Annotated in this window: 53 protein-coding genes, 1 other RNA gene and 1 pseudogene (2 of these 55 cut by a window edge); 41 read left to right on the top strand and 14 right to left on the bottom strand. The window is 68.9% G+C overall.

Going from position 1 to position 56,684, the window contains the following annotated elements:
• A protein-coding gene (locus tag D103_RS0108680) for an LLM class flavin-dependent oxidoreductase (RefSeq protein ID WP_018865609.1) crosses the window boundary here: on the bottom strand, positions 1–676 show its 5' portion. 422 nt of this gene lie to the left of the window's left edge; 676 of the gene's 1,098 nt are visible here — the first part of the coding sequence; its start codon is at positions 674–676; its stop codon lies off the left edge, out of view.
• A 102-nt stretch (positions 677–778) separates the two neighbouring features.
• Between D103_RS0108680 and D103_RS0108675 the strand changes: the two genes are divergently transcribed.
• The 11 genes from D103_RS0108675 to hisC all read left to right on the top strand — a co-directional run bounded on the left by D103_RS0108675 (position 779) and on the right by hisC (position 10,153).
• On the top strand, positions 779–1,432 hold the full coding sequence (locus tag D103_RS0108675) for a hypothetical protein (RefSeq protein ID WP_018876514.1): 654 nt from the start codon (positions 779–781) through the stop codon (positions 1,430–1,432).
• A gap of 73 nt (positions 1,433–1,505) precedes the next feature.
• Positions 1,506–2,339 carry an ABC transporter ATP-binding protein gene (locus D103_RS0108670; protein ID WP_026143123.1) on the top strand — a complete coding sequence of 278 codons (834 nt, stop codon included), beginning with the start codon at positions 1,506–1,508 and terminating at the stop codon, positions 2,337–2,339.
• Complete coding sequence (mlaE, locus tag D103_RS0108665) at positions 2,332–3,114, top strand: lipid asymmetry maintenance ABC transporter permease subunit MlaE (RefSeq protein ID WP_018876513.1); 783 nt, start codon at positions 2,332–2,334, stop codon at positions 3,112–3,114. Before D103_RS0108670 ends, mlaE begins: the two co-directional genes overlap by 8 nt.
• 28 nt (positions 3,115–3,142) lie before the next feature.
• Positions 3,143–3,601 (top strand): outer membrane lipid asymmetry maintenance protein MlaD, encoded by a 459-nt coding sequence (mlaD, locus tag D103_RS0108660; protein ID WP_018876512.1) that lies wholly within the window; start codon positions 3,143–3,145, stop codon positions 3,599–3,601.
• A 46-nt stretch (positions 3,602–3,647) separates the two neighbouring features.
• Complete coding sequence (locus D103_RS0108655) at positions 3,648–4,292, top strand: ABC transporter substrate-binding protein (RefSeq protein ID WP_018865612.1); 645 nt, start codon at positions 3,648–3,650, stop codon at positions 4,290–4,292.
• A complete protein-coding gene (locus D103_RS0108650) occupies positions 4,289–4,606 on the top strand; it encodes a lipid asymmetry maintenance protein MlaB (RefSeq protein WP_018865613.1) in 318 nt (105 codons plus the stop codon). Before D103_RS0108655 ends, D103_RS0108650 begins: the two co-directional genes overlap by 4 nt.
• Before the next feature lie 90 nt (positions 4,607–4,696).
• Positions 4,697–5,956 (top strand): UDP-N-acetylglucosamine 1-carboxyvinyltransferase, encoded by a 1,260-nt coding sequence (gene murA, locus D103_RS0108645; RefSeq protein ID WP_017942742.1) that lies wholly within the window; start codon positions 4,697–4,699, stop codon positions 5,954–5,956.
• Between the two features lie 37 nt (positions 5,957–5,993).
• On the top strand, positions 5,994–6,644 hold the full coding sequence (hisG, locus tag D103_RS0108640; protein WP_017942743.1) for an ATP phosphoribosyltransferase: 651 nt from the start codon (positions 5,994–5,996) through the stop codon (positions 6,642–6,644).
• Between the two features lie 11 nt (positions 6,645–6,655).
• The gene (locus tag D103_RS0108635; protein ID WP_017942744.1) at positions 6,656–7,723 is read left to right on the top strand and encodes a 3-deoxy-7-phosphoheptulonate synthase; all 1,068 of its coding nucleotides are present in this window, start codon (positions 6,656–6,658) and stop codon (positions 7,721–7,723) included.
• A 37-nt stretch (positions 7,724–7,760) separates the two neighbouring features.
• Positions 7,761–9,062: a histidinol dehydrogenase gene (gene hisD, locus D103_RS0108630; RefSeq protein WP_018876511.1), complete on the top strand. Its 1,302-nt coding sequence runs from the start codon at positions 7,761–7,763 to the stop codon at positions 9,060–9,062.
• Positions 9,059–10,153, top strand: coding sequence for a histidinol-phosphate transaminase (gene hisC / locus D103_RS0108625; RefSeq protein WP_026280319.1), 1,095 nt, complete (start codon positions 9,059–9,061; stop codon positions 10,151–10,153). The genes hisD and hisC overlap by 4 nt, the downstream gene beginning before the upstream one ends.
• Positions 10,154–10,384: 231 nt before the next feature.
• On the opposite strand, the gene D103_RS0108620 is transcribed toward hisC, so the two are convergent.
• From D103_RS0108620 to D103_RS0108595, 6 genes and pseudogenes are all read right to left on the bottom strand, one after another.
• A complete protein-coding gene (locus tag D103_RS0108620; protein ID WP_018876509.1) occupies positions 10,385–14,905 on the bottom strand; it encodes a DEAD/DEAH box helicase in 4,521 nt (1,506 codons plus the stop codon).
• Positions 14,906–14,923: 18 nt separating this feature from the next.
• Positions 14,924–15,226 (bottom strand): hypothetical protein, encoded by a 303-nt coding sequence (locus D103_RS0108615; RefSeq protein WP_018876508.1) that lies wholly within the window; start codon positions 15,224–15,226, stop codon positions 14,924–14,926.
• Between the two features lie 65 nt (positions 15,227–15,291).
• Positions 15,292–16,497: an alkaline phosphatase family protein gene (locus D103_RS0108610; protein ID WP_018876507.1), complete on the bottom strand. Its 1,206-nt coding sequence runs from the start codon at positions 16,495–16,497 to the stop codon at positions 15,292–15,294.
• A 10-nt stretch (positions 16,498–16,507) separates the two neighbouring features.
• Positions 16,508–16,822, bottom strand: coding sequence for a BolA family transcriptional regulator (locus D103_RS0108605; protein ID WP_018876506.1), 315 nt, complete (start codon positions 16,820–16,822; stop codon positions 16,508–16,510).
• A 112-nt stretch (positions 16,823–16,934) separates the two neighbouring features.
• A pseudogene (locus D103_RS13440) lies at positions 16,935–17,233 on the bottom strand (type II toxin-antitoxin system RelE/ParE family toxin).
• Positions 17,230–17,454: an addiction module protein gene (locus tag D103_RS0108595; protein ID WP_018876504.1), complete on the bottom strand. Its 225-nt coding sequence runs from the start codon at positions 17,452–17,454 to the stop codon at positions 17,230–17,232. Before D103_RS0108595 ends, D103_RS13440 begins: the two are co-directional and overlap by 4 nt.
• A 118-nt stretch (positions 17,455–17,572) precedes the next feature.
• Here D103_RS0108595 and D103_RS0108590 point away from each other — a divergent pair, with 118 nt between their 5' ends.
• The 3 genes from D103_RS0108590 to D103_RS0108580 all read left to right on the top strand — a co-directional run bounded on the left by D103_RS0108590 (position 17,573) and on the right by D103_RS0108580 (position 20,986).
• On the top strand, positions 17,573–18,241 hold the full coding sequence (locus D103_RS0108590; RefSeq protein ID WP_018876503.1) for a haloacid dehalogenase type II: 669 nt from the start codon (positions 17,573–17,575) through the stop codon (positions 18,239–18,241).
• A gap of 98 nt (positions 18,242–18,339) precedes the next feature.
• Positions 18,340–19,509, top strand: a complete 1,170-nt coding sequence (locus D103_RS0108585) for a GNAT family N-acetyltransferase/peptidase C39 family protein (protein ID WP_018876502.1) — start codon at positions 18,340–18,342, stop codon at positions 19,507–19,509.
• The gene (locus tag D103_RS0108580) at positions 19,502–20,986 is read left to right on the top strand and encodes a RimK family protein (protein ID WP_018876501.1); all 1,485 of its coding nucleotides are present in this window, start codon (positions 19,502–19,504) and stop codon (positions 20,984–20,986) included. Before D103_RS0108585 ends, D103_RS0108580 begins: the two co-directional genes overlap by 8 nt.
• 151 nt (positions 20,987–21,137) lie before the next feature.
• On the opposite strand, the gene D103_RS0108575 is transcribed toward D103_RS0108580, so the two are convergent.
• Positions 21,138–21,683, bottom strand: coding sequence for a glycine cleavage system protein R (locus D103_RS0108575; protein WP_018876500.1), 546 nt, complete (start codon positions 21,681–21,683; stop codon positions 21,138–21,140).
• 329 nt (positions 21,684–22,012) lie between these two features.
• Between D103_RS0108575 and D103_RS0108570 the strand changes: the two genes are divergently transcribed.
• Together D103_RS0108570 and D103_RS0108565 are read left to right on the top strand one after the other, a co-directional pair.
• Entirely contained in the window at positions 22,013–22,606 is a 594-nt protein-coding gene (locus D103_RS0108570; RefSeq protein ID WP_018876499.1) for a WYL domain-containing protein, read from the top strand.
• A complete protein-coding gene (locus D103_RS0108565) occupies positions 22,606–23,157 on the top strand; it encodes a hypothetical protein (RefSeq protein WP_018876498.1) in 552 nt (183 codons plus the stop codon). Before D103_RS0108570 ends, D103_RS0108565 begins: the two co-directional genes overlap by 1 nt.
• Positions 23,158–23,236: 79 nt before the next feature.
• Here the strand turns inward: D103_RS0108565 and D103_RS0108560 are convergent, their stop codons facing one another.
• Positions 23,237–24,004: an SDR family oxidoreductase gene (locus D103_RS0108560; protein ID WP_018876497.1), complete on the bottom strand. Its 768-nt coding sequence runs from the start codon at positions 24,002–24,004 to the stop codon at positions 23,237–23,239.
• Positions 23,997–24,818 carry a TatD family hydrolase gene (locus D103_RS0108555; RefSeq protein ID WP_018876496.1) on the bottom strand — a complete coding sequence of 274 codons (822 nt, stop codon included), beginning with the start codon at positions 24,816–24,818 and terminating at the stop codon, positions 23,997–23,999. The genes D103_RS0108560 and D103_RS0108555 overlap by 8 nt, the downstream gene beginning before the upstream one ends.
• 379 nt (positions 24,819–25,197) lie before the next feature.
• Between D103_RS0108555 and pepN the strand changes: the two genes are divergently transcribed.
• The 6 genes from pepN (at position 25,198) to D103_RS0108525 (ending at position 33,080) form a co-directional block, all read left to right on the top strand.
• Positions 25,198–27,834, top strand: coding sequence for an aminopeptidase N (gene pepN / locus D103_RS0108550; protein ID WP_018876495.1), 2,637 nt, complete (start codon positions 25,198–25,200; stop codon positions 27,832–27,834).
• Between the two features lie 264 nt (positions 27,835–28,098).
• The gene (locus D103_RS0108545) at positions 28,099–28,539 is read left to right on the top strand and encodes a hypothetical protein (RefSeq protein ID WP_051074669.1); all 441 of its coding nucleotides are present in this window, start codon (positions 28,099–28,101) and stop codon (positions 28,537–28,539) included.
• 146 nt (positions 28,540–28,685) lie between these two features.
• Positions 28,686–30,260, top strand: coding sequence for a TolC family protein (locus D103_RS0108540; protein WP_018876493.1), 1,575 nt, complete (start codon positions 28,686–28,688; stop codon positions 30,258–30,260).
• Entirely contained in the window at positions 30,260–31,693 is a 1,434-nt protein-coding gene (locus tag D103_RS0108535; RefSeq protein ID WP_018876492.1) for a multicopper oxidase family protein, read from the top strand. The genes D103_RS0108540 and D103_RS0108535 overlap by 1 nt, the downstream gene beginning before the upstream one ends.
• A gap of 106 nt (positions 31,694–31,799) precedes the next feature.
• Positions 31,800–32,168: a copper resistance CopC family protein gene (locus D103_RS0108530; protein ID WP_018876491.1), complete on the top strand. Its 369-nt coding sequence runs from the start codon at positions 31,800–31,802 to the stop codon at positions 32,166–32,168.
• A 3-nt stretch (positions 32,169–32,171) separates the two neighbouring features.
• A complete protein-coding gene (locus D103_RS0108525) occupies positions 32,172–33,080 on the top strand; it encodes a CopD family protein (protein WP_018876490.1) in 909 nt (302 codons plus the stop codon).
• A 26-nt stretch (positions 33,081–33,106) separates the two neighbouring features.
• On the opposite strand, the gene D103_RS0108520 is transcribed toward D103_RS0108525, so the two are convergent.
• The gene (locus D103_RS0108520; protein WP_018865634.1) at positions 33,107–34,228 is read right to left on the bottom strand and encodes a S1C family serine protease; all 1,122 of its coding nucleotides are present in this window, start codon (positions 34,226–34,228) and stop codon (positions 33,107–33,109) included.
• A 42-nt stretch (positions 34,229–34,270) separates the two neighbouring features.
• Here D103_RS0108520 and D103_RS0108515 point away from each other — a divergent pair, with 42 nt between their 5' ends.
• From D103_RS0108515 to D103_RS0108490, 6 genes are all read left to right on the top strand, one after another.
• Positions 34,271–35,020 carry a Nif3-like dinuclear metal center hexameric protein gene (locus tag D103_RS0108515; RefSeq protein WP_018876489.1) on the top strand — a complete coding sequence of 250 codons (750 nt, stop codon included), beginning with the start codon at positions 34,271–34,273 and terminating at the stop codon, positions 35,018–35,020.
• 322 nt (positions 35,021–35,342) lie between these two features.
• The gene (petA, locus tag D103_RS0108510; RefSeq protein WP_026279149.1) at positions 35,343–35,945 is read left to right on the top strand and encodes a ubiquinol-cytochrome c reductase iron-sulfur subunit; all 603 of its coding nucleotides are present in this window, start codon (positions 35,343–35,345) and stop codon (positions 35,943–35,945) included.
• Positions 35,946–37,355: a cytochrome b N-terminal domain-containing protein gene (locus D103_RS0108505; protein WP_018865637.1), complete on the top strand. Its 1,410-nt coding sequence runs from the start codon at positions 35,946–35,948 to the stop codon at positions 37,353–37,355.
• The gene (locus tag D103_RS0108500; protein ID WP_018876488.1) at positions 37,355–38,098 is read left to right on the top strand and encodes a cytochrome c1; all 744 of its coding nucleotides are present in this window, start codon (positions 37,355–37,357) and stop codon (positions 38,096–38,098) included. Before D103_RS0108505 ends, D103_RS0108500 begins: the two co-directional genes overlap by 1 nt.
• Before the next feature lie 106 nt (positions 38,099–38,204).
• The gene (locus D103_RS0108495) at positions 38,205–38,831 is read left to right on the top strand and encodes a glutathione S-transferase N-terminal domain-containing protein (protein WP_018876487.1); all 627 of its coding nucleotides are present in this window, start codon (positions 38,205–38,207) and stop codon (positions 38,829–38,831) included.
• Positions 38,828–39,256 carry a ClpXP protease specificity-enhancing factor gene (locus tag D103_RS0108490; RefSeq protein ID WP_018876486.1) on the top strand — a complete coding sequence of 143 codons (429 nt, stop codon included), beginning with the start codon at positions 38,828–38,830 and terminating at the stop codon, positions 39,254–39,256. The genes D103_RS0108495 and D103_RS0108490 overlap by 4 nt, the downstream gene beginning before the upstream one ends.
• Positions 39,257–39,323: 67 nt before the next feature.
• On the opposite strand, the gene D103_RS0108485 is transcribed toward D103_RS0108490, so the two are convergent.
• From D103_RS0108485 to D103_RS0108475, 3 genes are read right to left on the bottom strand one after another with little or no spacing between them, the layout of a single operon-like run.
• A complete protein-coding gene (locus D103_RS0108485; RefSeq protein ID WP_018876485.1) occupies positions 39,324–40,703 on the bottom strand; it encodes an FAD-binding oxidoreductase in 1,380 nt (459 codons plus the stop codon).
• A gap of 9 nt (positions 40,704–40,712) precedes the next feature.
• Positions 40,713–41,069 (bottom strand): YraN family protein, encoded by a 357-nt coding sequence (locus tag D103_RS0108480; RefSeq protein ID WP_018865641.1) that lies wholly within the window; start codon positions 41,067–41,069, stop codon positions 40,713–40,715.
• A complete protein-coding gene (locus D103_RS0108475; RefSeq protein ID WP_038028571.1) occupies positions 41,070–42,941 on the bottom strand; it encodes a penicillin-binding protein activator in 1,872 nt (623 codons plus the stop codon).
• A 78-nt stretch (positions 42,942–43,019) separates the two neighbouring features.
• Here D103_RS0108475 and rsmI point away from each other — a divergent pair, with 78 nt between their 5' ends.
• The 13 genes from rsmI to murC form a co-directional block, all read left to right on the top strand.
• Positions 43,020–43,856, top strand: a complete 837-nt coding sequence (gene rsmI, locus D103_RS0108470; protein ID WP_018876483.1) for a 16S rRNA (cytidine(1402)-2'-O)-methyltransferase — start codon at positions 43,020–43,022, stop codon at positions 43,854–43,856.
• A 312-nt stretch (positions 43,857–44,168) separates the two neighbouring features.
• Positions 44,169–44,514: RNase P RNA component class A (gene rnpB / locus D103_RS13560), an RNA gene on the top strand.
• A gap of 287 nt (positions 44,515–44,801) precedes the next feature.
• The gene (mraZ, locus tag D103_RS0108465; protein ID WP_017942776.1) at positions 44,802–45,242 is read left to right on the top strand and encodes a division/cell wall cluster transcriptional repressor MraZ; all 441 of its coding nucleotides are present in this window, start codon (positions 44,802–44,804) and stop codon (positions 45,240–45,242) included.
• Positions 45,243–45,247: 5 nt separating this feature from the next.
• Positions 45,248–46,174 carry a 16S rRNA (cytosine(1402)-N(4))-methyltransferase RsmH gene (gene rsmH, locus D103_RS0108460; protein WP_018876482.1) on the top strand — a complete coding sequence of 309 codons (927 nt, stop codon included), beginning with the start codon at positions 45,248–45,250 and terminating at the stop codon, positions 46,172–46,174.
• Positions 46,174–46,458, top strand: coding sequence for a cell division protein FtsL (gene ftsL / locus D103_RS0108455; protein ID WP_018865645.1), 285 nt, complete (start codon positions 46,174–46,176; stop codon positions 46,456–46,458). The genes rsmH and ftsL overlap by 1 nt, the downstream gene beginning before the upstream one ends.
• Positions 46,446–48,161, top strand: coding sequence for a penicillin-binding protein 2 (locus D103_RS0108450; RefSeq protein ID WP_018876481.1), 1,716 nt, complete (start codon positions 46,446–46,448; stop codon positions 48,159–48,161). Before ftsL ends, D103_RS0108450 begins: the two co-directional genes overlap by 13 nt.
• Complete coding sequence (locus D103_RS0108445; protein ID WP_018876480.1) at positions 48,158–49,699, top strand: UDP-N-acetylmuramoyl-L-alanyl-D-glutamate--2,6-diaminopimelate ligase; 1,542 nt, start codon at positions 48,158–48,160, stop codon at positions 49,697–49,699. The genes D103_RS0108450 and D103_RS0108445 overlap by 4 nt, the downstream gene beginning before the upstream one ends.
• Positions 49,696–51,066 (top strand): UDP-N-acetylmuramoyl-tripeptide--D-alanyl-D-alanine ligase, encoded by a 1,371-nt coding sequence (gene murF / locus D103_RS0108440; protein ID WP_018876479.1) that lies wholly within the window; start codon positions 49,696–49,698, stop codon positions 51,064–51,066. The genes D103_RS0108445 and murF overlap by 4 nt, the downstream gene beginning before the upstream one ends.
• A complete protein-coding gene (mraY, locus tag D103_RS0108435; RefSeq protein WP_018876478.1) occupies positions 51,047–52,129 on the top strand; it encodes a phospho-N-acetylmuramoyl-pentapeptide-transferase in 1,083 nt (360 codons plus the stop codon). The genes murF and mraY overlap by 20 nt, the downstream gene beginning before the upstream one ends.
• A 4-nt stretch (positions 52,130–52,133) precedes the next feature.
• Positions 52,134–53,477 carry a UDP-N-acetylmuramoyl-L-alanine--D-glutamate ligase gene (gene murD, locus D103_RS0108430; RefSeq protein ID WP_018876477.1) on the top strand — a complete coding sequence of 448 codons (1,344 nt, stop codon included), beginning with the start codon at positions 52,134–52,136 and terminating at the stop codon, positions 53,475–53,477.
• Entirely contained in the window at positions 53,474–54,679 is a 1,206-nt protein-coding gene (ftsW, locus tag D103_RS0108425; RefSeq protein ID WP_019583714.1) for a putative lipid II flippase FtsW, read from the top strand. The genes murD and ftsW overlap by 4 nt, the downstream gene beginning before the upstream one ends.
• Positions 54,676–55,770, top strand: coding sequence for an undecaprenyldiphospho-muramoylpentapeptide beta-N-acetylglucosaminyltransferase (gene murG, locus D103_RS0108420; RefSeq protein ID WP_018876476.1), 1,095 nt, complete (start codon positions 54,676–54,678; stop codon positions 55,768–55,770). Before ftsW ends, murG begins: the two co-directional genes overlap by 4 nt.
• Positions 55,767–56,684: the 5' portion of a UDP-N-acetylmuramate--L-alanine ligase gene (gene murC / locus D103_RS0108415; RefSeq protein ID WP_018876475.1), read on the top strand. 513 nt of this gene lie beyond the right edge of the window; the window shows 918 of its 1,431 coding nt (coding positions 1–918); its start codon is at positions 55,767–55,769; its stop codon lies beyond the right edge, outside the window. The genes murG and murC overlap by 4 nt, the downstream gene beginning before the upstream one ends.

The following is a 56,684-nucleotide window of genomic DNA, read 5'->3' as shown; positions in this document are numbered from 1 at the left end:
GCGGATGGGCGATATCGGTGCGCGAGGCATCCCAGGCCTCGTGGTACAGGCGGATGTCCTCGCGGATCATCTGCCAGGGCTTGAACGGGCCCGCCAGCGCCCCGATGCCCTGCTCGGCCGCCCAGGTGAAGGACTCCGGGCTGACCGCGGCGGTCCAGATCGGCGGGTGCGGGGCCTGCACCGGGCGCGGCATCACGGGCACGTCGTCCAGGTGATGGAACGGGCCGTCCTGGGTGATGCGGCCGGTCGCGAAGGCCTGGCGCAGCGCGTCCAGCCCGGCATCGACCCGCGCGCGGGACTCGCTCATCTCGGCCCCGAATGTGGCATATTCGCGCGGCGAGAAGCCGCGTCCGATGCCGAGGTCCAGCCGACCGCCGGAGAGCTGGTCCAGCATGCCGACCCGCTGGGCCACCCGCAGCGGGTGGTGGTAGGGCAGGGGCACTACGCCGAGCCCCAGGCGCAGGTGCTCGGTGCGCTGGCTGGCGGCGGCCAGGACCAGGTCCGGCGCGGTGGAGTGCGAGAACTCCGGCATCAGGTGGTGTTCCACCAGCCAGGCGGTGCCGAAGCCCAGGCGGTCGGCCCGCTCCCACAGGCGCAGGGTGTTCTCCAGCACCTCCGATTCGGAGGTCTGCAGGAAGTCGGGCACCGAGAGTTCATGGAACAGGTCGAAGCGCATGGCGCAACTGTGCCGCGCGCACGGGGGCGATACAAGCAGACTGCGCGAGGATACGGTTACAACGTGGTGATGGTCGGGCGGTGACGGCACGGAAGGAGAGACATGACGAACGATCAGGAAGCGCTGGCGCTGCAGGCCGCCGGAGTCGCGGGCCCCGGCGAGGACTGGTGGGAAGGCTTCTTCCCGGAGGATCTGCCGCGCGAGTGGCAACTCGAGTATTACACCCACTATCACAGCCGCCTGCTGCTGCCCGCCGCGCTGTGGCTGGAGACCTCGGCCCCCGCGTTCGGCGACTGGGACGAGGCCGTCGCCCCCGCGCTGCGGCTGACGCTCGAGTGGCCGGCGGAGGTTACGCCCGAGTCGGGGGCCGCGCGGGCGCTCGCGCTTGCCGAGGCCGCGGGCCCCTGTCTGCAGGCAGTGGCGCCGGGGCCGATGACGGCGGCGCAGGTCTCGGCAATCCGGGAGGCGCTCGAGGCGGCCGGCCTGGCGCGACTGATGGTCTATGGACCCGGTGAGCCACATACGATCACCCACGCCGAGGCGGCTTTGTTTTATCCGGCCCCGACGGGATCGACGACCGTGGGTGGAGCCTGGCAGATCACCCCCGAGCCGGGCCTGGGCGCGCCGGGCTGGCGTGCGCTGGTGGAGGCCCTGGGTGCGGCCGGCGGAAGCGGCGAGACTCCGGTCTTCCTGCGGGCCCGCCCGGACCGTCTGTCGGACTTTCGGACCATCGCCCAGCTACTGGGAATGGGATGAGCATCTCCCCGTGGGTTTGACGGTCCACCGGCCGGCGGCCAGACTTCCGGGTTCTTAATGGCGAGGAGCGCGCGTGGCTGACCCGGCAGTGGCAGACAGTCCGCATATCGTGATCGAGAACCTGCGTTTCCGGCGCGGGCGCAAGGTGGTCTTCGACGACTTGTCGATGCGTATCCCGCGCGGGCAGGTGACGACCGTGATGGGCCCCAGCGGCAGCGGCAAGACGACCCTGCTGCGCCTGATCGGCGGACAGCTGCGCCCGGACGCGGGGCGCATCTGGGTGGATGGCCAGGAGGTGGCGAAGCTCTCCACCCGCCGCCTGTACGCCCTGCGCAAGCGCATGGGCATGCTGTTCCAGAGCGGCGCGCTGCTGACCGACCTTTCCGTATTCGAGAACGTCGCCTTCCCGCTGCGCGAGCACACCGATCTGCCGGAGGATGTGCTGCACGCACTGGTGCTGCTGAAGCTGGAGGCGGTGGGTCTGCGCGCGGCGCGCGAGCTGGACCCGGCCTCGCTGTCCGGGGGCATGGCCCGGCGCGTCGCCCTGGCGCGGGCCATCGCGCTGGACCCGGACCTGATCCTCTACGACGAACCGTTCACCGGGCTTGATCCGATCACCATGGGCCAGATCGTCAGCCTGATTCGCCAGACCAACGAGAGCCTGGGGCTCACCAGCGTGCTGGTCTCGCACGATGTGGCGGAGGCCATGGCGATCTCCGACCATGTGGTGCTGATCGCCAATGGCCGGGTGGTGGATGCCGGGCCGCCGGACGAGCTGGAGGCGCGCGCCTCCGACTGGAGCGCGCAGTTCCTGCAGGGCCGCCCGGACGGGCCGGTGCCGTTCCACTATCCGGGCGCGTCCTATCGCGACGACCTGCTGGGACAGGGGGAGCGCCGCGATGACTGACGCGATTGCCTCGCTGGGCCGGACCACGATCAACGCCCTGGTGGTGTTCGGTCGCGCCTTCGTCTTCCTGATGCGGGTGCTGGCGAGCCTCGATATCGTCATCCGTCGGTTCGGCCTGACACTCGCCCAGGTGTATTCGGTGGGCGTGCGCTCGCTGCTGATCATCATCGTGTCGGGGCTGTTCGTCGGCATGGTGCTCGGGTACCAGGGCTACATCACGCTGGTGAACTTCGGCGCGGCCGAGGCCCTGGGCGGGGTGGTGGCGCTGTCGCTGGTGCGCGAGCTGGGTCCGGTGGTTACCGCGCTGCTGTTCGCCGGCCGCGCCGGCTCGGCGCTGACCGCAGAGCTGGGCCTGATGAAGACCACGGAGCAGCTCTCGGCGATGGAGATGATGGCGGTGAATCCGTACCGCCGGATCTTCGCGCCACGCTTTGTCGCCGGATTCCTCTCCATGCCGCTGCTGGCCGCGATCTTCAGCGCCGTAGGGGTGATGGGTGGCTATATCGTCGGGGTGGGGCTGCTGGGCGTGGACAGCGGCGCCTACTTCTCGCAGATGCAGTCGGTGACCGACTGGAACGAGGATGTGCTGTCCGGCGTGATCAAGAGCATCGTGTTCGGCTTCGTGGTGACCTGGATCGCGGTGTTCCAGGGCTTCAACGCGCAGCCGACCTCCGAGGGCATCTCGCGCGCGACCACGCAAACGGTGGTGGTCGCGTCGCTGGCGGTGCTGGGCCTCGATTTCATCCTGACCGGGCTGATGTTCGGCGCGGGTTGACCAACCAGTATTTCCCTAGGGTGGCAATATGAAGGTACGTTTCTTCGAACTGGCAGTGGGTGTCTTCGTACTGCTGGGCATCGGGGCGCTGTTCTACCTGGCGGTCCAGGTCAGCAACGTGACCGACTACCACGACCGCGACACCTACACGGTGACCGGCTACTTCGACAACATCGGCGGGCTCAAGACCCGGGCCCCGGTCACGGTCTCGGGTGTGCGCATCGGCCGGGTTGCGGATATCCGCTACGATCCGGAGCGCTTCCGCGCCGAGGTGACCCTCGCCATCCGCTCGGAGCACGACTATCTGCCGATGGATACGCAGGCGGCCATCCATACCGCGGGGCTGCTGGGCGAGCAGTACATCGCCCTGGAGCCGGGCGGCGACTACGAAACCCTGCAGGACGGCGACGAGCTGATGTTTACCCAGTCGGCCCTGGTGCTGGAGAACCTCATTGGTCGTTTCATGACCAACCTGGGTAGTGACTGATTCGCCCAAACCCGGAGCAAGAGACATGACACGGTTGCGTGACTATATGTGGAGCCTGCCGCTGGGGCTGATGGTCCTGCTGCTGGCGGCGCCGGCCCAGGCCGACAATCCCGCCGAGATCATCCAGCAGTCCATCGACGCGGTGTACGAGGAGCTGCGCGCCAACGAGTCGCGTGCGCAGGAGGATCCGGACTTCGTGATCGGTGTCATCGAGGACAAGATCCTGCCGGGCGTGGACGTCAACGGCATGGCCCGGCTGGTCCTGGCGCGCCACTGGCGGGATGCCAGCAGCGAGCAGCAAAGCCGGTTTACCGAGGCCTTCAAGAACACGCTGCTGCAGGCCTACGGGGTGCAGCTGGCCGACCATCTGGACAAGGATGTGCGCGTGATCGAGCGCCGCTCGCGCCAGGACGAACGCATGGCGGTGGTGGCCACCGAGGTGGTGATGGGATCCGGCCAGTCGAACATCCAGGTGAACTACCGGCTGCGCCCGGTGAACGGCGAATGGAAGGTCTTCGATGTCGAGGCCGAGGGGCTCAGCTTCGTGGGCAACTTCCGCACCCGCTTCAACGAGGAGATCAACCGCGACGGTCTGGACGCCCTGATCGAACGCCTGGAAGACGGGGACGAGAGCCTGGTCGAGGACGCGGTGGGCGATGCCATCCAGGACAACGGGGCCGGCAACCCGTGAGCGATGCACAGATCCGGGCCGATGACGGTGGCCTGGTCGTCAGCGGGCCGCTGACCTTCGCCACCGTCTCCGGGCTGGAGGCCCGGGCGCGCGGGCTGATGGCGCACCTGCCGGAGCATGCACGGGTGGACCTGTCCCGGGCCGGACGCATCGACAGCGCCGGCGTGGCCTTCCTCGTCATCCTCTGGCGCCGGGCGCGGGAGCAGGGCCGCACGCTGGTCTTCGAACCCCTGCCGGACGGGCTTCGGCCGCTGCTGGGGCTGTATGACCTGGAGGCGATCATCACCGACTCCGCGGCCCGATCCGTGGCCTGACCCGGGCGAACGGGCGAGTGCCGCGCGGATTCGTTATCATGGCGCGTTTCGCCGGGCCATGGTCGGTCCGGCGGTGAATCCGGGCACCCCATGGACAAGCTGATCATCACCGGAGGCGGCCGACTCGAGGGTCAGGTCTGGATCTCCGGGGCCAAGAACGCCGTGTTGCCGATCCTGTCCGCCACCCTGCTGGCGGACGGGCCGATGACCATTGGCAACGTCCCGCACCTGCAGGACGTCACCACGACCATGGAGCTGCTCGGGCGCATGGGCGTAAGCCTGACGGTCAACGAGCGCATGCGCATCGAGGTCGACCCCACCACGCTGACTCAGTGCGTGGCACCGTACGATCTGGTGAAGACCATGCGCGCCTCCATCCTGGTGCTGGGGCCGTTGCTGGCGCGCTTCGGCGAGGCCGAGGTGTCGCTCCCGGGTGGCTGTGCGATTGGCTCGCGGCCGGTGAATCTGCACCTGCGTGGCCTCGAGGCCCTGGGCGCCGAAATCGATGTCGACGGCGGCTACATCCATGCGCGCGCGGATCGCCTGAAGGGCGCGCGGGTGGTGTTCGACCAGGTCACCGTGACCGGTACCGAGAACCTGCTGATGGCCGCGACCCTGGCCGAGGGCGAGACTCTGATCGAGAACGCCGCGCGCGAGCCGGAAGTGATCGATCTGGCGGACTGCCTGACGGCGATGGGGGCGAAGATCCAGGGCGCCGGCACCGACACCATCCGGGTGCAGGGCGTGGAACGCCTGCACGGCTGCGAATACGACGTGATGCCGGATCGAATCGAGACCGGTACGTTCCTGGTTGCGGCGGCCGTGACCCGCGGGCGCGTACGCTGCCGCAATACCCGTCCCGAGCTACTGGATGCGGTCCTGGCCAAGCTGGTCGAGGCCGGTGCCCGCGTGGATACCGGGCCCGACTGGATCGAACTGGACATGGAAGGCCGCCGGCCGAAGGCGGTGAACCTGCGCACCGCGCCGTTCCCGGCCTTCCCGACCGACATGCAGGCGCAGATGATGGTGCTGAACACGGTCGCCGAGGGCACCGGCTCGGTGGTGGAGACGGTCTTCGAGAACCGCTTCATGCATGCGCTGGAGCTGCAGCGCATGGGCGCGCACATCACGATCGAGGGCAATACCGCGATCGTCGAGGGTGTGGAACGGCTGGTTGGCGCGCCGGTGATGGCGACCGACCTGCGGGCCTCGGCCAGCCTGATCATCGCCGGTCTGGTGGCCGAGGGCGAGACCGAGGTGGACCGCATCTACCATATCGACCGCGGCTACGAGTGCATCGAGGAAAAACTGAGCCAGATCGGCGCGACCATCCGTCGCGAGCCGGTCTGATACGCGACTCACACGGAACCGGACGAACGCCTGACCCATGATGGATCCCAACGCCCTGACCATCGCCCTGTCCAAGGGCCGCATCCTCAAGGACACCCTGCCGCTGCTGGCCAGCGCCGGGATTGAACTGCTGGAGGATCCGGACAAGACGCGCAAGCTGATCCTCGACACCAACCGCGAGGACGTGAAGATCGTGGTGGTGCGCGCGACCGACGTGCCTACCTATGTGCAGCACGGCGCGGCATCCATTGGCGTGGCCGGCAAGGACGTCCTGATGGAGCACGGGGCCGCGGGGCTGTACGAGCCGCTGGACCTGCACATCGCCCAGTGTCGCCTGATGCTGGCCGGGCGCCCGGGCCAGCAGCCGGACCCGCAGCAGCGCCTGCGCATCGCCACCAAGTTCGTGAACATCACGCAGAACTATTTTGCCCAGCAGGGCCGTCAGGTCGAGATCATCAAGCTCTACGGCTCGATGGAACTGGCGCCGCTGGTCGGTCTGGCCGACTACATCGTGGACCTGGTCGATACCGGGAACACCCTCAAGGCCAATGGCCTGGAGCCGCTGGAACTGATTACCCCTATCAGTTCCCGGTTGATCGTGAACCAGGCAGCCATGAAGATGCGACATAGAACCATTCAAAATCTCATCGAGGGCCTGCGGGAGGCCGTCACGCCCGCGACGACGTAACCGAGAACACCATGACCGCCGATACCGACGACCTCCGAATCCGCGAAATCCAGGAGGTGTCCGCCCCGGACACCGTCCGCGAGGAGCTGCCGATCACCGATGCGGCCGCCGACACCGTGTTCGAGGCACGCCAGGCCTGCCACCGCATCCTGCACGGCGAGGACGATCGCCTGCAGGTGATCGTCGGCCCCTGCTCGATCCACGACGTGGATGCCGCGCTGGACTATGCCGATCACCTGAAGACCCTGCGCGAGGAACTCTCCGATGCCCTGCACATCGTGATGCGGGTGTATTTCGAGAAACCGCGCACCACGGTCGGCTGGAAGGGCCTGATCAACGACCCGGACCTGGACGGCAGCTTCCACATCAACAAGGGCCTGCGCGTGGCGCGCGGGCTGCTGCGCGATCTGGCGGTCAAGGGCATGCCGGCGGCTACCGAATACCTCGACCTGATCAGCCCGCAGTACATCGCGGACCTGGTCGCCTGGGGCGCGATCGGCGCACGCACCACCGAGAGCCAGGTGCACCGCGAACTGGCCTCCGGCCTGTCCTGCCCGGTGGGCTTCAAGAACTCCACCGACGGCAGCCTGCGGGTGGCGATCGACGCGATCCGCTCAGCCTCGCGCCCGCACCACTTCCTGTCGGTGACCAAGGCCGGGCGCTCGGCAATCTTCTCCACCACCGGCAACGACGACTGTCACATCATCCTGCGCGGCGGCAAGCAGCCGAACTACGATGCCGCGAGCATCGAACAGGCCTGCAAGGAGCTGCGCATGGCCGAGCTTCCGGAGATGGTGATGGTCGACTGCAGCCACGCGAACAGCCGCAAGGACCCGCAACAGCAGGTCGAGGTGGCACGGGTGCTGGGCGAACAGATCGCCGGCGGTGACCGACGCATCATGGGTGTGATGCTGGAGAGCCACCTGACCGGCGGCCGCCAGGACATCCTGCCCGGCAAGCCGCTGAAATATGGCCAGAGCATTACCGATGCCTGCATGGGCTGGGACGACAGCGAGGCCACCCTGCGCCTGCTGGCCGAGGCCGTGCGGGCCCGCCGCAAGACGCCCGTGCCTGCCTGACAAGACGTCCGTGCCCGTCTGAACCGAGGAATACGCCATGCCCTCCATTGCCCGACTCGATACCCAGCAGCCCGACTTCGACCAGGCCCTGGAGCACCTGCTGTCCTGGGAGTCCGTTGCCGACACCGGCGTACGCGATGCGGTGGACGAGATCCTGGGGGCCGTGCGCGCCGAGGGCGATGCGGCCGTGCTGCGCTACACCGCCAAATTCGATCGCCTCGATCGCCCTGCGGTCGCGGACCTGGAGATCCCGCACGAGCGCCTGCAGGCCGCGCTGGAATCCATCCCGCCGGAGCAGCGCGCGGCATTGGAGACCGCCGCCGCGCGCATCCGCCAGTACGCCGAACACCAGAAGATGCAGGACTGGGACTTCACCGACGAAGACGGCACGGTCCTCGGTCAGCGCGTGACCGCGCTGGATTCCGTCGGCCTGTATGTGCCCGGTGGCAAGGCGGCCTACCCGTCCTCCGTGCTGATGAACGCGGTCCCGGCGAAGGTCGCCGGCGTCGAGCTGCTGGTGATGGTCGTGCCCGCCCCGGGCGGCGAACTGAATGATCTGGTGCTGGCCGCGGCCGCCGTGGCCGGGGTGGACCGCGTGTTCACCGTGGGCGGCGCCCAGGCGGTGGCGGCCCTGGCCTATGGCACCGATACCATCCCGGCGGTGGACAAGATCGTCGGCCCCGGCAACATCTTCGTGGCCGCGGCCAAGCGCGAGGTGTTCGGCACGGTCGGCATCGACATGATCGCCGGCCCGTCGGAGATCCTGGTGGTCTGCGACGGCGAGACCGACCCGGACTGGATCGCGGCCGACCTGTTCTCGCAGGCCGAGCATGACGAACAGGCCCAGTCCATCCTGCTGTCCTGGGACGCGGCCTTCCTCGACCGCGTCGCCGAGGCCATGGACCGCCTGCTGGCCGAGATGCCGCGCGCCGAGATCATCCGCACCAGCCTCGACAAGCGCGGGGCGCTGGTGAAGGTACGCGACTCGGCCGAGGCCGTTGCCGTTGCCAACCGCATCGCCCCGGAACACCTGGAGCTGTCCGTGGCCGATCCGCAGGCGATGCTGGACGCCGGCCTGCGTCACGCCGGCGCGATCTTCATGGGCCGCTACACCTCCGAGGCCCTGGGCGACTACTGCGCCGGGCCCAACCACGTGTTGCCGACCTCGCGTACCGCGCGCTTCTCCTCGCCGCTGGGTGTCTACGACTTCCAGAAGCGCTCGAGCATCATCCACTGCTCGGCCGCGGGCGCGGCGAAGCTCGGCACGACCGCCGCCGCGCTGGCGCACGGCGAGGGCCTGACCGCGCACGCGCGTTCCGCCGAACTGCGCAGTCGATGACCGCACGCTCGACACGAACCCCGGACGCCCTGATGCGCCCGGAGGTCTTGGCGCAGCCGGCCTATCAGGTGGCCGACGCAACCGGCCTGATCAAGCTGGACGCGATGGAGAACCCGCACCCCTGGCCCGGCGCGCTGGAAGACGCCTGGCTGGAGGCCCTGCGCGACCCGCAACTGAATCGCTACCCGGATGCCCAGGCGCTGGGCCTGGCCGGGCAGGTGCGCGCCGCCCACGGCGTGCCCGAGGCCGCCGGGCTGATGTTCGGCAACGGCTCCGACGAGCTAATCCAGATCCTGATCACGGCGATCGCCGGGTCTGGTCGACCGGTGCTGGCGCCCGAACCGACCTTCGTGATGTACGGCGTGCTGGCCCGGGCGCTGGGCGTACCGTTCGTTGGCGTGCCCCTGAACGCGGACTTCACCCTGGATCTCGCGGCGATGCGCGCGGCGATGGCCGAGCACAACCCGGCCGTGGTGTTTCTGGCCTACCCCAACAACCCCACCGGGACGCTGGACGACGCCGCGACGGTGGAGGCGGTCGTCGACGCGAATCCGGGGGTTACCGTGGTCGACGAGGCCTACGCCCCGTTCGCCGCGCACAGCTTCCTCTCGCGGGTCGGGGTGGATGACGGCCTGCTGGTGATGCGCACGGTGTCCAAGCTGGGGCTGGCCGGTGCGCGGCTCGGCTATCTGGCCGGCACCCCGGCCTGGATCGACGCGCTGGACCGGCTGCGCCTGCCGTACAACATCAACACCCTGACCCAGCGCTCCGTCGCCTTCGCCCTGGATCATCGCGAGGCACTGGATGCCCAGGCGCGGGGGATCATCGACCAGCGCGACCGCCTGGGCGAGCGCCTGGCGGCCACGACGGGCGTCGAACAGGTCTTTCCGAGCCAGGCGAACTTCATCCTGTTCCGGGTGCGCGAGGGACACGGGCATGCGACCTTCGCCGCCCTGCGCGACGCCGGCATCCTGATCAAGGACGTCGGCCGCGCGCATCCCCTGCTCGCCGACTGCCTGCGCGTCACGGTCGGGCGCCCCGACGAAAACGACGCCTTCCTGGCGGCGCTGGGGCAGGCCCTCTCCACCTGACACCTTCCTGGTCGCACCACCGTGGGCAGGGGCTTCGCCTGCGAGCAGGCTCCTACCGGCTGGGGGGGGTGCGAATGCCGCCCTGCGGCGGGATGCCGCCCAATCGGCCACACCCCCGAAGCTCTCCTTCCAGCCTTCTCATCTTCCTGTTAACCGAGACCCAAACTTCTCCGTGTCCTCTGTGCGCTCTGTGGTGAAAAGCCCTTCCTGGCCCTTTCCCTGCAAGTTGGGTTAGCGGCGGCCGGCGGGTGGCTCCAGGCGCAGGCCGCGCACCTCGCCCAGTGCGCCGCCGGCGCGCAGGGCGGCGGCGAACGGGGACTGGCGCGCCGGTTCGCCGTTGATGCTCTCGATGGTCACGCCGCGGCGCTTCGGCAGCCAGGCGCTGCTGGCGAGCTGACGAATCGCCTCGGTGACGAGTGCCGCGTGGGCCTCGCCGGTGTCGATGCCGGGGATGGTCTCCCAGACGAACAGTTGGCGGCCGGAGGCGGCCAGGTACAGCAGCGGCTGGCCGCCGGCTAGCGCGACCAGTGCCCCGGCGACGCGGCGCAGGCGGCCCTCGGCCGCTTCCGGCGGCTGCGGCCAGGGCAGGAGCTGGCCCCAGGGGCTGGCCGGGTCGACGCTTGCCAGCCACTGCGGTTCGGGGGTGTCGTCGGCCGCGCGTTCCAGGGCGCGCAGGCGGTCCACTGCGCCGGCGCGGGCGAACTGCGCGCCGGTCAGGCCCTCGACGAAGTGCCCACGGCGCAGCTTGCCGGCGTCCTCCATCGCGCGGTAGACGGGATACACGCGCCCGAAGCCGCCCGGCAGGCCCTCGGCGCGGGCCATTTCGCGGCTGACCACGCCGTAGCGTGCCAGCAGGTTCTCGGCCTGTTCGGGGGCGCGCTCCGTCAGCGACACGCCGGGATCGATCAGGTCGGCCACCCGCGACCAGCGCCCGCCGGCCAGGCCCTGGCCCGAGCGCCGGCGGCCGGGCGCCGACGTCTTGCGCTGGCCCAGACTGCGCAGCGGGGCAAAGGTGTCATTGGTGATCTGCCCGGCCCAGACCAGGTCCCAGATCGCGGCCTCGATCGCGTCCTGGCGGGCGTCCGGCTGTGCGTTGCGGGCCGCGCGTTCCAGCTCCAGGTAGAAGCAGGCGCCGCGCCGGTCCAGGGTCTCCAGGATCGCCTGCGCCAGCGGGTCGTCGTGGGCCTCGGCATCCGCGGCATCGGCCTCCGGTTCCAGCAGCACCATCGCCTGTTCGCGGCGCAGGAAGCGGATGCGCCCGTCGCGCTGGCCCAGCGCGCCGCTGCCCACCCAGACGAATTCGCCGGAGGCGGTGATGCGGTCCAGCGCGTCCAGCGAGAAGTCGCGCACCCGCATCGGCAGTACGTGGGCGGTCCAGGCGGACCAGGGCAGGGCGATGCCCTCCAGTTGCGTCAGCGTGTCGCGCAGGGCGCCGGCCCCGCGGCCGGGCTCGGTCAGGCCTTGCCAGGCGGGCAGGAAGCGGCCCAGCGCACGGGCATCGACCGCGGCCGCCTCGTCGCGCAGCCGCGCCAGGGTGCGGCGTTTCAGTCGCCGCAGGATGTCCAGTTCGCACCAGTCCTCGCCGGTGCCCTGCGGGCGGATCTCGCCGCGCAGCAGCACGCCGGCGCGCTCCAGGCTCTCGAGCGCCGGCAGCAGAGTGCCCGGCGCGAGGCCGTAACGTGCGCCTAGGTCCTCGTTGCGGAACGGTCCGTGGGTGCGGGCGTAGCGGCGCAGCAGCTGTTCCAGCGGGCGCTGCGGCGGTTCCAGGAAGCCGGCGGGCAGGCCGGGCGGAGGCACCACGCCGAGGGCATCGCGGTACAGTGCGGCGTCCTCGGCGGCGATCCAGCGCGGCTCGCCGGCGATGCGCACCTCCACCGCGCGCAGGGAGCGGGCGAGCTGTTCCAGCCACGGTCCCGGCGCCTCGGTGCAGGCGGCTGCGACCTCGTCCCGCGTCAGGTCCCCGCGCCGGCGCAGCAGGTCGTGCAGGGCGTCGGCGTCGGGCACCCGGGTCGCCTCGGTGGCATGCGCCAGCTCGGCCTCCAGCTCGGCCAGGGCCTCGGGGTCGATCAGCTCGCGCAGCTCGGCCTGGCCCAGCAGTTCGGCCAGCATGCCGCGGTCGAGCGTCAGCGCCTGGGCCTTGCGCTCGGCCATCGGCGCGTCCTGCTCGTAGATGTAGGCCGCGACATAGGCGAACACCAGGCTGCGGGCGAACGGCGAGGCCTGCGGTGTCTCCACCTCGTGCACGCGGATGCGGCGTTCCTGCACGCCGCGCAGGATCTGGCGCAGGGCGTCCAGATCGAACACGTCGGCCAGCACCTGGCGGTAGGTCTCCAGCACCACCGGGAAGCTCGCGTACTCGCGCACCGAGGCCAGCAGCTGCTGCGATTTCAGCCGCTGTGCCCACAGCGGGGTGCGCTGGCCGGGGCGGTTGCGCACCAGTAGCAGGGCGCGCGCCGCGTTCTCGCGAAAGGCGCTGGCGAACAGGGTGGAGTGGCCCAGCTCGCGGGTGACCGCCTCCTCCAGCTCCTCCGGGTCGGGGAACAAGGCGTCCAGCTCGGGCAGGTCCTCGCTGTCGGCCAGGCGCAGCACGATGCCGTCGTCGGTGTACATCACCTGCACCTCGAAGCCGGAGCGGCTGGTCAGCGCGCCCTGCAGGGCCAGCGCCCAGGGGGCGTGTACGCGCGCGCCGAACGGGGTCAGGATGCAGACGCGCCAGTCGCCGACCTCGTCGCGGAAGCGTTCGACCACGATGCGCTGGTCCGAGGGCAGCTGCCCGGTGGCCTCGCGCTGCTCGTCGATGTAGTCGCAGAGGGTCTCCACCGCCGCCTCCGACAGTGGCGCGTGTTCCCTGAGCCAGGCCGTGCGCTCGGCGCGGCCCATGCGTGCCAGCCGCTCGGTGGCGGCGCCGATGGCCTGGCCGAGCTGGATCGGGCGGCCGGGGCCATCGCCATGCCAGAACGGCAGCTTGCCGACCTCGCCGGGGGCGGGGGAGACGAGCACGCGGTCGCGGGTGATCGCCTCCACATGCCAGGTGCTGGCGCCCAGGGTCACGTTCTCGCCGGTCTTCAGCTCGAACACCATCTCCTCGTCCAGTTCGCCGATGCGCGGCCCGCCCTCGCCGACATGCACGCCGTACAGCCCGCGGTCGGGGATGGTCCCGGCGTTCAGGCGCGCGGCCAGTGCCGCCCCCCGGCGCGGGGTCAGTTCGTCGCGGGCGCGGTCCCAGGCGAGCCAGGGGCGCAGGTCGGCGAAGTCGGTGCTGGGGTAATGGCCGGAGAGCATGTCCAGCGTGGCCTCGAGCAGCGCCCGCGACAGCTCGCGCCAGGGCGCGGCGCGGCGGACCAGAGCGTGCAGCTCGTCCACCGTGCGCGGGCGTTCGCAGACCATCGCGACGAGCTGCTGGGCCAGCACGTCCAGCGGGTTGTGCGGGGCATGGATCGGTTCCAGCGCGCCGGCCTGCATGCGCTCGCCGATCACCGCGCATTCGAGCAGGTCGCCGCGAAAGCGTGGCAGCAGCAGCGAGCGCGAGACCTGGCCCACCCCGTGCCCGGCACGCCCGGCGCGCTGCAGGCCACGCGCGACCGCACCGGGGGATTCGACCATGATCACCAGATCCACCGCGCCCATGTCGATGCCCAGCTCCAGCGAGCTGGTCGCGACGATGCCGCGCAGGCGCCCGGTCTTCAGCCGGCCCTCGATCTCGGCGCGGCGCTCGTGGGAGACGCTGCCGTGGTGGGCGGCGACCAGGTCCTCCACCGGTTCGGCATCCTCCGGCTGCTGCTCCCGCCAGGCCTCGTTGATGCGCTGGACCAGTCGCTCGCACAGCCCGCGGCTGTTCACAAACACGATGGTGGAGCGGTGCTCGAGGATCGCGGCCAGCAGGCGCGGCTCCAGGCGTGCGGCGCGGTCGCCGCCAGCGGTGGGGAGCTGCCCGGTGCCCTGGCTGTACACCGCGCCGAGGATGGAGCCGGACGGGATGGGGCTTTGCGCCTCCGTGGCCTCGACGGTGGCGGGTGCGTGCTCGGCGGGCGGCTCCTCGGGGGCGAGGATCTCCAGGTCCAGACGCGGGGGCTCGGCGGCGTCGATCACCTCCACCTCGCGGTCACCGCCGAGGAAGCCGCGCGCGACCTCCACCGGGTGCACGGTGGCGGACAGCCCGATGCGCTGCGGGTCCTCGCCGCAGCGCTCGGCCAGGCGTTCCAGCGACAGGGCGAGATGCGCGCCGCGCTTGTTGCCGGCCAGCGCATGTACCTCGTCGATGATCACAGTGTGGATGGACTCGAGGTTCTCGGCGGCCTTCGAGCCCAGCAGCAGGTACAGCGACTCGGGGGTGGTCACCAGGATGTCGCCGGGTTCGCGCGCCTGGGCGCGGCGCTCGGCCTGCGGGGTGTCGCCGGTGCGGATGTGTACCACCGGCTCGCGCGGGGCATCATCACCCAAGCGCGTGGCGGTCTGCGCGATCCCGGTCAGCGGGGCGCGCAGGTTGCGTTCGATGTCGGTGGCCAGCGCCTTCAGCGGCGAGATGTACAGCACCGAGTAGCCGCGCCGGGCATCCGGGGCGGGCTCGCCGGTCAGGCGATCAATGGCGCTGAGGAAGGCGGCGAGGGTCTTGCCGCTGCCGGTGGGGGCGATCAGCAGGCAGTGGCGGCCGGCCCGGATCGCGGGCCAGCCGCGCGACTGGATCGCGGTCGCCTGCCCGAAGGCCTCGCCGAACCAGGTATCGGTCGCGGGGCGAAAGGGCGTGACCGGCATCGGCTCGGGCGTAGCGGGTCAGGCGTGGCCGACGGTGGTGTCGGTGGTGGCGTGGAAGTAGTCGCTGTCGCGCGCCAGCTCGTCGATCAGCTCGTGCAGCATGGCCAGACGGCTCTCGGCGTCCGCGAACGGGGCGCAGTCCTCGCACAACGGATCGCCGCAGGGCTGGCGGCTGTACAGCCAGAAGTGCACGGCACCGGCCAGCAGGCCGTCGGCGACGTCGCCGATTTCAGCGGCCTGGCCGTCATCGGCAAGCCGGTTCGCCAGCTCGATCAGGTGCTGGGCGGCATTGTTGTAGGTCTGGTCGGCGGTGTCGTTCATGGGATCTCGGGACAGTCTTGTTTCAGCCAGCGCCAGCCCGTTTGACCGGCACAGAACCCGGCAGTTTACCGCGACTGGCCGATATTCCGAAGAAACAGGGGAATATGCCGCTCCTCCGGCGACAGGCCGCCATGGGCACCGACGAAGAATGGCCCCTCGTCGTCGGCCGGCGGGTCCACCAGGTAGGCGTCCTCCGCGGGCAGAAGCAGGTAGTCGCCGGCGCGCGCCCGCAGCTCGGGGTGCTCACGGTCATGCCCCGGGGGCAGGCCCAGGGTGCCGGGCCCCAGCCAGTCCGCGGCGGGGACTGCGGCTACGTCCGCGCCGAAGGCGGCGTCCAGGGCCGTCAGGAAGTCCGTGTCGCGTCCTTCGCGTACATGGGCGATGGCGGCACGCGGCTCGCCGGTCAGGCGGTGGCACAGGCAGGCCTGCACCGCCGGGTGCTCGCGCAGGTCCAGCCGGCGCTCCATGGTACGCATGCCGTGGTCGGCGGTGGTCAGGAACACGCTTTCCGGGCGCTGGATCTGCGCGCAGGTCGCGGTGTAGGCCAGGTCCAGCTGCTTCAGGTGGCGCTCCACCTCCGGGCTCTCCGGGCCGTAGGCGTGGCCCAGGTGGTCGAGCTCCGACCAGTAGACGTAGGTGAAATGCGGCCCCGGTGTCGCGTTCACATGCGCGGCCACCCGTGCCGGCAGCTCGGACAGGTCCTCGAAGCCGATGAACGCGGCGGAGCCGTTCATCATGCGGTTGTAGGGTGTGCCGCCGATCCAGTCCGGGCCGATCATGGTGGTGTGGCAGCCGAGCCGGTCGACCAGGCGGTCCGGCTGTACGCGGCCGGTCAGCTCGCGGTAGCCGAGCGTGGCCGGACGATCCTCGGCGTCGCGCTCCTGACCCATCAGCACCGTCAGCGTGCGCTCGGCGGACGGCAGGCGGGTGTGCCAGCCGAGCAGGCCATGCTGCGCGGGTGTGCGCCCGGTCAGGATGCTGCTGATCGCGGTCGCCGTGGTGCTGGGGAACACGGTCTCGAGGTCGCTTACGTAGTCCGCGCCCAGCAGCGGTGTGTGGCGGCGATAGCGGGTGGCGAAGCCGTCGATCAGCCACAGCACGATGTGGCGGTCCGGCCCCAGGTGCTCGGATACGCCCGACAGCGGCGGGTGGCTGGCCGCCGGGTTCAGGCTGGCCTCGATCTGGCCGAGCAGGTCCATCAGCCCGGGTGCTTTCAGCCGGGCGCGCAGGATGTGGTCGACGGCCGATTCGGCCGCAGGGGCGTCCGTCATTGGCAAGACTTCAGTCTTTGCCTCCACCCATGCAGGGCGGGGAATCGGCGACCTGGCCGGCACGCTCGAACCACTGGTCCGGGTCCAGCGTGTGCAGCGCCAGGGCATGGATGCCCCCGGCCAGCTCGTCGGCCAGGGCCTGATTCACCAGCCGGTGCCGCGCGATCAGCTTCTGATCACGAAAGGCCTCGGACACCACCGTCACTTTGAAATGCGACTCCGAACCCGGCGGCACGTTGTGCATGTGGCTCTCGTTCACCACCTCCAGATGCTCGGGCGCAAAGCGCTCCTCCAGCTTCCGGGTAATGGTCTCCTGCATGCTCATCGACGACTCCAGTGCTTCGATTGACGGGACATCGCACTCAGTGTGCCGTGTCGTACCCGCATGTCCAGATCCTTGGCCAGCCGCATGGCTGCCGCTGTCTGGGGGGCAGTCATCAGCCTTCCCGTGTGCGTTCCTTCCAGTAATCCGGGTGGCGGTGCAGGTGCATGACCGCGAGAATCAGGATGCCCCGTCCTCTTCTGCGTAGAGAACCCCATACGGAAACCGCTTCACGAATGAGCGCCGCACTTCGCCCTCCAGAACGGTCCAGGCACGCGGGTAGGCGATGGCGCGTTGCACAGCTGCAAACACTTCAACTGCAAAATCGTTCCCGAGGCCGGGCTCGATTTCTTCGTAGTACTGAACGGCCTCGGTGAGTTCTTGCTCTGCTTCCGGGTGAAAGCGAAAACTCATCGTTCAAACCGGCTCCATATCCTCTCGAAGACCTGTTCGCCCGGAATCGCTTCGACTGTGCCCGAGCGGATCTCTTTCAGGCGCTTTCGCGAGACCTCCGCCCATTTGCGGTCCACGCCCGCATCGGGCGGGTTCAGGCTGCGCAGAAGGGAATCGACCACCAGAGCGCGCTCTTCCACGGGCAGGGACTCGGCTTCGTCAATAAGGTCTTTGATCTTCATGTCACCATCTTCCTGGTATCGCTGGGGGGCGATGACCGGCGCAAGCGGAATTCTCATACTGGCATCTTGCGGCCGGTAGTGCGAGATGGCGGTTTGGTGGTTACATCCGGGAGGGGCTATGCGGCAGACGCTGGCGTTTGATGTGTACGGGACGCTGATCGATACCCAGGGGGTTACGGCGACGCTCGAAGGGTGGATGGGCGAGCGGGCACCGGTACTGGCACGTGCCTGGCGCGAGAAGCAGTTGGAGTACACCTTCCGGCGCGGGCTGATGGGGGCGTACGCGGATTTCGATACCTGCACCGAGCAGGCGCTGCGGTTCTGCTGCGAGGTACTGGGTATCGCGCTCGAAGCGGAGCAGGAGGCGGAGCTGTTGCGGTGCTACCGAGAGCTCCCGGCCTTCGCCGATGCGGGGTCGGCCCTGGACGAGTTGCGGGCGGAGGGACACCGTCTGTTCGCGTTCTCCAACGGGACGGCTGAGACGGTCAGCGGGCTGTTGCGGAACGCCGGCCTGGAGGATCGCTTCGAGGATCTCGTCAGCGTGGACGAGATCGGCTGCTTCAAGCCGGACCCGCGCGTGTACCGGCATTTCCTGCAGAGGGCGAATGTGCTGCCCCAGCAGGCATGGCTGGTTTCAGGCAACCCCTTCGACGTGATCGGTGCGCAGGCTGCGGCCATGCGTACGGTCTGGCTCGACCGGGCGCGGCAGCGGCTGTTCGACCCCTGGGGTGGGGAGCCCACGGCCACCATCGGCAGCCTGGACGAACTGTCCGGGGCACTGCGTTAGCCGGGGTCTTGCCGTCGGCAAATATTCCTGCTGGAGCGGGCTATTGGCGCCCGGTGGTTGCGCTACGATGGAGATCGGGCCGCCGCCGGGAGAGGAGCGTGAGCCAGCAGGTCAAGCAACGGGTTGCGCCCGCCGCAGAATCGGCCTTGATCCGTCCGGCCACGCTGGAGGATCTGGAGGCGCTAGTCGCGCTGGAAGATGCGGCGTTCGAGATCGATCGCATCTCGCGGCGGCAGTTTCGCTACCTGCTCACGCGTGGGCATGCGGTCACGCTGGTGGCGGAGGGTCCCGGTGGGGAGGGCTTGCTCGGCTACGTGATGCTGCTGTTCAGCCGCGGGACGTCGCTGGCGCGGCTGTACTCGATTGCGGTCAGCGCGCGGGCGCGCGGCCAGGGGCTGGGCCGGCGCCTGGTGGAGGCGGCGGAAGACGCGGCGCGCCAGCACGGGCGGACCGATCTGCGTCTGGAGGTGCGGCGCGACAATGCGGCCAGCCTGGCCCTGTTCCGCGGGCTCGGGTATCGCGACCTCGGCACCATCGACGACTACTACGAGGACCACATGGATGCGCTGCGGCTGCAGAAGTCGCTGGCGACCGGCCCCGATCCGGCGCTGGTACGCGCCCCGTACTACGCGCAGACGCTGGAGTTCACCTGTGGCCCGGCTGCGCTGATGATGGCGATGCGCGCGGTGGACCCGGCGCTGAAGCTGGACCGGCGCCTGGAGCTGCGCCTGTGGCGCGACGCCACCACGATTTTTATGACCTCGGGCCACGGCGGCTGCGGGCCGTACGGGCTCGCGCTGGCGGCCGCCCATCGTGGGTTCGAGGTGCAACTGCTGGTGCGCGATCGCGGCGTGGCCTTCGCGGATTCCGTGCGCAGCGCGGAGAAGAAGGAGGTGATGCAGCTGGTGCAGGAGGACATGGTCGAGGAGCTGGAACAGCTCGGGGTGCCGGTGGTGCACGGCCCGGTGAACGTGTCCCAGCTGGAGGCGCGCTTTGGCGAGGGCGGGGTGCCGGTGGTTCTGATCAGCAGCGTGCGGCTGTATGCCGAGCGCTTCCCGCACTGGGTCACGGTGACGGGTTTCGACGAGCGCTTTGTCTACGTGCATGACCCGTTCGTGGACGTGGAGCAAGGGGAGCGCGCGGTGGACTCGGTGAACATGCCGATCGCGCGTGCGGACTTCGAGCGCATGGCGCGCTACGGCCGCGCGGGCCTGCAGGCAGCGGTGATCGTCGGCCCGCGCCGGGCGGCGGAGGGCGCGCATGCCTGAGCACCGCATCCTGGTCGAGCGCCGGGCGGACTGGAAGCCGCACTTCCCCGACCTTCCGGTCATGGCCATCGACGACTACCTGCGCGGCCCGGCCGCCGACGACCCGGCCACCCTGCGTGTGATCAACCTGTGCCGCAGCCAGCGTTACCTGTCCGCCGGGTACTACGGCTCGCTGCTGGCGGAGGCGCGCGGGCACCGGGTGATCCCCAGCGTGCGTACCTTGCAGGACCTGTCGCGCAAGTCCATTTACAGTCTGGATACCGAGGAGCTGGACGAGCGCGTGGCGCGCGTTCTGGGCCGCAGCCGCCAGGGCGTGCAGCCCGAGCGGCTGGAGCTGACCGTGCTGTTCGGCCAGTGCGACGAGCCGGCGCTGCAGGAGATCGCCGCGCAGCTGTTCGCCCTGTTCCCCGCGCCGATGTTCCGGGTGGAGTTCCGGCTTCAGGGACGCTGGCAGATCCACGCCCTTCGCTCGTTCGCGCTGAACGCGCTGGAACCCGAGCAGGAGCCGGCCTTCTTCGCCGCGCTGGAGCGCTACCTCTCCAAACCCTGGCGCCGCCGCCGCGGGGCACGCAGCGCGCGCTACGAGCTGGCCATCCTGCACAACCCGGACGAGGCGATGGCCCCGTCCACGCCGGCCACGCTCAAGCGCTTCGCCCGCGCCGGGCAGGAACAGGGGATGGATGTCGAGCTGATCCAGGCGCGCGATCTGCCACGACTGGCGGAGTTCGACGCCCTGTTCATCCGCGAGACCACCGCCATCGACCACTACACCTATCGCTTCGCGCGCAAGGCCGAGGCCGAGGGCATGGTGGTAATCGACGATGCCGACTCCATCCTGCGCTGCACCAACAAGGTCTATCTGGCCGAGCGCCTGGCCGCCCATCGCGTGCCGACGCCAAAGACCGTGATCCTCAACCGCGAGACCATCCTGCGCGCGGAGGAACAGATCGGCTATCCCGTGGTGCTCAAGATCCCGGACGGCAGCTTCTCGCGCGGCGTATTCAAGGCGAACGACCGCGCCGAGCTGGAATCCATCGCCCGGCGGCTGCTGAAGGAGAGCGATCTGATCCTCGCCCAGGAGTTCGTCTACACCGAGTTCGACTGGCGCATCGGCGTGCTCAACCGCCAGCCGCTGTACGCCTCGCAGTACCTGATGTCGCGCAAGCACTGGCAGATCGTCAACCACGACGCCAAGGGCGGCCCGCGCGAGGGCGGCTTCCGCACACTGGCACTGGCGGACGTGCCCGCCGCCGTGGTCAAGACGGCCGTCAAGGCCGCCAACCTGATCGGCAATGGCCTCTACGGCGTCGATCTCAAGCAGACCCCGCGCGGCGTGATGGTCATCGAGGTCAACGACAACCCCAACCTCGACGCCGGCATCGAGGACAAGGTCCTCGGCGAAACCCTCTACACCACCCTGATGCAGGACTTCGTCCGCCGCCTCGACGCCGCCCGCCGCCACCGCGCAGCACCCTGATTGGAACGGGGTCTGCCCGTCGCCACGTCGCAGGATGCGATGAGCGAAGCGAATCGCATCGGGGCTCGGACCGCGCAGGGAGTGGTGCGTTTCGCTGCGCTCAACGGCACCCTGCGATTGCAGGATGTTGCCTACCTGCGTCGGGAGACGGTCAGGCCACGGCCTCGGGTGGTTCCTGCAGCGGGTCGTGGAGTTCGAGGTCGACCATCAACTCGTTGGCCAGGGCCTCCAGGTCGTCCTGCAGCGTGTGCAGGTCCAGGCCTTCCGGCACGCCCAGGCGGGCCTTCGCGCGGAACATCGGCTCGCCGGTCATCGAGCCCGGCTCGCAGGCCGTCTCCAGCGTCTCGACACTCACGCCGTGGCGCGAGAGTACGGCGGTGATGTCCTGCACGATCCCCGGTCGGTCGTGCCCGATCAGGTCCAGCACCACCGGATGCCGCGCCGCCGGGGGCAGCTCGCTGCCGCGCTGGATATGCACCTGCAGCGAGTCGCCTGCCAGCCCGCGCAGCGCGGCCTCCAGCGCGTCGGCATTCTCGGTATCCACCTCCAGCAGTACCACTCCGGCAAACTGTCCGGCCAGTTGCGTCATCCGGCTTTCCAGCCAGTTGCCGCCCGCCGACCGAGCCCGCGCCGCCACCGCGCTCACCAGCCCCGGCCGGTCCGGCCCGATCACGGTCAGAATCACCGAAGTCTTCATACGCACAATCCCCGCACCCTTCGCCAACAGACCCAATATCCTGCGCCCGCAGGTCATCGGAGGCAACGCGCCAACGGGTACCTACGTGTCGAACGAATGATTCCCAAGAGCTCGACTTATGGGTTGCCCAAGTACGGCCGGTGGCGTTCGTGCACTTGGACTGCTAAAAGCATGATCGATCCATGGTTGTGTTTTCTAGTCTGAGGCCCTTTTCTGGAGGCAAAAGGCGAGGTCTGACCCTCTAAGGCCATGCAAAACCTGAAGGTGGACCCCGGCGGACATCCGGGCCATGCTCAGCTTTAGAGCCGAACTTTCGTGCGGAGGCAAAAGTGGAATTGTGGGTGGGGGATCACCGCTTGCGCTTCATGTACCAGGACGCGCGGGGTGCAATCACCGAGCGGGACCTAGTGGCGAAAAGGCTGTTCGTGAAAGACGCGGTGTTGTACGTAGAGGGGTGGTCGATTCTGCGTAATCAGCATCGACGCTTTCGGGGATCGAACATCCGCTCGGACGTGGTGAGCGTGAAAACGGGGGAGCTGTGGCCGCGCGACCAGATTCTGGGGCTCGATAGCATTGACAGGGAGTGGCTCAAATCTCCGGATGAATCGAGCGATCCGGAGCTGCACCCTCTTGATCGCATGCGGCCGGAAGTGGCGATTGATGAAGCCGGCCTGGTGATTGGGTCTCGTCTGACCCGAACGCCCTGGCATGTGATTCCGCAAGGGAATTGCGTGGGGCTGCATGAGCCGAAGAAGAACGGTGCTCCAAGGAAGAACCCGGTCTACCTCCTCTATGTTGATCCACCCCGCCCGAAGCGGTGGGCCATTGCCGGCCCCAATCTCTCGAAGCGTTTTGTGCGGCCATCAGCGGCCGTTGAAGCACTTCTCGAACAAATGGAACACCTGATACCGGAAGCGTATTGATGGCAAAGACCCGAGAAATTCAGGATCCGTGGAAATATTTTTCCGACTGGGTCTATCAGATCGGCCGGCACCATTGGGAGAACCTTGGGGTGGTTAGCACATTGCTCGTGCACCGCGAGAAGACGAAAGCACTGCGGGACCGCCTGAAGGCGGAGGGGATGACCGACCCCAAGGAACGGGCAAAGCATGCGGTGCATCGCCGGGCGTATGTCGACCGGGCAGTCGATATCTGGGAGGCGCGCAGCCAGGAGCAGGCCCGACTGCTTTTCGGTTTCCGTGAGGGCTACATCTTTCGAGACGCGACGAGCGACGCGTCGATTCAGGTTCTGGCCGTGCTGGATAACGACCTTGAGGTTGCCGAGCGGGTGATGCCGACCGAGCGACTCGGCCGGGCCTACCGGCTAACTGACGTGGACTTTGCGGAGCACCTGCGCTGGGGGGCTTCGCTCGAACGTTTCGAGGTACCTGCTTCCAGCCTGCGATCCGAGCTGATCCGGGCCGAGGTCTCTCGAGACCAGCGCGAGCTGCATAACGAGGTCGGGTCTCGGTAAGTGGCGGATCTCACCCGACCAACAGAGTGTGTGGAAGGTCGATTGCGGGCTTAGGGCTACTCTTTCCCTCCAAATGGCGTCAGTCGGTGTAGATCATGCGGCGGGTCATGCCGCCGTCGGCGCTCCAGATCTGGCCGGTGATGAAGCCTGCGTCCGGGCCGAGCAGGAAGGTGGTCAGGGCGGCGATGTCGGCGGGCTGGCCGACGCGGCCGGTCGGGTGCTGGGTGTGGTCCTGTGCGGATAGCGGTTCGGCCTGCTGCTGATCAGGGCTGCGGGTGTCGATCCAGCCGGGGCGGATGGCGTTGACGCGGACCTCCGGCCCGGCGCTGATGGCCAGGGCGTGGGTGAAGGCGTCCAGCCCGCCCTTGCTGGCGGCGTAGGCCTCCGTGTCCGGCTCTGACTGCAGGGCGCGGGTGGAGCTGATGTTCACGATGGCGCCCCGACGGCGCCGCAGCAGGGGCAGGGCATGCTTGGCGAGCAGGAAGGCGCCGGTGAGGTTGGTATCCAGCCAGCGCTGCCAGTCGGCCAGCTCCAGCTCATCCAGTGGCCCGGAGTGCGGGTCGCTGATGCCGGCGTTGTTGACCAGGGCATCGAGGCCACCGTGCCATTCCTCCGTGCGCCGGATGGCCTCGCGGACCTGTTCCTCGTCGCGGACATCCAGCGTGATGGCCCGGGCGGCGGGGCCCAGTTGCGCGGCGGCCCGTTCGCCCTCGGGGCCGTCGATATCGGCCAGCACCACCTGCCAGCCATCCCGCACCAGGCGCTCGCCAATGCCGAGGCCGATCCCGCGCGCCGCGCCGGTGACCAGCGCGACCCGTTGCGGTCCGCTGTCCGGGGTATCAGGCACTGGCCGTTGCGGGCAGGTTGTAGAAGGCGCGGGCAGTGGCGGTGGTGTGGGTGGCGAGGTCTTCCGGGGTCTCGTCGCGCAGCTGGGCCACGTATTCGCCGATGTGGGGCAGGAAGGCGGGCTCGTTGCGCCGGCCGTTGCCGATCTTCTTGCCGCTGCCCTTGGGCAGGGTGCGCGGCAGGAGGTAGGGGGCGTCGGTCTCGATCATCAGGCGGCCGCGCGGGATGCGCGGGACCAGCGGGTGCAGATGGGTGCCGCGGCGTTCGTCGCAGACCCAGCCGGTGATGCCGATGTGGCAGTCGAGGTCGAGGTATTCGGCCAGGGCGTCAGCCTCGCCGGTGAAGCAGTGCACCACGGCGGCCGGCAGCTTGTCGCGCCAGCGGCGCAGGATCTGGGCGAAGTCGTGGTGGGCGTCGCGCTCGTGCAGGAACACCGGCAGGCCGAGATCGGCGGCCAGCTCCAGCTGGGCCTCGAAGGCGATGCGCTGCTGCGGGCGCGGCGAGTGGTCGCGGTTGTAGTCCAGCCCCATCTCGCCCATGGCGACGACGTTTTCGTCCGCGCGGGCGAGGTCACTGAACCGGGCGGCGATCGCGTCGGTCCACTGTTTGGCCAGGTGCGGGTGCACCCCCAGGGTGGCGCGGCAGCAGTCCGGGTACTGGTCGGCGATCTCCAGGCACTTTTCGCTCTGGTGGGCGTCGGCGCCGGTGATCAGCATCCAGGACACGCCGGCCTCGCGGGCGCGTTCGAGGACCTCGTCGCGTTCCTTGTTGAAGGATTCGTGGGTGAGGTTGAAGCAGATATCGATCCATTCCATGCGCGGTATGCTAACGGATTGGACGCGCAGCGCCAGATCCCCGGCGCCGTCATTGCGAGGCGCCGAAGGCGGTGAAGCAATCTCCTGCGGCTGGCAGCGCGGTGGATTCGAGGGCTCCGGTGGTTTCGGGCCGGCAGATTGCTTCGTCGCTGCGCTCCTCGCAATGACGGGGGAATAATCGGCGTCATCGCGAGGAGCGTAGCGACGTGGCGATCTGTGGGGGTGGCCCGGGCCGGGACGGAGAAGCGTGGGGGGTGCGGATGGAGGTTGCCACGGCCCCTGCGGGGCCTCGCAATGACGGGGTCCTTGTCCGGGTTTGGGGTGTGGACCGCGTGGGCGTGATACGTGTTGAACGGTTATTGATGATTTGGAGTTTGGAATGCGTGATGCGAGTCCCCAGGCGGTTTATCTGAGCGATTACCAGCCGCCGGCGTTTGTGGTGGAGAGCCTGGAGCTGGACTTTGAGCTGGACGCGGCGACCACCGAGGTGACCACGCGCATGGCGGTGCGCCGCAACCCGCAGGCGGCGGAGCCGAACGGGGCGCTGCGGCTGTACGGCGATGGTGTGGAGCTGGCGTCGCTGACGGTGGATGGCGCGGAGCCGGGCGAGGGCCTGCTGGAGCAGGACGCCGAGGGCCTGCTGCTGCACGGCCTGCCGGAGGCGGCGCGGCTGGAGATCGTCAGCCGCTGCCACCCGGAGCAGAACACCGCGCTGGAGGGCCTGTACGCCTCCAGCGGCATGCTGTGTACCCAGTGCGAGCCGGAGGGCTTTCGCCGCATCACGTTCTTCCCCGATCGTCCGGATGTGCTGACCACCTACCGCGTGCGCCTGGAGTCGGACCGGGCGCAGTACCCGGTGCTGCTGGCCAACGGCAACCGCGTGGAGGCCGGCGAGCTGGACGGCGGGCGCCACTACGCGGTGTGGGAGGATCCGTTCCCCAAGCCGTCGTACCTGTTTGCGCTGGTCGCCGGGGATCTGGCCTGCCAGCGCGACACCTTCACCACCATGTCCGGGCGCGAGGTCGCGCTGGAGCTGTTTGTGGAGGCGCACAACGCCGATCGCTGCGATCACGCGCTGGCCTCGCTGAAGCGCGCGATGCGCTATGACGAGGAGGCCTTCGGCCGCGAATACGACCTGGACGTGTACATGATCGTCGCGGTGGACGACTTCAACATGGGGGCGATGGAGAACAAGGGGCTGAACCTGTTCAACGCCAAGTACGTGCTCGCCAGCCCCGACACCGCCACCGACAGTGACTTTGTCGCCATCGAGTCGGTGATCGCCCACGAGTATTTCCATAACTGGTCGGGCAACCGCGTGACCTGCCGCGACTGGTTCCAGCTGTCACTCAAGGAAGGGCTCACGGTCTTCCGCGACCAGGAATTCACCACCGACTGCACCCTGTTCGGCGTCAAGCGCATCGACGATGTCGCCATGCTGCGCGCCTTCCAGTTCCCGGAGGACGCCGGACCGCTGGCGCACCCGGTGCGCCCGGACCACTACGCCGAGATCAACAACTTCTACACCCTGACCGTCTACGAGAAGGGCGCGGAGCTGATCCGCATGCTGCGCACCCTGATCGGGCGCGAGACCTTCCGTCGCGGGCTGGACCTATACTTCGAGCGCTTCGACGGCCAGGCCGTGACGACGGACGACTTTGTCGCGGTGATGGCCGAGGCCAGCGGGCGCGATCTCGCCCGTTTCAAGCGCTGGTATACCCAGGCCGGCACGCCGCATGTGACCGCAGGCACCGCGTTCGACGGCCCCGGCGGACCGGCCCGTATCACACTCGCGCAGGAGACCCCGCCGACCCCGGGCCAGGCGCACAAGGAGCCGGTGGTGATCCCGGTGCGCATGGCCTTTCTCGATGCCGACGGCCAGCGCATCCGCGCGCGCCGGGACGGCGACGAAGCCGCGCGCGACGAATGGGTGCTGGAGCTGGACGCCGCCGAGCACACCTTCTGCTTCGAGGACCTGTCCGCCGAGGTGGCCGCGATCTCCTGGCTACGCGGCTTCTCCGCCCCGGTGATCCTGAACGCCAACCAGGGCGTGGACGAACTGGCGCACCTGCTGGCGCATGACGATGATGCCTTCGCCCGCTGGGAGGCCGCGCAGACCCTGTTCCGTCGCGCCATCCGTGCGCGCATCGAGCACGACGCCGCCGACTCCGCGCTGGAGGCCGCCATCGAGCACGCCCTGCACGCCCTGATCGAGGATCCGGCGATCGAGCCGGTGCTGCTGGCGACCATCCTGCAGCTGCCGCCCACGCGCGAGCTGGCCGAGTTGTTCGAGCGCGTCGATCCGGTGCGCCTGCGCATGGAGCGCGACGACCTGGAGAAGCGCCTCTATGCCCCGCTGACCGGCGCGATGCAGCAGATCCAGCCGAAGCTGGACGACGTGGACAATGGTGCCTTCACCGCCGAGGCGATGGGCCTGCGCCAGCTGCGCAACCGTCTGCTGGCGCTGCGTGTGGCGGCCCGCGACCAGGCCGCGGTGCCCGAGGCCCTGGCGCAGTACCAGAAGGCGCGCAGCATGACCATGCGCATGGGTGCGCTGAACGCGGTGAACGAACTGGATCACGAGGCCCGCGAGGTGCTGCTGACGGACTTCGAGCAGCGCTACCGCGACGACCCGCTGGTGCTGGACAAGTACTTCGGTCTGCAGGCCGGCAGCCAGGTCCCCGGAGGCTTCGAGCGCCTGGAGGCGCTGCTGGAGCACCCCGGGTTCCGCTGGACCAACCCGAACCGGGTGCGCGCGGTGCTCGGGCCGTTCATGGCCCGCAACGAACGCCACTTCCACCAGGAAGACGGCGAGGGCTATCGCCGCATGGGCGGCTTTGTCGAGAAGCTGGACGCGATGAACCCGCAGACCGCCGCGCGCCTGGCCCAGCCGCTGACGCGCTGGCAAAAGGTGGACAGCGTTCGCGGCGAACAGATGCGGGCGGAACTCGAACGCCTCGCCGCGCTCGAACTGTCGCGCGACCTGCGCGATGTGATCGAGCGCGCGCTGGCGTAGGAGGCCAGTCCCCTGGCCGATGGGGCGCAGGAATGGCCCCGGCCGCCCAGGGCACCAACAGGGCCAGCCCCGGATTTGTAGGAGACGAGCCTCTCGCCGATGGGGCGCTGGTCTGGTCCCAATCGGCCAGAGGGCTGGCCTCCTACAAGGGGTGGCGCCCAAGGGTGTGGGTTGTGGTATGTTGCAGGCCGCTTGCTGGGCCGAGATGGCCCCAAACGAGGTTTGGCCGACGTGAAACGGGTCTTCCATCGACTGCTGTGCTGGATGCTGGTGCTGGCGATTGCCGGCCTGCCGGCGCTTGCGGCGGTTGCGAGCGAGGGAGGCAGTCACGCCGGGCATGCGATGCACGGGGCCCAGTCGCAGGGCGACAAGGCGGCGGATCACGCGGACCATGATCATTCGCATGATCACGCGCACGGCGACCACCATGATCACCATGCGCAGGACGGTCCCGCCGATACTCGGCATGGCGGCGACCACGCCCATGAAGCATCCGATTCCTCTGACGCCAGCGGGGTGATCGTGCACGCGGATTGCCTAGATGGCGCCTGTCTGGCGAGTTGCTCGGCCTGCAGCCACTGCCAGGGCATGCCGTCCATCACCGGCATGCATCTGCTGACCCCGGTCACGCAGGCCATGCGCCTGTATTCCTTCCAGAGCGGCCCGCCCGCGGCCGCGTTATACCGACCCCCGATCCTCTCCTGATCTGACTGTACCGGCCCGAGCGCCGGGGCTGTCCGCACGTCCGGGTTCCACTCGGTGCCGGCGGGCGGCAAGGCCGTGTCGCGCGTTCGCGCGGGATGCGGAATCGAAGTCCGATCAAGGAGATTTTCACGATGCGAGCAACCCGATTGCTGCTCCCCGTCGTATCGGTGCTGTTCCTCGCCGGTTGCGCGGTCACTGCGCCCGAGCTGGACCGCTCCGAACTGGCGGAGGACATCTCGGTGCAGGGGATCGACCTGCCCGAGTCGGAGATGCCCCGCCCCTCCGGCGAGCTGACGCTCGAGGAGGCCATTCATCAGGCCCTGTGGCGCAACCCGCGCATGCAGCAGGCCTACGCCAAGCTGGATCTGACGGCCGCCGACGTGGTCGAGGCCGCCCAGTTTTCCAATCCCACCCTGTCGCTGTCGGTGATGCGCCCCGAGGGCGGTGGCGGCAACGAAGTCGGGGTTGGCCTGGCCTGGGGTATTTCTGGCCTGCTGATGCGCAGCGCCCGCCAGGACATTGCCGAATCCCACTGGGAGTCCACCCGCTTGCAGCTGGCCGAGGGCATGGTAGCCCTGGCCTCGGACACCGAACGTGCCTGGTATGACGCAGTGGCTGCGCGCCAGCGGGCTCAGGTACAGGCGCTGGAGACCCGTGCCGCGGATCTTGGCTCGCTGCTGGGCGAGCGCTTCTATGACGCCGGCAATATCCCCGACCTGAAGCGGGCACAGCTGCGCATCCGTGCGGCCGAGGCCCGGCTGAAGCTCGAGGATGCGCGGCAGCGCGAGCGCGAAACCCGTCTGCGCCTGGCCCACCTGATGGGTCTTCCCGGCCAGGTGGATGGCTGGGAGATCCCCGGCAAGCTGCCGTTGCCGCTGGCCGGTGTGGACGATCGCGATGCCCTGGTCGCGCAGGCCCTGGAGCAGCGTCTGGACCTGCGGGCCCTGGATCATGCCCTGGAGGGGCTCACCGAGGGCGTGGCCCTGGTGCGCCGCTATCGCTGGCTGGGCGACATCGAGCCCGGTATCGAGTTCGAGCGCGAGACGGACGGCACCCGCCTGTGGGGCGGAGGTATCTCCTTCACCCTGCCGATCTTCAACCAGAACCAGGCCGGCATCGCCCGCGCCGAGGCGCGGCTGGAGGACGGCGAGGCCCGCCGGGCCCGGCTGGAGCAGGCGGTCACCGCCGATGTGCACCAGCACTTCGTCCGCCTGGCCCATCACCGCGACAAGTTCGGCACCAAGCGCTACGAACTGCTGCCGGCCCGGGAGATCGAGCTGGAGCGCGTGCAGGAGCGCGTGAACTTCATGTTCGACGATGTCTTCGACCTGCTGGTGACCAAGCAGGAAGAGCTGGCCGACTGGCAGCGCGCGGTGGCCGCACTGGGTGAGTACTGGCGGGCCCGGGTCGACCTGGCCTTCACCGTGGCCGGCGAGCTGCCAGGCGGGGTGCCGGGTGACGAGGGCTATCTTGAAACCGACGCGCTCGAACATGATCCGTCCGCGATGGATCACGGAGACCATGGCGGTCACGGCGACCACGGCGACCACGGCGACCACGGCGACCACGGCGACCACGGGGATCACGGGGATCACGGGGATCACGGGGATCACGGGGATCACGGGGATCACGGGGATCACGGGGATCACGGGGATCACGGAGATCATGACCATGGCGATCACAGTGACCACGGCGACGACGGTCACGGAGGGCATCACTGATGAAACGGCGTAACTTCCTGCTGGCCGCCGGCGCGGCAATGCTGCCGGCAACTACCCTGACCCGGGTAATGGCCGAAACGGGTCACGAGCACCACAACGAGGGCGACGCCACGCCCGGCGAACGCACCGAACAGGGCTACATGCCGGTGCATACGCCGAACGGCTGGACCCTGCCGTACGAAATGAACAACGGCGTGAAGGAGTTCCACCTGGTCGCCGAGGAGATCGAGCACGAGTTCGCGCCCGGCTCGGTGGCCAAGTGCTGGGGCTACAACGGCACCACCCCGGGGCCGACCATCGAGGCGGTGGAGGGCGACAAGGTTCGCATCTACGTGACCAACCGCCTGCCGGAATACACCTCGGTGCACTGGCACGGCATCCATCTGCCTTCGGGCATGGACGGGGTGAAGGGCGTGACCCAGCCGCCGATCCATCCGGGGGAGACCTTCGTCTACGAGTTCGAGCTGAACCAGCACGGTACGCACATGTACCACCCGCACGCCGACGAGATGGTGCAGATGGCGATGGGGATGATGGGGATGTTCATCATCCACCCGAAGGATGGCGAGATCGAGCCGGTGGACCGCGACTACGCGATCCTGCTGCACAACTGGGGGCTGCACCCGGGCACGCGCACGCCGGACCCGTCGATCATGGTGGACTTCGACCTGTGGTCGATGAATTCGAAGGTGTTCCCGGCCATCGACTCGCTGGTGGCGAAAACGGGCGAGCGCGTGCGCATCCGCATGGGCAACCTGTCGATGTGGAACCACCCGATGCACGTGCACGGGGTGTCGTTCGAGGTGACCGGCTCCGATGGCGGGCGCTGGCCGCGCAACCAGTGGCGCAAGGAGACCACGGAGATCGTCGCGGTCGGCCAGACCCGCGATATCGAGTTCGTCGCGCCACCGGGTGACTGGGCATTCCATTGCCACATGTCCCACCACACCATGAACCCGATGGGGCACGGCATCGCCAACACCCTGGGTGTGGACCAGTCCGGCCTCGAGGAGGAGATCCGTACGCTGCTGCCCGGCTATATGGCCATGGGCGAACACGGCATGGCGGATCACCAGGACCATACCGACGGCGGCCACATGCGCGGGCCGGAGAACACCCTGCCGATGGGGATGGGCCAGGGGCCGTTCGGCAACATCGGCATGGGCGGCATGTTCACCCTGATCAAGGTGCGCGACGACCTGGAGCCCGGGGACTTCCGCGATCCCGGCTGGTACTGGCACCCGGACGGGGAGGTGGCCCGCCGCGTGAGCCGCGATCCGGATTTCGGCAATCCGGTGCGCCGCGGCAAGGTCGCGGGTGCGGATTCCGACGGGCTCCCGACCCCCAGCCGCGATGCGCATGGCGGGCACGGAGGCCATGGCGGCCACGGGGGGCATGGAGGACACAACGGCCACGGAGGCCACAACCACTGAGTTTCCACCGGTGCGGGCACCGGGAGCGCCGCAAGGCGGCCCCCGGTGGCCTGTGGCCGGCGGATTCCGACACGACACGACTGCACTTGAACAACTTGAGGACGACATGATGACGATTGGTAACCGCAATATCCTGCGTTCCGCCCTTGCGGCCCTGCTGCTGGCCTTCGCCAGCCCCCTGCTGGCCCACGAGGGCGAAATGGGACAGGTCCCGGAGGATGGCTCCACGGTGCAGGGCACCCCGGAGGAGATCGGGATTCACTTCGATGGCGCGATGCGCATCACCCAGTTCGACGTGATCGGCCCGCAGGGCCGCGTGTCCCTGGAGAACGAGCCGGGCAGTGATCCGACCGAGGAGTACCATGTGCGTCCGGCCGGTGATCTGGAACCGGGGCGCTACGAGGTGCGCTGGCGTGGTCTGGCCCGTGACGGCCACATGATGTCCGGGAGCTTCCGCTTCACGGTGGAGGACTGAGCCGTGGCCTGGCTGTCTGCGCTTGCCGGTGTGGATGCCTGGACGGTCGCCATGATGCTGGTGGTGGCCGGGTTCTATGCCGGTGCCCTGCTGGCGGCCGGGGCGGTGCTGTTTCGCCTGGCGTTTCCGGATCTGCCTGATCCGGATCGCCGGGCGGCCAGCCGCATGGGTGCGATCGCGGCCTGGGTCGCGATCGTACTGGCCCTGGTCCAGTGGCCGCTGCAGGCCGGATACCTCGGGGGTGGCAATGGTGCGGCTGCCTTCGACCCCATGCTGCTCGGCGTGGTGTTCGAGGGGGCGCAGGGAACCCGGCTGGTGCTGGCTGTGAGCGGTTTGTTGCTGGTGCAGGCGATCCTGCTGGATGCCCGTCGGTTGCCGGGGCTGGGCTACGGTCTCAGCCTTGCCGGCGTATTGCTGGTGATGCTCGCCTTCGTGCAGGTCGGGCACACGGTGGACGAGCCGCGCGTCCTGCTGGGAGGGCTGCTGGTGCTGCATCTGCTGACTGCGGCCTTCTGGGTCGGTTCGTTGTGGCCGCTGTATCGCCTGGCGGGGCACCCGCCGGCGGGTTGTGATGCCGCGCGCATCCTGGCGCGCTTCGGCCAGGTGGCGGCGTTCGGGGTCGGGCTGCTGGTGCTGGCCGGTGTGGTGCTGGCGGCCTTGCTGCTGGGCGGTGTCACGCCATTGCTCACCACGGGCTATGGGCAGTTCCTGATCGGCAAGGTCCTGATCGTCGGATTGCTCCTGCTGCTGGCCGCCGCGAACAAGTGGCGGCTGGTGCCGGCGTTCGAGCGCGGCGAACCCGGGGCCCCCGGGCGGCTGCGCCGCAGTATCGCGCTGGAGGGCGGTCTGGTCGGGTCGATCCTGCTGCTGACCGCGGTACTGACCACGGTCAGTTCGCCGGCCGGTGGATAGGCGACGCGGGCGCTAGCGGTTCGGCGTCAGATGGGTCGCTGGGCGACCGTGGCGGCGAGTTCGACGTCCTCGCCCTCGCGCTGGACACGGATGTCCAGGGTCGCGCCGGGCGAGGTGCGGGCGATCACGTTGAGCGCTTCTCGCGGGGTGTTCACGCTGCTGCCGTCCAGGTGGGTGATGATGTCCCCCGGTCGGATTCCAGCTTCTTCCGCAGGCCCCTCGCGCAGGATGCCGGCGACCAGCACGCCGCGCGGCGTGTCCAGGCCGAAGGATTCGGCCAGTTCGCGGTTCATCGCCTGGACCTCGATCCCTAGCCAGCCGCGGGCGACATAGCCCTGTTCGATGATCTCGGTCATCACGCTGCGCGCCAGATCCACCGGGATCGCGAAGCCGATGCCGTGGGAGCCGCCGGAGCGCGAGAAGATCGCGGTGTTGATGCCGACGACCTCGCCGCGCGCATTGATCAGCGCGCCGCCGGAATTGCCCGGATTGATCGCCGCGTCGGTCTGGATGAAGTCCTCGAAGGTGTTGATCCCGAGCTGGTTGCGCCCGGTGGCGGAGACGATCCCCTGGGTCACCGTCTGGCCGACGCCGAAGGGGTTGCCGATGGCGAGCACGACGTCGCCCACCCGCAGGTCGCTGGAGTGCCCCACCGTGGCCACACCGAGCCCCGGCGCGCGCACGCGCAGAACGGCAAGGTCGGTATCCGGATCGATGCCGATGATCTCGGCGGGGTGGGCCTCGCCGCCGGGGAGCATGATGGCAATGGCATCAGCCTCCTCGATCACGTGGTGATTGGTGAGGATGTGCCCCTGTTCGGTCATGATGACCCCGGAACCGAGGCTGGACTGCTCCTGTTCACCCGGCGGAAGGGGCTGGCCGAAGAATTCATGCAGGCCGAGGCCAGAGGGCCGGTCGATGGTGCGCGAGGTCATGATGTTGACGACCGCGGGCGCGGCGCGGCGTACGCCGTCGGCGTAGCTGGCCGGCGCACCCGTGGCGCCCGGGGCCGGCACGGGTTCGGCGACCTGCAGATCGGCGCCGGATTCGTCGCGGCCGAGGATCTCGGGGAAGAACACCGCGATCACCACGGCCAGGGCAATGCCGGTCAGCGCGGCTTGCAGCAGAAAGCGAGAGAAATTCACCATATGTCGAATATACCGAATCAGCGTTCAACAGGGGATCCCGCCGTGGTCAATCGCGATGAACTGATGCAGGCACTGAATGCGGAGCTCGAGCCGGAGCGCTTCCGCGATTACTGCCCGAATGGCCTGCAGGTGGAGGGACGTCGCGAGATCCGCCGGATCGTCAGCGGGGTGACCGCCTCCCTGGCACTGGTGGAGGCGGCGGTGGAGGCCGGGGCCGACCTGATCCTGGTGCACCACGGGTACTTCTGGAAGGGCGAACCGCAGGAGGTGACCGGCATGAAGCGCGAGCGCATGCGCCTGCTGCTGGCCCATGACATCAACCTGGTCGCCTACCACCTGCCGCTGGATGCCCACCCGGTGCTTGGCAACAACACCCAGTTGGCTGGGCGCCTGGGATTCGCGATCGATGGTGTACTGCGCGAGGACGGCGTCGGCCAGGTGGGGAGCCCGGCGCGGGTGATGTCGGCGCCCGACATGCAGGCGCATATCAGCAACGTGCTGGGGCGCGAGGCGCTGTGCGTGGAGGCCGGTGACCATCCCATCCGCCGCATCGCCTGGTGTACCGGCGGGGCCCAGTCCCTGCTTTCCGAGGCCGCGGCACAGGGAGTGGATGCCTATATCAGTGGCGAGATCTCCGAGCAGACCACCCACGAGGCGCGCGAGCTGGGGGTGCACTACTTCGCTGCCGGACATCATGCGACCGAGCGCTACGGGGCCCCGGCCCTGGGCCAGTGGTGCGCGGAGCGCTTCGGTCTCGAACACCAGTTTATCGAGATCGACAATCCCGCCTGAGCGGGGGCGATCCCGCCCGCACGCGACCGCGTGCGAGATTGCAGTGCAGCCTGTTCGCTTTGGGGGCGTGCCGGATGCCCCGTCCGCGCCCTTCTGTAATCAGTTGGTTATAGAGGTTTTTGGCGCGCGTGACCAAGCGCAATGCTCGGTCTTAAGGCAGTAATCTACTTGACCTTATTAGCGTGTTCGGGAATTCTATCGGATTTTACAGCCCGCCCAGATGGGTATTCGCGCGTGCGGCCAAGGCCCCTCGCGTTCAGGCTGCGCCTTGGTTGCGTGGCTGCGGGAATACGATTTCAACACGTTGTTTGGAGAGACAAACATGGCAAACCAAGGCGTAAACCGAGGCCGGCGCCGGTTCCTCGTCGCCGCGACATCTGTCGTAGGCGGAGCCGGGGTCGCCGCTGTCGCGGCCCCGTTCCTGGCGTCCTTGCAGCCCAGCGCGCGCGCTCAGGCGGCCGGGGCCCCTGTCGAGTTCGACGTGTCCGCTGTCGAGCCGGGCCAGCGTGTCAGCGTCGAATGGCGCGGCCAGCCCATCTGGGTCGTGCGACGCACCGAAGAGATGATCGCCGGTTTGTCCGAGGTGACCGACCGCCTGCGTGATCCGGAGTCCGAGGTCGAGAGCCAGCAGCCGGAATACGCGCAGAACGAGCACCGTTCGCGCAATCCCGAGTTCCTGGTCGTGATCGGTATCTGCACCCATCTGGGCTGCTCGCCCACCTACCGCCCGGAGATCGGTGACCCCGAGATGGGGTCCGACTGGCAGGGTGGCTGGCTGTGCGGCTGCCACGGCTCCCGCTTCGACCTGGCCGGCCGCGTGTATCGCAATATGCCGGCGGCGACCAACCTGGTGATCCCGCGCCACATGTACCGGACGGACACCTTGCTTGTCATTGGTGAAGACGAAGACGGGGAGGCGATCTAAATGGCCAGCAATCCTGATACCAAGATCCAGGGCGGTCTGCTGGGCTGGGTCGATGCCCGCTTCCCGCTCTCCCAGATGTGGAACGAGCATCTGGCGCAGTACTACGCGCCGAAGAACTTCAACTTCTGGTATTTCTTCGGCTCCCTGGCACTGCTGGTGCTGGTCATCCAGATCGTCTCCGGCATCTTCCTGACCATGTTCTACAAGCCCGATGCGGAACTCGCGTTCGCGTCGGTCGAGTACATCATGCGCGACGTGGAGTGGGGGTGGCTGATCCGCTACATGCACTCCACCGGCGCCTCGATGTTCTTCGTGGTGGTCTATCTGCACATGTTCCGGGCACTGCTGTACGGCTCCTACAAGAAGCCGCGCGAGCTGATCTGGATCTTCGGTGTGCTGATCTATCTGGTGCTGATGGCCGAGGCCTTCGCCGGCTACCTGCTGCCGTGGGGCCAGATGTCCTACTGGGGCGCACAGGTGATCGTGAACCTGTTCCAGACCATCCCGTACATCGGGCCGGACCTGGTGACCTGGATTCGCGGTGACTTCCTGCTCTCCGATGCCACGCTGAACCGCTTCTTCGCGCTGCACGTGATTGCCCTGCCGCTGGTGCTGATCATGCTGGTGGCCGCGCACATCATTGCGCTGCACGAAGTGGGCTCCAACAACCCGGACGGCATCAACATCAAGGAAAACAAGGACGAGAACGGCATCCCGAAAGATGGCATCCCGTTCCACCCGTACTACTCCGTGAAGGATCTGGTCGGTGTCGGCGTGTTCCTGATGGTCTTTGCCGTGATCATGTTCTTCTTCCCGACCGGTGGCGGCCTGTTCCTGAAGCCGGACAACATGATCCCGGCCGACCCGCTGGTCACCCCGGATCTCATCCCGCCGGTGTGGTACTTCACCTCGATGTATTCGGTGCTGCGATCCGTGCCGGATCCGTTCCTCGGCGTGGTCGCGATGGGCCTTGCGGTGGTGATGCTGTTCTTCATCCCGTGGCTGGATCGCAATCCGGTACTGTCGATGCGCTACCGCTCGTTCGCGGCCAAGTTCAACCTGGCGGTGTTCGTGGTGGCCTTCGTGATCCTCGGCTGGCTGGGTCTGCAGCAGGCCACCACGGAAGTGAGCGAGATGAGCCTGCGCTTCTCCACGGTCTACTTCGCGTTCTTCTTCCTGCTGTGGTTCCTCAGCAAGGAACGCTCCGCGGTCTTCAGCCTGATCGCATTCGCCGTGGTGGTGGGCATCTACACGATCTACGACATCCTGCGTTTCGATCCGAGTGACGCGAGTCTGATCATGTGGTCCTGGCTGATTCCGACCGTGTATCTGTTCGTGACCATGGTGGCCCCCGCCTTCGCGCGTGGCCTGGGCCGTGACCGTGCCGTTCCGGAAAGGGTGACTTCGTAATGAAAACGCTGATTGCAACTACGTTCCTGGCCGCTGCGGCCCTGTTCACCGTCCCGGCCGCCTCGGCGGCCGGGTACGACGGTGACCTGGAGAAGGCCAATATTGACGTGACCAATGAGGCCTCGCTGCAGCGCGGTGCCAACCTGTTCATGAACTACTGCATGGGTTGCCACTCCACGGAGTACATGCGCTACAACCGCGTCGCGCGGGATATCGGGCTGACCGAGCAGCACATGGAAGAGAACTTCATCTTCATTACCGACGAAGCCGGTGATCCGGTCGGCGTGGGTTCGCTGATGAAGAACGCCATGAGCGACGACTACGGCGAAGAGGCCTTCGGCGTGGTCCCGCCCGACCTGACCATGACCACCCGCATCCATGGCGAGGACTGGGTCTACACCTTCCTGAAGAGCTTCTATGTGGATGAGTCGCGTCCGCTGGGCGCGAACAATACCGTGTTCAGCAACGTCGGCATGCCGCACGTGCTGTGGGAGCTCCAGGGGTGGCAGGAGAAGGTTGTCGACGAGGACGGCAACGAGCGTCTCGAGTTGGTGCGCTCCGGTAGCATGACGCCCAGCGAATACGACCGCGCCGTGCGCGACATCGTCACCTACCTCTCCTACATGGGCGAGCCGATGCAGCTGGACCGCCAGCGGATCGGCCTGTACGTCCTGATTTTCCTCGGGATCTTCACGATTCTGGCCTACTTCTTGAAAAAGGAGTACTGGAAAGACGTACACTAGGCGGCCTGAACCGTCGCCGGCGCACCGATCAGGGATGATCGCGCGCCGGTGTTATTGACCGTCTGCCCGGCGTGGCCTCGTGCCTGGCCGGGCTAGGGAGAAAGCCATGGCGCTGGTCGCCAACCGTCGTTCCGTTATGACCCTGTTTTCTGCTCACGACTGTGTGCGCTGCCACCGGGTGCGCATCATCCTCGCGGAGAAGGACATCGCCGTGGATGTCGTGAATCTCGGGCCGGACGAGCTGCCCGAGGATCTCTCCGATCTGAATCCGTACAACGAGGTCCCGACCCTGGTGGATCGCGACCTGGCCCTGTACGGGACGCATGTCATCACCGAATACCTGGACGAGCGCTTTCCGCATCCGCCATTGATGCCGGTGGACCCGGTTTCGCGGGCGGCCGCGCGGCTGGCGCTTTATCGCGTGGAACGCGACTGGTACGAGGGGCTGGACGCGGTCTACAAGGCCTCCGGCTCGGGGTTGACCAAGGCGCGCAAGATCCTGCGCGAGAGCCTGGTGAGCTCGGCGGAGATCTTCGAACTCAAGCCGTACTTCCTGAGTGACGAGTTCTCCATCGTCGACTGTGCCATTGCCCCCGTAATGTGGCGGCTTCCGGCGGTCGGTATCGACCTGACCTCGCTGCCGCAGGCGATCCAGGAATACGCCGACCGTGTGTGCAAGCGCGAGTCTTTCCAGGTGAGTCTGACCGAGGCCGAGCGCGAGCTGCGCCTGTGACTTCGTCGCGCCCCTATCTGCTCCGTGCGCTGTGGGAGTGGGTCACGGATAACGGCTTCACGCCGCATATCCTGGTCGACGCCACGGTCGAGGGTGTGGTCGTGCCCGAGGCCTTTGTGGATCAGGGCAAGATCACCCTGAACGTTGGTCCCTCCGCGGTACAGGCGCTGAATATCGGGGACGACGCCGTGGCCTTCTCGGCCCGCTTCGCCGGCAACCCGATGGATGTGTTTGTGCCGATGCCAGCGGTCCTGGCGGTCTACGCCCGCGAGAACGGGCAGGGCATGATGTTCGGCAGTGAGCCGGGGCCCGGCCCCGAGGACGATGGTCCGGGTACGCCGCCGGATGGGTCCGGTGATGGCGGGGGTGGAGAGGATGCCCCGGCGCCCAGGCGCAAGGGGCCGTCGCTAAAGGTCGTCAAGTAGTGCGCAGGGCCCCGTATGGGGCCCGTTTCTTTTCCGGGGATGTGTGCCGGACGAAGGGGGCGTCGCCTCAGGCCGGGCCGGGTGCCTTGCCGGGGTTGAGGATGTTGTCGGGATCGAACTCGCGCTTGATGCCCGCCATCAGCCCCAGAGCCACCGGGTCCAACTCGCGCGCCACATAGGGCCGCTTGACCAGACCGATGCCGTGTTCCCCGGACAGGGTGCCGCCGAGCGCGAGGACCAGCGTAAAGACCCCGTCCAGGCAGCGTTCGGCCGCCGCCAGTTCCTGAGGGTCGTCCGGGTTGACCAGCAGGTTCACGTGGATGTTGCCGTTGCCGGCATGGCCGAAATTCACGATCTTGATCGCGTGCTCCGTGGCCAGGCGGTCCAGGCCCGCGATAAGGTCGGGGATGCGCGAGACCGGCACGACCACATCCTCGTTGATCTTCTTCGGCGCCACGGTCCGCAGCGCCGGGGACAGGGCCTTGCGTACGGCCCACAGGGCCTGTGCCGCCTCGGGGGTGTCGGCGCTGTGGGTCTCCAGGCAACCGGGGCCCTCGGCCGCGGCGCGCACGCCGGCGGTGGTGGCGTCGATACCGGCCTCGGTGCCATCCGTTTCGATCATCAGGATGGCGCCGGCGTCCGCGGGCAGGGGGCAGTCCGGATCATAGTCTCGAATCATGGCAATGGCGGAGTGGTCCATGAATTCCAGCGCCGAGGGGACTTCCGCTCGGGCCATCAGGCGCGAGACGGCGCGGGCAGCGTCGCCGACATTGCGATATACCGCCTGGATCAGGCGGGTCGCCTCCGGCCTGGGGGTGAGGCGCAGCGTGGCCTCCGTGATCACGGCCAGCGTGCCCTCGGAGCCGATCAGCAGCCGGGTGAGGTCGTAACCCACGACACCCTTGGTGGTGTGGACCCCGGTGCGAAAGGCCTCTCCGGTGCCGGCCACGCCGGCGAGGCCCAGGGTGTTGTCCCGCGGGGTGCCGTACTTCACCGCATGCGGCCCCGCGGAGTTGTACGCCAGGTTGCCGCCCAGGGTGCAGTAGGCGCTGCTGGTCGGATCCGGTGGCCAGAAAAAGCCGTGGCGTCCCGCGGCCTGCTGGATCTCGCCGTTGGTGACGCCGGGTTCCGCGATCAGCCAGCGATTGTCCGGGTCCACCTCGAGGATGCGGTTCATGTGCTCGAAGGACACCACCAGCCCCCCGTGGTCCGGCACCGCGGCGCCCGTGGTGCCCGTCCCGCGCCCGCGGCAGGTGAGGGCGACGCCCAGGCGCCGGCACAGTCCTACCAGCTCGCGCACGGTATCCGCGTCGCGCGGGAAGGCCACTGCGTCCGGGACCGCGTGGAGCTTCGAGTTGTCCGCGCCATACGTCCAGCAGTCCGCCGGATCGAGTAGCCGATCGCCGGGTGCCAGCAGTTGTTCCAGTTCGCGGGCCAGTGGAGTCATGGGGTGGGCTTAATCGGTGGGTGCCTGGATGGCGTCCTGCAGCCAGTCGATCCGGTCGCGACCATCCAGAGTCATGACATCGAAACGCACCGGCCCGTTCCAGGCATGCTCCTGTAAATAGGCCTCGGCGACCCGTAGCAGGCGCGCCTGCTTGCGCCGGTCGATGCTCTCCGCGCCGCCCCCGAACCCGGGGTGGCTGCGTTTGCGTACCTCCACCAGCACGAGCGTGTCACCCTCCTGGGCGACGAGGTCGAGCTCGCCATACGGGCGGCGGACGTTGCGAGCCCGGATCTCCAGGCCGCGGGTCTCGAGGTAGGCGGCGGCCCGGTCCTCGGCGGCCTGTCCCGAGACGCCCGGGCGAAACACTCAGGAGCCTCCGGCGGGGAGGTCGATGCGCCGGGGTTCGCCGCGCTCGAAGCGCGCCCAGGCCGGCTCCCGCACCCATTCATGATTGAACGGGTTCAGGCCCCAGGTCCCGGTGGCGCCGACCAGCTGGTGATGCGGGGCGCTGCGCACCGCTTCCTGGCGCAGGCTCAGGCGCAGCGCGTCCATCCCCAGGGCGACAAAACGGGGCAGTGCCTCGTCGCCGGCGTCCGCTTCTTCGCCCAGCGGGCTTACTCGGTCGAACAGGCGCGGCGCGTCGGGAAATACGATCCCGTTCAGGTCGGCATCGCGATTCGCATCCGGACGGCCCGAATAGACATGGGCCGTCGCCATCATCGGCAGGTGGCTCGCGCGGTGAAAGTGCACGTGCGGCACGATACGCCGCACCTGCGGGGCCGACCCGGCGATGAACAGATGGTCCACATCGGCACGTACCTGCGGATCCGCCTCCAGTTCCAGCCCGGTCCGGCGCGCCACCTCGCGAATGCGGGATTCGCTTTGCGGGATCCCCAGGGCATTGCCAATGGTGGCGTTCAGTTCGCCCGCAGTGGGCTGGACCCGGATCACGTCGCGCGGGCGTCGATCGTCCTCGGCGAGCGTCGCCTGGTAGGCGCTCGCCACGCGATCGCCGAAGGCCCCCTCCGGCAGGATCACCAGCGGGTGCAGCCAGCCGGCGCGCGCGGCGCGATCGGCCACGGCCCGGGCGTCCTCTTCCGGGTTCAGAGCCAGCGTGGTCATCGCTTCGTGGGCAATGGTGCCGGCCCGGTTCAGCAGCACGGATGGAACGGCCTGATCGCTGGTTGCGACCTGCTGAACCGATTCGCGCCGCAGTGGGCCGATGATGCGCGCGACGCCCGATTCCACGCCGCGCCGGTAGAGCGCGGCCGCGGCATCCGGCTCCCCGCGAGTGTCGCGAACGATCAGGCGCCCGTTGCTGGTCCCCTCTGCGTAGTAGGCGCGGGTGATGCCGTCCAGGACGGCGTTGCCGAGCTCGCCGAGATCGCCCGACAGGGGCAGGAGCACCAGAGTGTCGCCGGGTGCGTCCGGCGTCAGGGGATGGGACGCCAGCAGCTCCGGCAGCAGGCTGTTGGCCGGGTGCGAGGGATGGCGTTCCCGCCACTGGCCAGCGGCCTGGCGTGCCGCGTCCAGCGTGTCGGCGCCGCGCAGCAGCCGGAACAGGCTGACCCAGGCATCGCCATCCGGCGGGTGGTTGCCGGTCACTCGTTCGCGCTGGGCCGGGCGCAGGGCCGCAAGCAGACCCCACAAGCGCTGCTGGTTCTCGCTGTGCAGATCCGGCTCCATGATCAGGAGCCCGTCCAGGCGCAGGCGGGCGTCCAGGGCCTGATACCATTGGCCTTCGTGTTCCAGCAGCCGGGCGTGGAGCGACAGGCCTTCACGATAGACCTCCGGTGAACGCGTCGGATCGTCCGGATCGTCCGCCCCGAGACGCTCGCGGGCCAGGTCCCAGTCACGCTGGGCCGCCGCCAGGCGCGCGCCCAGCAGGCGGCCGGCCTGGGAGTCCCGTTCGGCGTCGGGCAGCTCGGCCCAGAGGGTGTCGGCCCGCTCCAGCTGATCCGGCGTCGCCGGGTCCAGTGCCAGGACGGCTTCGATCGCACCCCGGACCGTCTCGGGTTCCGGGCGCGAACGCGCTTCGCTCAGCAGCAGGCTGGCGCGGACCTCCGGCGGGAGTTCAGCCAGGTCCGCGCGGGGTTCGGGTTCCGGGGCCGGCTCCGGGTCCGGGCGCGGCGTGGCGCACCCGACCACAATGGCCGAGGCCAGTAGCAACAGAGCAAGGCGGGACAGGGGCCGGGCGTGTCCGGCGCGATGAAGGGGTCGGGGCACGATGGTGGTCACGAGGTTTCCCTGGCGAATGAGGAGTCAGTATTGAAAGCGCATCAGGCCGTGTCAACGAACTGGGGCACGTTGTGGGTAGTGGCCACGCCGATTGGTAATCTCGGCGACATGAGCCCGCGTGCGGGCGAGATCCTGGCCCGGGTGCAGCGGATTGCCGCGGAGGATACGCGACACAGCGCCGGACTGCTGGCCCACCTGGGTGTGCATACGCCGCTGGTCAGCCTGCACGAGCACAACGAGGCCGAGCGAATCCCGGCGCTGCTCGAGGCATTGCAGGCGGGGGAGTCGGTGGCCCTGGTCTCGGATGCGGGCACGCCGCTGGTGTCCGATCCCGGCTTCCGTCTGGTGCGCGCGGCGCGGGAGGTGGGCGCGCCGGTGCGGGCCGTTCCGGGCCCCAGCGCCCCGCTGGCGGCGCTGGCCGTGGCGGGCTTGCCGTCCGACCGATTCTGTTTCGAGGGCTTTCTGCCGCACGCGGCCGGGGCGCGTCGGCGGCAGCTGGAGGTGCTGCTGGCCCAGCCGGTTACGACGATCGTGTTCGAGTCGTCTCATCGTATCCGGGCTGCGGCCGGGGACCTTGCCGGACTGGCGCCCGAGCGCGAGGTATTCCTGGCGCGCGAGCTGACCAAGCAGTTCGAGGAGCACTACCGGGGCGTCGCTGCGGACCTCCCGGCCTGGCTGGATGCGGATGCCAACCGCACCCGCGGCGAGTTTGTCCTGATCCTGGGGGCGGCGCCGGCCCCGGAAACCGGCGGCGAGGCCGACGAGCCGCTGGCGGCCGAACACGAGCGCCTGCTCACCGCGCTGCTGCAGGAGCTCCCCCTCAAGCGTGCCGCGCGCCTGCTCTCCGATGCGACCGACCTGCCACGCAACCGCGTCTACGCCCGCGCCCTGGCCCTCAAGGACGCCCAAAGCTAAGGCTTGGTTTTCACCACGAAGCACACGAAGGCACGAAGAAGGGCAAGGTCAAGGGCGCTTCACAGGAAGTCGCGAAGGTTTGAAGGAATGAATGCGGGTTGAACCCACTGGGCTCGGACGGTGTAGCAATGAGTGTCCGGCCAATCCTGCCAGCAGTAACGCCCTTCTATCCTTCCAGCCTTCCTGTCATTGCTTTTGACCTTGCCCTTCTTCGTGCCTTCGTGTGCTTCGTGGTGAACAAAAGGGGGGCGTCGGCGGCCAGGCCCCTGAAAAGCCTTGCGTTCCGGGGCGGGGCGGCGTACAAGGAGCGCGGGAGTCGGCCGGGCAGTCGCTGCATCCTCGGATGTGGAGGAAAGTCCGGGCTCCGCAGGGCAGGACGCCAGGTAACACCTGGGCGGCGCGAGCCGACGGAAAGTGCCGCAGAAAATACACCGCCGATGGCCTTCGGGCACAGGTAAGGGTGAAATGGTGCGGTAAGAGCGCACCGCGCGACTGGTAACAGTTCGTGGCAGGGTAAACCCCGTCCGGAGCAAGGCCAAATAGGGGTGCATGGTGTGGCCCGCATCGCACCCGGGTAGGCTGCACGAGGCGTCCGGTGACGGACGTCCCAGATGAATGACTGTCCACGACAGAACCCGGCTTATGGCCGGCTCCCACTTTTTCCCACCTGCGAGTCTCCCGCCGCCGTGCCGGTTCGGGCCGGTCCCGCTGTGTCCGCGGCAAACTTGTAAAGTGATGCATGAAGTTTGGGCCTCAACGCAAGGCTTTTAATACCCTTCTTCCAGCTCTTTCGGCGCCCTCGCGTCGGTCGCGCTAAGTCTCTGTGATTCAACGCTTATTTTTTGTTTTTCGGGGTCGATTTTCTTGACTCTGGAGGATGCCCGTACCTATAGTGTCGAAAAGTGGGTCAAAGTGGGGAAAGGTGGGTAACCACCGCTACCAGCCATGTTTCGAGGCGTCAGCCAGCTCAATCTGGATGCGAAGGGCCGCCTGGCCATGCCGGCGCGGTATCGCGACGACCTCGCTGCGAGCTGCAACAGCCAGCTGGTGATTACCGTTGATCCCTCCCGTTGCCTCCTCCTCTACCCGTTTCCGGAATGGGAGCGCATCGAGCAGAACCTGATGTCCCGCCCCAACATGAATCCCAAGGTGCGCAACCTGCAGCGCCTGCTGGTGGGTCACGCCACCGAATGCGAGCTGGATGGCAGCGGCCGGTTGCTGCTGCCCACTCCCCTGCGTCAGTACGCCGGCCTGGAAAAGCGGGTCGTGCTGCTGGGGCAGGGCAAGAAGTTCGAGATCTGGGACGAGGCCACCTGGGAGGAGACCTGCGCCCAGGTGCTGGGGGGTGACGTGGATGACGAAGCGCTCGAGTCCATCGCGTTGTGACGGGCATGGAATCCGTCTCCCATATTCCGGTGCTGCGCGACGCGGTGCTGGAGGGCCTGGCCGTGCGAGCTGACGGCTTCTATGTCGATGGCACCTTCGGCCGCGGTGGCCATAGCCGGGCCATCCTGGAGCGGCTGGGGCCGGAGGGCCGGCTTCTGGCCATGGACCGCGACCCGGAAGCCGCGGCGTCCGCCGAGGCGCTGGCCGACGACCCCCGCTTCGCCTTCGAGGCCGGGCCGTTCTCGACCATGGCGGACACGTTGCGCCGGCGCTTCCCCGAGCGCGGTCCGGACGGGGTGTTCCTGGATCTGGGCGTGTCCTCGCCGCAGCTCGATACGCCCGAGCGCGGCTTCAGCTTTCAGCATGATGGTCCGCTGGATATGCGCATGGACCCCGCCAGTGGCGAGAGCGCCGCGGACTGGCTGGCGCGCGCCGACGAGGGCGAGATCGCCGATGTGATCTACCACTATGGCGAGGAGCGCCACTCGCGGCGTATCGCCCGCGCCATCGCGGCCGCGCGGGCCGAGGCGCCGATCACCCGCACCGCCGCGCTGGCCGAGATCGTGCGCCGGGCCGTGCCGAAGCGCGAGCCGGGCAAGCACCCGGCGACCCGCACCTTCCAGGCCCTGCGCATCTTTGTGAACCGGGAGCTGGCCGAACTGGAGCAGTGGTTGGCCACGATCCCGGACGTCCTGCCGCCCGGCGCGCGGCTGGTGGTCATCAGCTTTCATTCGCTGGAAGACCGCATGGTGAAGCAGGCCCTGCGCAAGCCGATGTCCGACGTGCGGCTGCCGAAGGGCCTGCCGGTGATGCCGGAGGAGCCGGAGCGCAAGCTGCGGCCGGTCGGCAAGCCGGTGCACGCCGATCGCGAGGAACAGCGCATTAATCCGCGCTCGCGCTCGGCCGTGCTGCGTGTCGGGGAGCGACTCTGATGGTCGCGCGCGGACTCCTTGCAGTGGCGCTGGCGACCGGGGTGTTTGCCTCGGCGATCGGGGTCGTCGCGGCGAAGCACGAGGCCCGCCAGGCCTTCGTCGACCAGCAGCAGGCGCTCGCCCAGCGCGATGTCCTGAATCTGGAATGGACGCAGTTGCAGATCGAGCAGTCGACCTGGGCGACCCAGGGCCGGGTCGAGGAACAGGCGCGCCGGCAGCTGGACATGATCCAGCCGGATTCCGACCGCATCGTGGTGATCGGGGGTGATGTGTGGGCGCGCTGAAGCGGCAGATCAGCGGCGGTCGCCTGAAGGTCGTGATCGGCGTGTTCGCGCTGGCGGGCATCGCGTTGCTGTTGCGCGCCGTCGACCTGCAGGTGCTGGAGCGCGACTTCCTGACCTCGCAGGGCGAACAGCGCCAGGTGCGTACCCTGACCGAGTCCGCCCATCGCGGCATGATCACCGACCGCCATGGTGAACCGCTGGCGATCTCGGCCCCGGTGCAGACCGCCTGGGCCAATCCGCAGGACCTGATGGAACAGCGCGATCGCTGGTCGGATCTGGCGGCGGCGCTGGAGGTGGAGCCTGCGTGGCTGGCGGAGCGGATCGAGAGCCGGTCCTCGCGCGAGTTCGTCTATCTGCGCCGCCACATGCTGCCGGAACAGGCCGAACGCGTGGCCGCGCTGCGCATGCAGGGGGTGGGGCTGACCCGCGAGTTCCGTCGCTACTATCCGCACGGCGAGGCGACGTCGCACGTACTCGGCTACACCAACATCGACGATCAGGGCCAGGAGGGCGTCGAGCTGGCCTTCGATCAGTGGCTCTCGGGCCAGCCGGGAGCCAAGCGCGTGCTGCGCGATCGCCACGGCCGCACCATCCGCGACGTCGCCAGCATTCGCCCCGCGCGGGACGGCAATACGCTGGCGCTGACCCTGGATCAGCGCCTGCAGTACCTGGCCTACCGCGAGCTGAAGGCCGCGGTCGCCGAACACAACGCGCGGGGCGGCTCCGCGGTGATGCTGGACGCCCGCAGCGGCGAGGTGCTCGCGCTGGTCAACCAGCCCGGCTTCAATCCGAATAACCGTGGTGCCATCCGTTCCGACCGCGCTCGCAACCGCGCCATCACCGATACCATGGAGCCGGGCTCGGTGATGAAGCCCTTCACCGTCGCGGCGGCCCTGGATGCCGGGGTGGTGGATGCCAACGCCACGCTGGAGACAGGCCCCGGTACCATGCGTGTCGGGCGCCTGACCGTTCGTGACCTGCGCGATTACGGGACCATCGACCTGACCACCCTGATTGCCCGCTCCAGCAACGTCGGGGCCACGCAGCTGGCGCTGGAAACCCCGGCGGATCGCTTCTGGCAGACCCTCCACCAGGCCGGGTTCGGGCAGGCGCCGGGCACCCATTTCCCCGGCGAGGCCCGCGGGCGCCTGCGGGACTTCACCACCTGGCGCGAGGTCGAGCAGGCCACGCTCGGCTATGGCTACGGCCTGTCGCTGTCGCCGCTCCAGATGGCGGCCGCCTACACCGCCTTCGCCAACGACGGGGAGCGCGTGCCGGTCCGGCTGGTGCGCACCGCCGACGACCTGCGCGAACCGGCGCGGGTGATGTCCCCGCGCACCGCGCACCAGGTACTGGCGATGATGGAGCACGTGATCGGCACCGAGGGCACGGCCCGCCAGGCGGCGATCGATGGCTACCGGGTGGCCGGCAAGACCGGCACCAGCCGCAAGAGCGGGCCGGGTGGCTATACCGAGGACCGCTATTTCTCCAGTTTTGTCGGCCTGGCCCCGGCCTCTGATCCGCGCTTCGTGATGGCCGTGGTGATCGACGAACCCGATGCCGGGGTCTACTACGGCGGGGCCGTCGCGGCCCCCGTGTTCCGGCAGGTCGTTGGCTCGGCCCTGCGCATGTTCAATGTGCGCCCGGACGCGATGCCGGAAATCCCGATGCGCCTGGCGGCGGAACACGAGGGGGCCACATGATGGCCGCCCGCGATACCCGAGGCGCGGCTGCACCCGTGCTGGGCGATCTGCTGCCCGCCGGGTCCCTGCGTCCCGAACAGGCGGCCCTGCCGGTCGCCGACCTGGTCCAGGACAGCCGCCGGGTCGGCCCCGGCGCGGCCTTTGTGGCCCTGGCCGGCACCCACGGGCACGGCCTGGCGCATGCCGCCGATGCGGCCGCCCGTGGCGCCCGGGTCATCCTCTGGGACGAGGGGGAGCCCCCGGAATCCGCCGTGGAGGTCCCGCTGATCCATGTGCCGGGCCTGCGCGACCGGCTGCCGCAGATGGCGCGCGCTTTGTTCGGGGCGTGGCCGGAGGCGGCCCCCCTGGTGGCGGTGACCGGCACCGATGGCAAGACCACGGTGACCCACCTGATCGCGCTCGCCCTGGAGGCCCTGGGCCGGCCCACCGGCCTGATCGGCACCCTCGGCGTTGGGCGTCCCGGGCAGCTGGAGGCGACCGGGCACACCACGCCCGGGGTGCTCGATCTGCATCGTCATCTGGCGGATCTGGCGGGGTCCGGTTGCCAGGCCGTGGCGCTGGAGGCCTCCTCGCACGGTCTGGCGCAGGGGCGCCTTGCCGGGGCCCCGATCACGGTCGGCGTGCTGACCTGCCTGAGTTCCGACCACCTCGATTTCCACGGCAGTCAGGAGGCCTATGCCGAGGCCAAGGCCCGCCTGTTCGCCTGGCCCGGCCTGCAGACGGCGGTGCTGAATGTCGACGACGCCTTCGGGCGCCGGATCGCCGGGGGACTGCCGCCGGGTGTTCGCGCCCTGACCTACAGCGCGACCGGGGCGCCGGCCGACCTGCGCGCCCGCGACGTGGCGGCGACGCCGGACGGGCTGTGCTTCACGCTCGAGACCGAGGGCCAGACCCGCACGGTCCAGTCCACGCTGTTCGGCCTGTTCCAGGTGGGCAACCTGCTCGCGACCCTTGCCACGCTGCAGGCGCTGGGCCTGGAGCGTGAACAGGCCATCGCCGCCCTCGCGCGGCTGCCCGGCGTGCCCGGGCGCATGGAGCGCTTCCCGCTGCCCAACGGGGCCCTGGCGGTGGTCGACTATGCCCACACCGCCGAGGCGCTGGACGCCGCCTTGCGCGCCCTGCGGCCTCACACCGAGGGACGCCTGAGCGTGGTCTTCGGGTGCGGTGGCGAGCGCGACCGCGGCAAGCGTCCGGCGATGGGACGGGTGGCCTGCGAGCGTGCGGACGTGGTCTTCGTGACCGACGACAACCCGCGCGGCGAGGACCCGGCCGAGATCCGAGCCGAGATTCTTGCCGGCTGTGCCGCGGCCGCCGAATGCCACGAGATTGGTGACCGCGCCACCGCGATCGCCAGTGCCCTGGCGGAGGCCGGCGCGGGCGATGTGGTGCTGGTGGCCGGCAAGGGCCACGAGACCACTCAGGAGATTCGCGGGCAGCGGTATCCGTTCAGCGACCGCGAGCAGGTGCGAACCGTGGGGCGCCGGCATCTGCAGGACACGCGCGACCCGCAGCGCGCGACCGGGGAGGAGGGAGAATGATTCGCATGACCAGCCAGGAACTGGCCGAGGCCGTGAAGGGGCGCCTGCAGGGGGCGGGCGACGTGGCCTTCGAGGGCGTGTTCACGGACACCCGCGAGCCCCGCCCCGGGGCGCTGTTTATCGCGCTGAAGGGGCCCAACTTCGATGCCCACACGCAGGTGGCCGCCGATCTGCCGGCGCCGGTGCTGCTGGTGGAGCGCGCCCTGGATGTCCCGCAGCCGCAGGTCATTGTCTCCGATACGCGGGAGGCCCTGGGGCGACTCGGCCGCCACTGGCGCCGCCAGAGCCGGGCGCGGGTGATCGCCCTGACCGGTTCGAACGGCAAGACCACCACCAAGGAGATGCTGCGCTGCATCCTCGAGGGCGCAGGCTCCGTGCATGCCACCGCGGGCAATCTGAACAACGAGATCGGCGCGCCACTGACGCTGCTGGCCATGCCGCAGGACGTGGACTACGCGGTGATCGAGCTGGGCGCCAATCACGCCGGCGAGATCGGCCGTATGGTGCGCTGGGTCGAGCCGCAGGTGGCCATGATCACCAATGCCGGGCGCGCGCATCTGGAGGGCTTCGGGAGCCTCGAGGGCGTGGCGCATGCCAAGGCCGAGATCTACTCCGGTCTGCCCGCCCAGGGCGGTACCGCCGTGGTCAACCTGGACGACCCGTTTGCCGACTACTGGCTGTCCCTGAACGAGCACCACCACTGCCAGCGCTTCTCGCTGGAGGGCGGCGGCGAGGTCGAGGGGATGTGGCAGGCCCCGGACCGGCTGCGGCTGGCGATCCTCGGCGCCGGGCGCGACCTGCGCCTGGCCGGCCCCGGGCGCCATCTCGCGGCGAACGCTGTTGCCGCGGCCGCCGCGGCCAATGCGGTGGGCATCGGGATCGACCGCATCGTCGAGGGCCTGGCGCAGTGGAAGCCCGTCCGCGGGCGCCTGCAGGAACTGTGGCACGTCACTGGCGCACGCCTGTGGGACGACAGCTACAACGCCAACCCGGACTCGCTGCGGGCCGGGCTGGAGGTGCTGGCGGCTATGCCCGGCCGGCGCATCCTGGTGCTGGGTGCGATGGGCGAGCTGGGCTCGGAGACCCGCGAACTGCATCGCGAAACGGGCCGGCTGGCCCGGGCCATGGGCATCGACCACTGCCTCGCCCTGGGCGACGCCGCGCGCGACAGTGCCGAGGCGTTCGGTGACGGTGGCGAATGGTTTGCCGATCACGGCGCATTGCAGGCGCGCCTGGAGGCGCTCCTGGCCGAGGGTACGACGGTGCTGGTGAAGGGCTCGCGCAGCCAGCACATGGAACGGATCATCGAGGGGCTGGACCTAGCCTCGGCAGCGCCGGAGGTGGCGGATGCTCTACGCGCTGACTGAGTACCTGAGCCAGTTCTATTCCGGCTTCACGGTCTTTCAGTACCTGACCGTTCGCGCCATCCTCGGGGTGGTCACGGCGCTGGCGATCGCGCTGCTGATCGGCCCGGCGATGATTCGCCGCCTCACTGTCGGCAAGGTCGGCCAGCAGATCCGTGACGACGGCCCCGAGTCGCACCTGACCAAGGCCGGCACCCCGACCATGGGCGGCGCGCTGATTCTGGTCGCGGTGGCCATCGCCACCCTGCTCTGGAGCGACCTGACCAACCGCTTCGTCTGGCTCGTGCTGCTGACGACCCTCGCGTTCGGTGCGGTCGGCGGCTGGGATGACTACCTGAAGCTGCGCTATGGCAACAGCAAGGGGCTGTCGGCGCGCGCCAAGATCCTGTGGCAGACCCTGTTCGCCCTGATCGCGGCCGGCGTGATCATGTACACCGCGCAGGGCCCGGTAGAGACCACGTTCTACCTGCCGGTGTTCAAGGACATCCAGTTCAGTCTGGGCTGGTTGTTCATCCCGCTGGTCTGGCTGGTCGTGGTCGGTTCCTCGAACGCGGTGAACCTCACCGACGGGCTGGACGGCCTGGCGATCATGCCTGCGGTGCTGGTGGCCGGGGCCCTGGGCGTGTTTGCCTACGCGGCGGGTCATGCGGTGTTCGCCGACTATCTCGGCATCCCGGCGGTGCCCGGGGTGGGCGAGGTCGTGATCTTCACCGCCGCGCTGGTCGGCGCCGGGCTCGGGTTCCTGTGGTTCAATACGTACCCGGCCCAGGTATTCATGGGCGATGTCGGGGCCCTCGCGCTGGGCGCGGCCCTGGGCATGCTGGCGATCCTGACCCGGCAGGAGATCGTCCTGCTGATCATGGGCGGCATCTTCGTGCTGGAGACGCTGTCGGTGATGCTGCAGGTCGCCTCGTTCAAGCTCACCGGGCGGCGCATCTTCCGCATGGCGCCGCTGCATCACCACTTCGAACTCAAGGGCTGGCCGGAGCCGCGCGTGATCGTGCGTTTCTGGATCCTGACCGTGGTGTTCGTGCTGATCGGTCTCGCGACCCTGAAGGTGCGCTGATCCCATGATGCGAGCCAGCGGCGACAACCTGATCGTGGGCCTGGGGGCGACCGGACTGTCGGTGGCCCGCTTCCTGCGCGCGCAGGGCCAGTCGTTTGCGCTCACCGATACCCGGGCGGCCCCCGCGGCGCTGGCTACGGGCGCGGACTGGGTGAACGCCGCCTGGGTGGGGCCGCTGGACGATCTGGATGCCACGGCCTTCGCCCGAATTGTGGTCTCGCCCGGTGTCGCCCTGGAACACCCCGTCCTGCAGCAGGCGCAGGCGGCCGGTGCCCGCCTGATCGGGGACATCGATCTGTTCGCCGAGCAGGCGACCGCCCCGGTGATCGCGATCACCGGCTCCAACGGCAAGAGCACCGTGACCGCCCTGGTGGGCGAGCTGCTCCAGGCCGCTGGCTACCGTGTCGCGGTCGGCGGCAACTTCGGGACCCCGGCGCTGGACCTGCTGGAATCGGCGCCCGATCTGTACGTGCTGGAGCTGTCCAGCTTCCAGCTGGAGCGCAGCCACACATTGGCGCCGGCCGCCGCCGCCATCCTGAATATCTCCCCCGACCACCTGGACCGCTACGCCGATCTGGACGCCTATGTACGCGCCAAGGCCCGGATCCTGGATCGCGCCCAGCGCGGCGTGCTGAATCGCGAGGACACCTGGCTGCGCGAGATCGCGCTGCCGCAGGACCTGCAGGTGATCTCCTTCGGTCTCGACGCCCCGCCGCGTGCGGTCGACTTCGGCGTGCGTCCGGCCCCCGAGGATGGCCCCGAGCTGGTGCATGGCGACGAGGGCCTTCTCGCCACGGGTCGCCTGCGCCTGCGGGGGCAGCACAACTGGGCCAACGCCCTGGCCGCGCTGGCGCTGGCCTGGCCGTGGCTGGAGCCAGGCGCGCCCCGGGCCCGCGCACTGGCGGCGCTGGCCGAGTTCCCCGGGCTGCCGCACCGCTCGCAGTGGATTGCCGAGGTCGACGGGGTCGCATACATCAACGACTCCAAGGGTACCAACGTGGGCGCCACCCTGGCCGCGCTGCGCGGTACGCCGGGGCCGCTGGTGCTGATTGCCGGGGGGCAGGGCAAGGGCCAGGACTTCGCCCCGCTGGCGGATTACATCCCGGGCAAGGTCCGCGGGGTGGTCCTGCTGGGCGAAGACGCGCCGGCCATCGCCCGCGCCCTGGCATCAGTGGTGCCGGTGCAGCGCGTCGACGACATGGCCGCCGCGGTCGCCCAGGCCGCCGCCTGGGCGGAGCCCGGGGATACCGTGCTGCTGTCGCCGGGCTGTGCCAGCCTGGACATGTACGAGAATTACCAGGCGCGCGGCGACGACTTCGCCCGCGCGGTGCGGGGGCTCGCGGCATGAGTGTCTCGAGTAGCCGCCTCGGACTGCCGGATCGCGGCCTGGTGGCCGGCCTGCGCGATCACGTGGACCTGCCTCTGCTGGCGGTCGCGGCGACCCTGCTGGGGATCGGGCTGGTGATGGTCGCCTCGGCCTCCATGGGGTTGGGCGAGCGCTATTTCGGCAATACCTGGCACTTCTTCCAGCGCCAGGTGATCTTCGCCGCTATCGGTCTGGCGGTGGCGACCTTCCTGTGGTCGGTTCCGCTGGCGCGCTGGGAGCGCGCGGGGCCTTGGTTGCTGATCCTGGTGATGGTGCTGCTGATCGCCGTGCTGATCCCCGGGGTGGGCCGCACGGTGAACGGGGCGACCCGCTGGATCCCGCTGGGCATGTTCAACCTGCAGGTGGCGGAACTGGTGAAATTGCTGGTGGTGATGTACCTCGCCGGCTACATCGTGCGCCACTACTCGACGCTGCGCCTGCATTTCCTCGGCTTCATCCGTCCGCTGATCGTGCTCGGGGTGGGCACCATCCTGATGCTGCTGCAGCCCGACTTCGGGGGGGCGGCGATCATGCTGGCGATCGGCATGGGCATGCTGTTCCTCGCCGGTGCCAAGCTGTGGCAGTTCGCCGCGCTGGGGGTCACGATCGGCGCCGGTATGGCGGTGGTGGCGGTCGCGGCACCCTACCGCGTGGCGCGCCTGACGGCCTTCCTCGACCCCTGGCAGGACCCGTTCGCCACCGGCTTTCAGCTGACCCAGTCGCTGATCGCGATCGGTTCCGGCGGCTGGTTCGGGGCCGGGCTGGGCAACAGCGTGCAGAAGCTGTTCTACCTGCCGGAGGCGCACAACGATTTCCTGTTTGCGGTCTTTGCCGAGGAGTTCGGCTTTGTCGGCGTTATCGCCCTGATCGCGCTGTTCGGGGTGCTGGTCTGGCGCTGCATCCGTATCGGCCTGTATGCCGAGCGCGCCGGCCATGCCTTCGCCTCCCATCTGGCGTTCGGCGTGGCGATCTGGATGGGCCTGCAGGCCTTCCTGAACCTCGCCGTGAACATGGGGCTGCTCCCGACCAAGGGGCTGACCCTGCCGTTTCTCAGTTACGGCGGCAGTTCGCTGATTGTCTCGCTGGCGGCCATCGGCCTGGTGATGCGCGTCTACCGCGAGGCCCAGGTGCCCGCTCCCCGGGCGGCGCAGCCGTCCCGTCGCCGGCGGGGAGGTGCGGCATGAACGCCCCGCGCATCCTGATCATGGCTGGCGGCACAGGAGGCCACGTGTTCCCCGGGCTGGCGGTGGCCGAGGAGCTGCGTGCCCGCGGCGCCGAGGTGCGCTGGCTGGGTACCACCCGCGGCGTGGAGGCGCGGCTGGTACCGGAGTCCGGCATCGAACTGACAACCCTCCCCATCGCCGGGATTCGCGGCAAGGGCGTGATCGGACTGGCGCTGGCGCCGTGGCGGCTGGGTCTGTCGCTGTGGGCGGCGCTGGGCCTGATGACGCGCCTGCGCCCGGACGCCGTGATCGGTTTCGGCGGCTTCGCGGCCGGGCCCGGCGGCCTGATGGCGGCCGCGCTGGGGCGCCCCCTGGCGATCCACGAACAGAACGCGGTGGCCGGCCTGACCAACCGCTGGCTGGCGAAGGTCGCCGACCGGGTGTACTCCGGCTTCGAGCACAGTTTTCCCGAACGGGTGGCGGTCACGGTCGTGGGCAACCCGGTGCGCGCGCAGATCGCCGGCCTGCCCGTTCCGGAGGTCCGCTTCGACGAGCGCGAAGGCCCGCTGAACATCCTGGTCCTGGGGGGCAGCCTGGGCGCGCGCTCTCTTAATCGGACCCTGCCCGCGGGCCTGGCGATGGTGGCGGCGCAACAGCCCCTGAACATCCGCCACCAGGCCGGCGAACGCACCCTGGAGGAGGCCCGGTCCGCCTACGCCGAAGCCGGGCTGGCGGCCGAGATCTCCGCCTTTATCGAGGACATGGCCGCCGCTTACGCCTGGGCGGACCTGGTGATCTGTCGCGCCGGGGCCCTGACCGTGACCGAGGTGGCCGCCGCCGGGGTGCCGGCGATCTTCGTCCCCTATCCGCATGCGGTGGATGACCACCAGACCGCGAACGCCGAGGCCCTGGTGCGCGCGGGCGCGGCCTGGATGATCGCGGATGCCGAACTGACGGCCCGGGCCATCTTTGACCGGGTCGGGCCGCTGGATCGCGAGGCCCTGCGGGCCCGCGCGGTCCTGGCGCGCGAGCAGGCCTGCCCGGACACGGTGCAGCGCCTGGCCGACGCCTGCATGGAGATGGCGGGTGCCCGCCCGGAGGGATCGTCATGAACGCCACGCGCCTGCCCCGTCACGCAATGCGCCGCATCCGCCGGATCCACTGCGTCGGGATCGGGGGTTCCGGCATGAGCGGGATCGCCGAGGTCCTGCACCAGCTGGGTTACCGGGTTTCCGGTTCCGACCTGGGGCAGTCGGCGATGGTCGAGCGCCTGAAGGCGATGGACATCCCGGTGGTGGCGGCCCATACCGAGGCGAACGTGGCGGACGCGGACGTGCTGGTGGTTTCCAGCGCGATCAACCCGTCCAACCCAGAGGTCCAGGAGGCCCGTCGTCGGGGTATCCCGATTGTGCGCCGCGCGGAAATGCTCGCCGAGCTGATGCGTTTTCGCTACGGCATCGCGGTGGCCGGCACCCACGGCAAGACGACCACCACCAGCCTGGTCGCCAGTGTCCTGGCGGAGGCGGGCATGGATCCGACCTTTGTGATCGGCGGGCGCCTGAACAGCACGGCCAGTCACTCCAATCTCGGGGCCGGTGACTACCTCGTGGCCGAGGCCGACGAGAGCGATGCCTCGTTCCTCCATCTGCAGCCAATGATCAGCATCGTGACCAACATCGATGCCGATCACCTGGGGACCTATGGCAACGACTTCGGCAAGCTGCGCGCCACCTTCCTCGAGTTCCTGCATCACCTGCCGTTCTACGGCATCGCCGTGCTGTGCGCGGACGACCCGCAGGTGCGCGACCTGTATCCGGAACTGGAGCGCCCGCGCCTGACCTACGGCATCGAGCAGCCGGCCGACGTGCGCGCCCTGAATGTGCGCCAGGAAGGCGTGCGCATGTATTTCGATCTGGCCCTGCCGGGGCAGGCCGCATTCCCCGTGACCCTCAACCTGCCCGGCCGCCACAACGTGCTGAACGCCCTGGCCGCGGCGGCGGTCGCGCACGAGCTGGAGGTGGCGCCG

Origin of the sequence: Thioalkalivibrio sp. ALE31 (assembly GCF_000377405.1) — a bacterium.
Taxonomy (GTDB): Bacteria; Pseudomonadota; Gammaproteobacteria; order Ectothiorhodospirales; family Ectothiorhodospiraceae; genus Thioalkalivibrio.
The sequence above is the reverse complement of the archived record's forward strand: the minus strand, read 5'-3'. Positions and strand labels throughout refer to the sequence as shown.

Excerpts from the sequence above, each read along its gene's own strand:
- D103_RS0108675 (WP_018876514.1), top strand. The coding sequence starts at position 779 with ATGACGAACGATCAGGAAGCGCTGGCGCTGCAGGCCGCCGGAGTCGCG.
- ftsW (WP_019583714.1), top strand. The coding sequence starts at position 53,474 with ATGAGTGTCTCGAGTAGCCGCCTCGGACTGCCGGATCGCGGCCTGGTG.
- hisC (WP_026280319.1), top strand. The coding sequence starts at position 9,059 with ATGACCGCACGCTCGACACGAACCCCGGACGCCCTGATGCGCCCGGAG.
- ftsL (WP_018865645.1), top strand. The coding sequence starts at position 46,174 with ATGGTCGCGCGCGGACTCCTTGCAGTGGCGCTGGCGACCGGGGTGTTT.
- mlaE (WP_018876513.1), top strand. The coding sequence starts at position 2,332 with ATGACTGACGCGATTGCCTCGCTGGGCCGGACCACGATCAACGCCCTG.
- murA (WP_017942742.1), top strand. The coding sequence starts at position 4,697 with ATGGACAAGCTGATCATCACCGGAGGCGGCCGACTCGAGGGTCAGGTC.
- hisD (WP_018876511.1), top strand. The coding sequence starts at position 7,761 with ATGCCCTCCATTGCCCGACTCGATACCCAGCAGCCCGACTTCGACCAG.
- murD (WP_018876477.1), top strand. The coding sequence starts at position 52,134 with ATGATGCGAGCCAGCGGCGACAACCTGATCGTGGGCCTGGGGGCGACC.
- D103_RS0108615 (WP_018876508.1), bottom strand. The coding sequence starts at position 15,226 with ATGAACGACACCGCCGACCAGACCTACAACAATGCCGCCCAGCACCTG.
- D103_RS0108655 (WP_018865612.1), top strand. The coding sequence starts at position 3,648 with ATGTGGAGCCTGCCGCTGGGGCTGATGGTCCTGCTGCTGGCGGCGCCG.
- mlaD (WP_018876512.1), top strand. The coding sequence starts at position 3,143 with ATGAAGGTACGTTTCTTCGAACTGGCAGTGGGTGTCTTCGTACTGCTG.
- rsmH (WP_018876482.1), top strand. The coding sequence starts at position 45,248 with ATGGAATCCGTCTCCCATATTCCGGTGCTGCGCGACGCGGTGCTGGAG.
- D103_RS0108545 (WP_051074669.1), top strand. The coding sequence starts at position 28,099 with ATGCTGGTGCTGGCGATTGCCGGCCTGCCGGCGCTTGCGGCGGTTGCG.
- mraZ (WP_017942776.1), top strand. The coding sequence starts at position 44,802 with ATGTTTCGAGGCGTCAGCCAGCTCAATCTGGATGCGAAGGGCCGCCTG.
- D103_RS0108535 (WP_018876492.1), top strand. The coding sequence starts at position 30,260 with ATGAAACGGCGTAACTTCCTGCTGGCCGCCGGCGCGGCAATGCTGCCG.
- D103_RS0108580 (WP_018876501.1), top strand. The coding sequence starts at position 19,502 with ATGCCTGAGCACCGCATCCTGGTCGAGCGCCGGGCGGACTGGAAGCCG.
- D103_RS0108530 (WP_018876491.1), top strand. The coding sequence starts at position 31,800 with ATGATGACGATTGGTAACCGCAATATCCTGCGTTCCGCCCTTGCGGCC.
- D103_RS0108500 (WP_018876488.1), top strand. The coding sequence starts at position 37,355 with ATGAAAACGCTGATTGCAACTACGTTCCTGGCCGCTGCGGCCCTGTTC.
- mraY (WP_018876478.1), top strand. The coding sequence starts at position 51,047 with ATGCTCTACGCGCTGACTGAGTACCTGAGCCAGTTCTATTCCGGCTTC.
- D103_RS0108485 (WP_018876485.1), bottom strand. The coding sequence starts at position 40,703 with ATGACTCCACTGGCCCGCGAACTGGAACAACTGCTGGCACCCGGCGAT.
- petA (WP_026279149.1), top strand. The coding sequence starts at position 35,343 with ATGGCAAACCAAGGCGTAAACCGAGGCCGGCGCCGGTTCCTCGTCGCC.
- D103_RS0108605 (WP_018876506.1), bottom strand. The coding sequence starts at position 16,822 with ATGAGCATGCAGGAGACCATTACCCGGAAGCTGGAGGAGCGCTTTGCG.
- D103_RS0108595 (WP_018876504.1), bottom strand. The coding sequence starts at position 17,454 with ATGAAGATCAAAGACCTTATTGACGAAGCCGAGTCCCTGCCCGTGGAA.
- D103_RS0108635 (WP_017942744.1), top strand. The coding sequence starts at position 6,656 with ATGACCGCCGATACCGACGACCTCCGAATCCGCGAAATCCAGGAGGTG.
- murG (WP_018876476.1), top strand. The coding sequence starts at position 54,676 with ATGAACGCCCCGCGCATCCTGATCATGGCTGGCGGCACAGGAGGCCAC.
- D103_RS0108575 (WP_018876500.1), bottom strand. The coding sequence starts at position 21,683 with ATGAAGACTTCGGTGATTCTGACCGTGATCGGGCCGGACCGGCCGGGG.
- D103_RS0108565 (WP_018876498.1), top strand. The coding sequence starts at position 22,606 with ATGGCAAAGACCCGAGAAATTCAGGATCCGTGGAAATATTTTTCCGAC.
- D103_RS0108505 (WP_018865637.1), top strand. The coding sequence starts at position 35,946 with ATGGCCAGCAATCCTGATACCAAGATCCAGGGCGGTCTGCTGGGCTGG.
- D103_RS0108555 (WP_018876496.1), bottom strand. The coding sequence starts at position 24,818 with ATGGAATGGATCGATATCTGCTTCAACCTCACCCACGAATCCTTCAAC.
- D103_RS0108620 (WP_018876509.1), bottom strand. The coding sequence starts at position 14,905 with ATGCCGGTCACGCCCTTTCGCCCCGCGACCGATACCTGGTTCGGCGAG.
- D103_RS0108445 (WP_018876480.1), top strand. The coding sequence starts at position 48,158 with ATGATGGCCGCCCGCGATACCCGAGGCGCGGCTGCACCCGTGCTGGGC.
- murF (WP_018876479.1), top strand. The coding sequence starts at position 49,696 with ATGATTCGCATGACCAGCCAGGAACTGGCCGAGGCCGTGAAGGGGCGC.
- D103_RS0108495 (WP_018876487.1), top strand. The coding sequence starts at position 38,205 with ATGGCGCTGGTCGCCAACCGTCGTTCCGTTATGACCCTGTTTTCTGCT.
- D103_RS0108590 (WP_018876503.1), top strand. The coding sequence starts at position 17,573 with ATGCGGCAGACGCTGGCGTTTGATGTGTACGGGACGCTGATCGATACC.
- D103_RS0108520 (WP_018865634.1), bottom strand. The coding sequence starts at position 34,228 with ATGGTGAATTTCTCTCGCTTTCTGCTGCAAGCCGCGCTGACCGGCATT.
- pepN (WP_018876495.1), top strand. The coding sequence starts at position 25,198 with ATGCGTGATGCGAGTCCCCAGGCGGTTTATCTGAGCGATTACCAGCCG.
- D103_RS0108610 (WP_018876507.1), bottom strand. The coding sequence starts at position 16,497 with ATGACGGACGCCCCTGCGGCCGAATCGGCCGTCGACCACATCCTGCGC.
- hisG (WP_017942743.1), top strand. The coding sequence starts at position 5,994 with ATGATGGATCCCAACGCCCTGACCATCGCCCTGTCCAAGGGCCGCATC.